This is a genomic window from Stenotrophomonas indicatrix, from assembly GCA_041545745.1.
Taxonomy (GTDB): domain Bacteria; phylum Pseudomonadota; class Gammaproteobacteria; order Xanthomonadales; family Xanthomonadaceae; genus Stenotrophomonas; species Stenotrophomonas indicatrix_A.
In genome coordinates this window covers 4515607-4573277 of record CP168152.1, presented here as the reverse complement: position 1 = coordinate 4573277, position 57671 = coordinate 4515607, and the positions used below count along the sequence as shown (strand labels likewise).

The following is a 57671-nucleotide window of genomic DNA, read 5'->3' as shown; positions in this document are numbered from 1 at the left end:
GAGCATGGGCGGTATTGTCGCCGATTCCATCGTCACGTCGGCATGCAGGGTTCGGATCGGTGTCATTGATGCGCCCAACATGAGCAGGCAACGCTCATTGGGGATTCATCACAACACTACTAATTTCAGTCACTTGCTATATCTTCCTATGGACTGACTTCTGGAGCCTGCCATGCGTCGCCCGATCCAAGCCCTGCTGATCGCCGCCAGCCTGCTGTCCAGCCAGGCCATGGCCGGACCGCAGGAAGACCAGCGCGCCCGCAATGCGGTGCGTGTACTGGCTGAAATCCAGGAAATCCCTGAACAGGGCATTCCGGACAAATTGCTCGACGAAGGCCGCGCGGTCATCGTCATTCCCGACACGATCAAGGCCGGTCTGGTGATCGGCGGCCGTCGTGGCCACGGCCTGATGTCGGTGCGCATGCCCGATGGTGCGTGGTCCAACCCGGTATTCATCAAGCTCACCGGCGGCAGCATCGGTTTCCAGGCCGGTGTGCAGTCCTCCGACGTTGTGCTGGTGTTCCGCAATGACCGCAGCCTGGACAATCTCGTCAACGGCAAGTTCACCCTCGGCGCCGATGCCGGTGTAGCCGCCGGTCCGGTCGGTCGCAATGCTGCCGCCGCCACCGATGGCCAGTTGAAGGCGGAGATCTGGTCGTGGTCGCGCGCCCGTGGCCTGTTCGCAGGCGTTGCCCTGGATGGTGCGATCCTGCAGATCGACGATGCCGCCAACCTCGACGCCTACGGCAGCAACACCACGCCGCGGATGATCTTCGAGGGCCGCGCTGCAGGCTCGCCGTCGATGGATGTGGTCGCCTTCCGTGATCGTCTGGAAGAGGCCACCTATGCGGCGCGCAACAACCGCAACGGGGGCAATGCCGCACCGCGTCCGGCCGCCGCTGCAGTGCCCGCCCAGGCGCCTGTTCAGGCAGCACCTGCGGCCCCCGTTGAAGCGACCACGGCGCCGCTGCAGGCCGTGCCGCAGACCCCGCCGCCGGTCCAGCAGGGTTTCCAGCCGGTCAACGACGGTGAAATCCGCACTGAAACACTGGGCAACAACTGACTTTCGTCACGCGCGCCGGCTAACAGCCGGTGCGCTATGCTCGGCAATCTGATCACTAACGTAACGAGCGACTTATGGGCAGTTTCAGCATCTGGCATTGGTTGGTCGTGCTCGCCATCGTCCTGCTGGTGTTTGGCACCAAGCGCCTGACCAGTGGTGCCAAGGATCTCGGCTCGGCGGTCAAGGAATTCAAGAAGGGCATGCACGACGAAGACAAGCCGAACGCACAGTTGGGCGATGAGTCACGCAGCCAGGACGCCTCGCGCACCGCGCAGGATGAGCACGACCGCAACGCGCGTTGATCCGGAGCGGTTTTGGTGTTTGATATCGGCTTCAGCGAACTGCTGGTGATCGCGGTTGTCGCCTTGGTGGTGCTCGGACCTGAGCGCCTGCCCAAGGCGGCCCGCTTCGCCGGGCTGTGGGTGCGCCGCGCGCGTAATCAATGGGATTCGGTCAAGCAGGAGCTGGAACGCGAACTGCAGGCCGAAGACATCAAGCGGCAGATGCAGGACGTGCGCCAGGGCATGCAGGACACCGAGAACCAACTGCGTGCCAGTGGCGAAGCCGTGCGCCGCGAGGCCGAGCAGCTGCAACAGCATAGCGACACGCTGGCGCAGCAGGTGCGTGCACCGGCACCGGCCGAACGGCCCCCACACCTGGCGGACGCGACCGAGCCGGAGGTGGCTTCGGCGGAGGATGCTGCCATTGTACCCACCACCGCCGAACCTGCGGGCGATGCCGTTGCTGATACCGCGGCCGAAACGCCCGCCCGCACGGAGCGCCCGTCATGAGCGAACACGACTTCGGCGAAAGCTCGCTGGTGGAACATCTGGTTGAACTGCGCGCGCGCCTGGTGCGTGCGCTGCTGGGGCTGGGCGTGGTGCTGCTGGGCCTGCTGCCGTTTACCCAGAAGCTCTACAACGCACTGGCCGAGCCGCTGATCTCGCAGTTGCCCAACGGGCAGACGATGATCGCCACCAACCCGGCCGGCGCCTTCTTCGCGCCGTTGAAGCTGACGTTCTTCGTGGCCTTGTTCGTGGCCGTGCCGTGGCTGCTGTACCAGCTGTGGGCCTTCGTTGCGCCGGGCCTGTATGCACGCGAGAAGCGCCTGGCGATGCCGCTGCTGGTCTCCTCGGTGCTGCTGTTCTATACCGGCTGCGCCTTCGCCTATTTCCTGGTGTTGCCGGCGGTCTTCCATTTCCTCACCACCTTCAGCCCGGAAGTGATCGCGATCACGCCGGATGCGAACGCCTACCTGGACTTCGTGCTGGCGATCTTCTTCGCCTTCGGCGGCAGTTTCGAACTGCCGGTGGCGATGGTGATCCTGGTGCTGCTGGGCTGGATCACGCCGCAGCAGTTCAAGGAAGGGCGCGGCTACGCGATCGTCGGCATCTTCGTGCTCGCTGCGATCCTGACCCCGCCGGATGTGGTGTCGCAGCTGATGCTGGCGATCCCGATGTGCCTGCTGTACGAGCTGGGCATCCACGCCGCGCGCTGGCTGGTGCCGTCTTCGGTGGTCAAGAAGCCGGCTGCCTGAAAAACAAAAGGGGACGGAGGGGATTAAGTCGTTTGTGCCACAAACGACTTAATCCCCTCCGTCCCCTTTTTCGATCAAGCGTGGAAGACGTCGTTGGCAGGTGGCGACTGCGGCACCGGCGGTGCGCCGCGGCTGCCGCGATGCACGAACATCTGCTTCCAGGCCGAATAGACCGCGCCGACATACAGCGGCATCAGCACTGTGGTGAACACCAGCTGCGCGATGAATGCCGCCGCCAGCGGGCCGCCCAGCAGCATGCCGAGCTGGACCACGATCACGAACAGCACATAGACGCAGAACGCGGCGATCAGGCCGAGCACGGTGAACACGGCGGTGGCGCCGATGTTCTCGATGCAGCCCTGCAGGCTCAGGCGCAGCGCGTGCATGCCGCTCTGGCGGTCGAACACCACCAGTGCCGGCTGGGTGAACATCGCCAAGGTCAGCGCCACGGCGGTGCAGAACACCAGCAGCATCCACAGCGCGATGCGCTGCGCCGGCAGGTTGGCGACCAGTTCGGCGGCGGTTTCCGGGCTGATCTGCTGCCCGCTGCGGCCGAGTTCCTGCATCTTGGTCATGGTGTCGCTGAAGGCGGTGAAGCCCTCGCGGCCGATCATCAGGTACAGCAGCGCGCCCAGCAGCAGCACGGCCAGCACCTGGATCGCCAGCGGCACCAGCAGGTGGCTGACACGGCGGTCGCGGATCGGCTGCAGCAGATGGGTGGCCAGGCCGGGACGGCCCTGGTCGATCTCACCCATGGCGTACAGCATGCCGCCGAACATCACCGGTGAAATCACCAGCGTCATCATCTGCAGAGCCAGGCCGGCGGTGCCGGGCAGCATCGTCCCCAGCAGGGTGACCACCCAGTTCACCAGCAGCCAGGTCAGGCCGATCCGGGCCAGCTGCAGCGGCGCACGCCGATACAGCGAGAACGTATCCAGCAACCACTGGGCGCCCGCCGAGGCTGGCAGCTTGCGAATCTCTTTCATGGACATCCGGGGAGGGACAGGAGGGGCCGGGCGGTGTGCCCGTGCCGCCGATTATCCCTGTTTTGCCACCGGCTGGGCTGAAGACAGCCGGGCCTGGCGGACAAAGCGCCGCAACAGCTGGCGCGCCAGCGGCGCGGCGCTGACCGCGCGCTCGATGCTGCGCGCGCAACCGCCATGACGGCCGATGCAGTCGGCGCGTGCGCGCACGTAGCCACGCATGTGGTGGGTGGCAAATTCCGGATGGAACTGCACGCCCCAGGCTTGGCGGCCCCAGCGGAAGGCATGGCAGCCGTCCAGCGGCGAGCGTGCCAGCACGGCGGCACCCTCAGGCACGCGCAGCACGGTCTGCAGATGGGTGGCGTGGGCCGCGAAGTGGCTCGGCAGGCCCTGGAACAAGGGGTCCTGCGCGGCCTGTGGATCCAGTGCCAGTTCAATCGTTCCCGATTCGCGCCCGGCGGGGTTGTAGGCCACTTCGCCGCCCAGCGCGTGGGCCAGCAGCTGGTGGCCGTAGCAGATGCCGAACACCGGCACGTCGTCGTGCGCGGTCTGTCGCAGCCAGGTGGCACTGCGCTCGCTCCATTCGGCATGGTCGGTGACGAAGGCGGCCGAGCCGGTCACCAGCACGCCAGCGAAGTGGCGTGGATCGGGCAGGTCGGCGCCATGCTCGACGTCGACCACGACGGTCTGGTGTTCTTCCAGGCCGGCGGCCACCCGGATCCAGTGCGGAAAGCGCCCGTAGCGGCGCAGTGACGGCACGGGACGGCCGGTTTCAAGGATCAGGAAGGGCGCTGGATTCATCCGGGGGAGGCAGTACGGACAGGACTTCTTCGATTGTAGTCAGCCCCTGTGCCACCTTTTCAAGCCCGGCCTGGCGCAGGGTTCGCAGTCCTTCAGCACGCGCGGCACGGTTGAAACCGGCCAGATCCATGTCCGCACGGATCAGCCCGCGCAGGCGCGAGCCCAATGGCAGCAACTCATACAGGCCGATGCGGCCGAGGAATCCGGTGCGCCGGCACTCCAGGCAACCGACCGGTCGACAGGGCGTGGCGGCATCTGGATATGCAGCTTCGCTATCAGCCAGCACCGCCCAATCGGCCCTGCCGAGGATGTGCGGCTGCTTGCAGTGCGGGCACAGGGTGCGCACCAGGCGCTGGGCGAGGATGCCGTTGACGGTGGATGACAGCAGGTAATGCGGCACGCCCAGGTCGAGCAGGCGGGTGATGGCCGAGGGCGCATCGTTGGTGTGCAGGGTGGACAGCACCAGGTGGCCGGTCAGCGAGGCCTGCACGGCCATCTGCGCGGTTTCCAGGTCGCGGATCTCGCCGATCATGATGATGTCCGGGTCCTGCCGCAGCAGGGTGCGCACACCGCTGGCGAAATCCAGGTCGATGTTGGTCTGCACCTGCATCTGGTTGAATTCCGGCGCGATCATCTCGATCGGGTCTTCCACCGTGCACACGTTGACGTCCGGCGTGGCCAGCCGCTTCAGGGTGGAATACAGGGTGGTGGTCTTGCCCGAACCGGTCGGGCCGGTGACCAGCACGATGCCGTGCGGGCGCTCGACCAGGGCGGTCCAGCCGGCTGCTTCCTGCGGGCTGAAGCCGAGCTGGTCGATGCTCTTGAAGGCCGCTTCCGGGTCGAAGATGCGCATCACGCACTTCTCGCCGAAGGCGGTCGGCATGGTCGACAAGCGCATTTCCACTTCACGGCCGCCGGGCGAGCGGGTCTTGATGCGGCCATCCTGCGGGCGCCGGCGCTCGGCCAGGTCCATGCGTCCGAGCACCTTGATTCGGCTGACCACGGCGGTCATCACCGCAGGCGGCACTTCGAACACCTTGTGCAGCACGCCGTCGATGCGGAAGCGCATGCGGCCCATTTCGCGGCGTGGCTCCAGGTGGATGTCCGACGCGCGCTGTTCGTAGGCGTACTGCAGCAGCCAGTCGACGATGTGCACGATGTGCTGGTCGTCGGCATTGACGTCGCCGGTACGGCCCAGTTCGACCAGCTGCTCGAAGCTGGGCAGGGTGGTGTTGGCCTCGCCACGCACGTCGCCACGGGCACCGCGCACCGAGCGGGTGACGCCGAAGAACTCCATGGTGTAACGGTGCAGGTCGAGCGGATTGACCACCGCCAGCTCGATGCGCAGGCGGGTCAGGTGCTGCAGGTCGCGCAGCCATTCCTGTGCCAGCGGCTCGCTTGTGGCCACCAGTACGCGTTCGGTATCCACCGCCAGCGGCAGGAAGCGATGCCGGCGCGCATAGGCGTGCGAGGCCACGGCGGTGACCGAGGCGACGTCGACGCGGGTTGGATCGATGCGCAGGTAGCGGCTGCCGGTGCGCTGGGCCAGCCACTCGGTGAGGCGTTCAAGATTGAGGTCGCCGCCGTCGCTGGCGGCCAGCTTGAGGTTGGACAGCAGCACCAGGGGATGTACTTCACTGGCATTGCGGGCGCCCTGCGCGGAAAAACGGATGCGCTCGCGCTCGTGCGCAGCCACCACGCCATCGGCCAGCAGGGCCGCCGCAACCTGTTCGAACTGCAGGCGACCGGGCGGCAACGGCACCGCACCAGGCTCGCCGGGCGTGCCCACGGGCAGCCGATGTTCCATCTACCTGCTCCTTCCGGGTACGGAATGCCCCGCAGGTCGGCCGTTATACTAGCGCACCCCTTTGCCGGCCAAGACTCGTCCGCATGTCCGCGACCCCGACCGTTCCGATCACCTTCCAGGGCCTGATCCAGACCCTGAACCAGTTCTGGGCCCAGCAGGGCTGCGTGCTCATCCAGCCGCTCGACCTGGAGGTGGGCGCCGGTACGTTCCACCCGGCCACCTTCCTGCGTGCGATCGGTCCGGAAACCTGGAACGCGGCCTACGTGCAGCCCTCGCGGCGCCCGACCGATGGCCGTTACGGCGAGAACCCGAACCGCCTGCAGCGCTACTACCAGTACCAGGTGGCGATGAAACCGGCGCCGGACAACATCCAGCAGCTGTACCTGGATTCGCTGAAGGCGGTGGGCATCGATCCGCTGGTGCACGACCTGCGCTTTGTCGAGGACAACTGGGAATCGCCGACGCTGGGCGCCTGGGGCCTGGGCTGGGAAGTCTGGCTCAACGGCATGGAGGTGACCCAGTTCACCTACTTCCAGCAGGCCGGTGGCCTGGAATGCCGGCCGGTGCTGGGCGAGATCACCTACGGTCTCGAGCGCCTGTGCATGTACCTGCAGAACTGCGACAACGTCTACGACCTGGTGTGGACCTACGGCCCGGACGGGCAGCCGGTGACCTACGGTGACGTCTACCACCAGAACGAGGTGGAGCAGAGCACCTACAACTTCGAATACGCCGACGTGGAAGAAATGTTCCACCGCTTCGACGCCTGCGAGCGTGAAGCGCAGAAGCTGGTGGAAGTGAACCTGCCGCTGCCGGCCTACGAGCAGGTGATGAAGGCCAGCCACACCTTCAACCTGCTGGATGCGCGCCGTGCGATCAGCGTGACCGAACGCCAGCGCTACATCCTGCGCGTGCGGGCGCTGGCGCAGGCGGTGGCCAAGGCCTACTACGAGCAGCGCGAGAAGCTGGGCTTCCCGGGCGCGAAGAAGGCCTGACGGCCCGTTCTCCCATCACGCGTTTCACCTACTTCCCCAGGGGCGCCGGCCGCGTCGCGCGCTGCGCCCCCACCACAGGATCGATCCGATGAGCCAACTGTCTCCCCTGCTGATTGAACTGGGCACCGAAGAGTTGCCGGTCAAGGCGCTGCCGGGCCTGGCCCAGGCCTTCTTCGACGGTGTTGTCGATGGCCTGCGCAAGCGCGGCGTCGAACTGGAGCTGGGCGATGCCCGCCCGCTGTCAACCCCGCGCCGCCTGGCCGTGCTGCTGCCGGGCGTTGGCCTGGAACAGCCGGAACAGCACAGCGAAGTGCTGGGCCCGTACCTGAACATCGCGCTGGACGCCGAAGGCCAGCCGACCAAGGCGCTGCAGGGTTTCGCGGCCAAGGCCGGGATCGACTGGACCGCGCTGGAGAAGACCACCGACAACAAGGGTGAGCGCTTCGTGCACCGTGCGGTGACCCCGGGCGCGCGTACCGCTGCGCTGCTGCCGGAGATCCTGCGCGAGGCCATCGCCGGCATGCCCATTCCCAAGCCGATGCGGTGGGGCGACCACAGCTGGGGCTTCGCCCGCCCGGTGCACTGGCTGGTGCTGTTGCACGGCGGCGACGTGGTGGAGGCCGAACTGTTCGGCCTGAAGGCCGACCGCATGAGCCGCGGCCACCGCTTCCTGCACGACAAGACCGTGTGGCTGACCCAGCCGCAGGACTATGTGGAATCGCTGCGCGCCGCCTTCGTGCTGGTTGATCCGGCCGAGCGTCGCCAGCGCATCGTTGCTGAAGTTGAAGCCGCTGCAGCCACCGCCGGTGGCAGCGCGCGCATCACCGAGGACAACCTGGAGCAGGTGGTGAACCTGGTCGAGTGGCCGTCGGCGGTGCTGTGCAGCTTCGAGCGTGCGTTCCTGGCGGTACCGCAGGAAGCGCTGATCGAGACCATGGAGATCAACCAGAAGTTCTTCCCGGTGCTGGATGACGGCGGCAAGCTGACCGAGAAGTTCATCGGCATCGCCAACATCGAGTCCAAGGACGTGGCCGAAGTGGCCAAGGGCTACGAGCGCGTGATCCGCCCGCGCTTCGCCGATGCCAAGTTCTTCTTCGACGAAGACCTGAAGCAGGGCCTGGAGGCGATGGGCGAGGGTCTGAAGACGGTGACCTACCAGGCCAAGCTGGGCAGCGTGGCCGACAAGGTCGCGCGCGTGGCGGCGCTGGCCGAGGTGATCGCCGCGCAGGTGGGGGCTGACCCGGTGCTGGCCAAGCGTGCCGCGCAGCTGGCCAAGAACGACCTGCAGTCGCGCATGGTCAACGAGTTCCCGGAACTGCAGGGCATCGCTGGCCGCCACTACGCGGTAACCGGGGGCGAGTCGCCGGAGGTGGCGCTGGCCATCGACGAGGCCTACCAGCCGCGCTTCGGTGGTGATGACATCGCGCTGTCGCCGCTGGGCAAAGTGCTGGCAATCGCCGAGCGTGTGGATACCCTGGCCGGCGGTTTCGCCGCGGGCCTGAAGCCGACCGGCAACAAGGACCCGTTCGCCCTGCGCCGCAACGCGCTGGGCCTGGCCCGCACGATCATTGAAAGCGGCTTCGAACTGGACCTGCGCGCGCTGCTGGCCAGCGCCAATGCCGGGTTGGCCGCGCGCAACGTGCAGGCCGACGTGGCTGAGCTGTACGACTTCATCCTCGACCGCCTGAAGGGCTATTACAGCGACAAGGGCGTGCCGGCCAGCCACTTCAATGCGGTGGCCGAGCTGAAGTCGGCCTCGCTGTACGACTTCGACCGTCGTCTGGACGCGATCGGGATCTTCGCAGCGCTGCCGGAAGCCGAGGCGCTGGCAGCGGCCAACAAGCGCATCCGCAACATCCTGCGCAAGGCCGAAGGCGATATTCCGGGCCAGATCGATGCGGCCCTGCTGCAGGAAGATGCCGAGCGCGCGCTGGCGGAAGCCGTGACTGCAGCCGTCGACGACACCGGCACCAGCCTGCACCAGAAGGACTACGTGGCCGTGCTGGCGCGCCTGGCCCGCCTGCGTCCGCAGGTCGATGCGTTCTTCGACGCGGTGATGGTCAATGCCGAGGATCCGGCACTGCGCGGCAACCGCCTGGCACTGTTGACGATGCTGGGCGAGCGCCTGGGCAAGGTCGCGGCGATCGAGCACCTGTCCAGCTGAGACGTGGTGCCAGGCAAGCTTGGCACCCACCGGTAGTGCCGGCCGCTGGCCGGCACCGACGCGATGCCGGCATTTCCGCATGCGCTCGCGATGATCGCCACAAACGCGCGTATTTTGACCGCCACTTAACAACCGATCCCGAAACACGTGATGCATTTCGCATCGTCACCTTCGGTCGGTATGCTGTGCCGCATGCAGCCAACGAAATACGCCCTGCCGCTGATGGTCCTCTCGCTTTGCGCCACTTCCGTGGCCCATGCGCGCGGCACCATCGACAAGGTGGACATCAAGGGATTGGACAAGGGCGACGACGCCGCGATCATCGAGAACATCCAGGAGTCGCTGTCGTTGTTCGACACGATCGGCAAGGAGCAGGGCGAGTCGCGCCTGGAGTACCTGCTGTCGCAGGCCGAGCGGCAGACCCGCCAGGCGCTGGAGCCGTTCGGGTACTACAACCCGGTGATCAAGGTCGAGGCGCCGCGGCAGGACGAGCACGTCACCGTGCTGATCCATGTCGACAAGGGCCCGCCGGTGCTGGTGCGCCGCGAGCATATCGACATCACCGGTCCGGCGATGTACGACCAGTACCTGCAGGACGACCTGACCGCATTCAAGCCCCGCAAGGGCCAGCGTTTCGAGCATACCCAGTACGAAGCCAGCAAGATCACCGTGACCCGGCGCCTGGCCGAGCGTGGCTACTTCGACGCCGACTACACCCAGCGCCAAGTGCAGATCACCCGCGCGGACAACGCTGCCGACATCGACCTGACCTGGGACAGCGGCCGCCGCTACAACATGGGCCCGGTGACCTTCGAGCAGAACTACTTCGACGACAAGTTGTTCGACCCGCTGGTGTACTGGGACCAAGGCAGCTATTTCCACGAAGGCAAGCTGGACCGCCTGCGCGAGTCGCTGACCAAGCTCGATTACTTCAGCGTGATCGACATCCAGCCACGCCCGGACCAGGCCGATGAAAACGGCGAAGTGCCGGTTGATGTGAAGCTGACGCGGGCCAAGCGCAGCATCTATTCCTACGGTCTGAGCTACGGCAGCGAAAGTGGCGCCGGTGTGCGTGGCGGCCTTGAGCGGCGTTTCCTGAACAGCCGTGGCCACAAGATGAACACCCAGCTGGACTATGCGCAGAAGCGCAAGAGCCTGATCACCAGCTACCGCATCCCGGCGTTCAACTGGCTTGATGGCTGGTACACCTTCGCCGCCAGCGCCTACGATGAGCAGACCGACTACATCGATCTGCGCAACTTCAAGCTGATCGCCAGCCGCAGCGGCGAGATCAACGAGAACTGGACCGCCATCGCCTCGATCAACGCGCTGCGCGAGCGCTGGCGCTATGCCTCGGGCACCGAATTCACCGATGCGGTCTACAACACGTCCACGCTGGTCTACCCGCAGATCGTGGCCGATTACGTGAAGGTGGACGACGAGCTGTTCCCGCGCAGCGGCATCAGTGGCACGGCGACGGTGCGTGCCGGCGTCGAAGGCGTCGGTTCGGACACCAGCTTCGTGCAGGCCAATGCGGTGCTGCGCTGGTACATCCCGATGGGGCCGACCAATCGCCTGATCCTGCGCGGCGAAGGCGGCACCACCTGGACCAGTGACCTGGTGGCGATGCCGCCCAGCCTGCGCTACTTCGCCGGTGGCGACCGTAGCATCCGCGGTTATGCCTACCGTGAGGTCGGCCCGCGCACGCCCAGACCCGACAAGTACGCTCTGGGTGCCAAGCACCTGGTGGTCGGGTCGGCCGAGTACGAGCATTACTTCAATGGCGGCCCGTGGGGTGCGGCGGTGTTCGTCGATACCGGCAGCGCCTTCGATACCGATATCGACCTGCATACCGGCGTCGGCTTCGGCGTGCGCTGGAAGTCGCCGGTGGGCCCGGTGCGGGTGGATATCGCGCACGGTCTGAACAACCCTGATTCGCAGTTCCAGCTGTACCTCAACATCGGAGCGGACCTGTGAGCACGCCCGCACCGACCCCGTCGCCGAACACGCCGCCGCGACGCGTTCGCTTCTACCGCCGTCGCCGTTTCTGGGCATGGTCCGGCGCGGGCGTGGTCGGCCTGGTGCTGGTTGCCCTGCTGGCTGTGTACTGGCTGCTGCAGACGGTGGCCGGTCGCGATGTGCTGTTGGCGCAGGTGGTGGCACGCCTGCCGGTGGGTGCCAGCTTCACCTGGGACAAGGTCGATGGCCCGGTGGCCGGACCGCTGACCCTGTACAACGTCGACTTCCGCTACGACGACATCCATTTCCACGCTGAGCGCGTACACCTGGAACCGGACCTGCGTCCGCTGCTGGGCCGCAAGCTGCTGCTGGACAAGCTGGAACTGACCAACGCCACGCTCAACCTGGCCAAGAGCGATGAGCCGTTCAAGCTGCCGTCGTGGCCTGATTCGCTGCCGCAGATCGAAATGCCGCTGGCGATCCAGGCCGATGTCATCGCCATCGATGGCTTCCGCATCAGCCAGGCCAACGAGCCGGTGATCGACATCAGCCGCGTGCGTGGTGGCATCGAGATCGCCAACGGCGAGTTCCAGGCGCGCAAGCTGGTCGTGGACAGCGACATGGGTAATTTCACTGCCCAAGGCCGCTACATCCCGGCCAAGGACTACGACACCGACGTCACCGTCACTGCGGTGCTGCCGGCACCGCGCGGGCGGACCGCGGCCACGGTCGGCCTGGTCGCACGCGGTGATCTGGCGCATATGGAAGTGGCGTTGGCCGGTCGCGCACCAAAGCCGCTGCACGCGATGCTGGTGTTCGATGGCCGCACCGATCCGACCTGGAATGCGACCGTGCGCAGCGACGAACTGGACCTTGCGCTGTTGTCGCCCGCGCTGGCCAGCTCGGCCATCGCGCCGCTGGCATTGGATTTCACGGCATCCGGCAAGGGCGGCAACGCCAACCTGCATGGCCGGGTGAAGCAGGGTGAGCAGGAACTGGAGCTGGCGCCGTCGGTGGTGTCGCTGCAGGACCAGGTGCTGAAGGTCTCACCGCTGGTGGTCAAGGGCCTGGGCGGCGAAGCGCGCCTGGAAGGTACCGCCGATTTCAGCCAAGAAGACCAGCAGAAGCTGAACTTCTCGGTGATCGCGCAGGACCTGACCTGGGTGCCGGCGCCGGACCCGAACACTGCCGGCAGTTCGCCGGTGCCGGTGACGCTGAAGGAAGCGCGCTTCGGCCTGGCCGGTACGTTGAAGGCGTGGGCGGCGATCGGCCGTGCCGATGTCGAACGCGAAAAGCAGAAGGCGCAGCTGCGCTTCGATGTGCGTGGCAACGATCAGGCCGCCGAGATCCGCGAACTGCAGGCGCAGACGCCGGGTGGCCAGCTACAGGTGGAAGGCAAGGTGGCGTGGGCACCGCAGCTGGACTGGGATGCCAAGGCCACGCTGAAGGATTTCGACCCGGGCTACTTCGCGCCGGGTTGGGATGGCCGTCTGTCCGGCAATCTCGCGTCCAAGGGACGTCAGCTGCCGCCGCCGGCCAATGCACCGCCGGGCACTGCCGGCACGCTGGAGGCTACGGTGGACCTGCCCTCGCTGAAGGGCACCCTGCGCCAGCGCAACGTGGATGCACAAGGCAAGTTCGCCCTGCAGGGCGAACAGGGCCAGGGTGAACTGAAACTGGCCGTCGGCAGCAGCCGGGTGACCGCCTCGGGCAAGGTCGGCGACCGCCTGGACATCGATGCGCGCTTCGAGCCGCTGCAACTGAGCGATCTGCTGCCCGGTGCCGATGGTGGCCTGCGCGGCCAGGTGCAGGTGAAAGGCCCGCGCGATGCGCCGGACATCACCGCCGATCTGGTCGGCAACAATCTCAACTGGGACGGTTACGGCGCTGAAAGCCTGAGCATCAAGGGCCGTCTGCCGTGGCGTGGCGACAGTGGCACGCTGGCGATACAAGGCCATCAGGTCAATGCAGGCATGCTGCTGGAGCGCTTGAACATCGATGCGCAGGGCAGTGTCTCCAACCTGCGCCTGGCCGCGCAGACCCGCAACGAACTGGGCGCGATCGAGCTGCAGGGCAGCGTGCGCCAGCAGGGCGAGCAATGGCGTGGCGAACTGGCCACGCTGCGCATCGCACCGGTGAAGGGCGATGCGTGGGCACTGCGTGCACCCGCAGCGTTCGCCATCAACGGCGGCAACTACACGCTGGGCGAAACCTGCCTGGGCGCTGCGACCGGGGGCGCCCTGTGTGCGCACGCCAACTGGCCGCGCGAAGGCCTGGTGGTGCGCGGCGATGCCTTGCCGTTGGCGCTGGTGCAGCCGTGGTTGCCGCCACAGTCCGGCCGCCGCATCTACCTGCGTGGCGAACTCAACCTGGACGCGCAGATCCGTCCGCGTGGCAACGCGTGGGAAGGGCATGTGGAAGTGCGCTCGCCTGAAGGCGGCGTGCGCCTTGGCGAGAACCGCAATACCAGCGTGGGCGCCGATGCCAACCGTGGCGAGCTGGTGCGCTACGACCAGTTCTCGTTGAAGCTGGACATGACCCCGGCCAGCATCAAGGGCTACCTGGGCATGGGTTTCCAGGGCAACGGCTTCGTCGATGCGAAGATGCAGACCGGTTGGGAACCGGGTGCGCCGCTCAACGGTGAGCTGTACCTCAACATGTCGCGCCTGTACTGGCTGGAACTGTTCTCGCCGGATGTGGTGCGCCCGACCGGCCTGATCGAAGGCCACGTGAGCCTGCGTGGCACGCGCGGCCAGCCGTCGCTGGGCGGTGATGCGCAGCTGAGCAACTTCAAGGGCGAGTTCCCGGCGCTGGGCCTGACCTTCGACCAGGGCAAGGGCAGCTTCGTCGCCCAGCCCGATGGGTCGGCCAAGATCACCGCGCAGGCCAATTCGGGCAAGGGCACGCTGTATGTCGATGGCGGCCTGTCCTGGTTCGGCGATGCACAGCCGCTGCAGCTGAAGATCCACGGCGAGAATGTGCTGCTGTCCAACACCAGCGAGCTGCGCATCATCGCCAATCCCAACCTGGACTTCACCCTGGCCAAGGCCGCGATGGAGCTGCGCGGAACGGTGCACGTGCCCGAGGCCGACATCGATCTGGAACGCCTGGACCGTGGCACCTCGGTGTCCGAAGACGTAGTGGTGCTGGACCCGGCCGATCCGGAAGAGTCGCGCACTTCGCCGCTGGACATGGAGCTGACCGTCAGCCTGGGCGACAAGGTCAAGATGACCGGCTTCGGCCTGAAGGGCGCGTTGACCGGCAAGATGCAGGTCTGGGCCAAGCCCGGCCGCGAGATGACCGCCAACGGCGGCCTGGAAGTCAGTGGCCGCTACAAGGCCTATGGCCAGGACCTGACCATCACCCGCGGCAACCTCAACTGGAACTACAACGCGGTGTCCGACCCGCGCATCAACATCCGCGCCGAGCGCCGGATCGGTGATGTCACCGCAGGCATCGACGTGACCGGGCGCGCGCAGCAGCCACGAGCCGATGTCTGGTCCGATCCGGCGATGTCGCAGTCCGAAGCACTGGGTTACCTGGTACTGGGGCGCAGCCTGACCGGTGCCAGCAGCGACCAGACCCAGCAGGTGAACGCCGCATCGGCCGCGCTGTCGGCCGGCAGCGGCCTGCTGGCCTCGCAGCTGGGTGCCAAGCTGGGCCTGGACGATGCCGGCGTCAGCCAGTCGCGCGCGCTGGGCGGCTCGGTGATCGGCGTCGGCAAGTTCATCTCACCCAAGCTGTACGTGGGCTACGGCGTGTCGCTGGTCGGAGCCGGTTCGGTGATCACCCTGAAGTACCTGCTGCGCCGCGGCTTCGACGTTGAAGTGGAATCGAGCACGGTGGAAAACCGCGGTTCGTTGAACTGGCGGCGGGAGAAATAACCCGCCGCGGCATCCCTGTAGAGCCGAGCCATGCTCGGCTTCCGCGCGCAGCGCGGACTGACGGAAGAGCAGCCGAGCATGGGCTCGGCTCTACCTGTCAGGCCCCCAACCATCGGCCGTTGCCCCATCCGGCCCCAGCAGCTATGGTCCCGGGCTGTTCTGTCGTACCGGATTGCCTCATGTCGCCACGCAAAGCCCTCCCCACCGCCCTGGCCCTGGGCCTGACCCTCGCCGCCGGCGCCCACGCCGATGAAGGCATGTGGATGCCGACCCAGCTGCCGGAGCTGGCCAAGCCGCTGCGGGCGGCCGGCTTCAAGGGCAATCCGGCCGACCTGGCCAACGTGACCGCGCCGCCGCTGAGCGCAGTCGTGCGTGCCGGCGGTGGCACCGGCTCGTTCGTATCGGCCGATGGCCTGTTGCTGACCAACCACCACGTGGCGATGGGGGTGATCCAGTACAACAGCTCGCCCGAGCACAACTTCATCAACGATGGCTTCATCGCCAAGGGTCGCGCCGACGAACGTCCGGCCAATCCGGACTTCCGCGTGCTGGTCACCGTCGGCTTCGACAAGGTGACCGACCAGGTGCTGGCACAGGCCAAGGGCAAGACCGGCCGCGCGTACTTCGACGCGGTGGATGCAGCCAGCAAGCAGATCGTGGCCGAGTGCGAGAAGGACGGCAGCGTGCGCTGCTCGGTGGCCAACATGTATTACGGCACCGACTTCTACCGCATCGCCCAGCTTGAGCTGAGCGACGTGCGCCTGGTCTATGCGCCGCCGCGCGCGATCGGCAACTACGGCGATGAGATCGACAACTTCATGTGGCCGCGCCACACCGGCGACTTCACCCTGCTGCGTGCCTACGTGGGCAAGGACGGCAAGCCGGCCGCCTACAGCAAGGACAACGTGCCCTACCAGGCCCCGGCGCACCTGCAGATGTCGGTGGAAGGCCCGAAGGAGGGCGACTACGCGATGCTGGCCGGTTACCCGGGCATCACCTACCGCCATCGCACCGCCGCCGAGTTCGCTGGCCAGATCGATGCCGTGCTGCCGCGCCGGGTGTCGGTGTTCCAGCAGATGATCGACACCATCGAAGCGGCCAGTGCCAAGGATGCGCAGGCACGTACCCGTTATGCCTCGCAGCTGCAGTCGCTGAAGAACAACCGCAAGCGCGCTGCCGGTGAGCTGGAAGGGCTGCTGCGCAGCGATGCCAAGGCCCAGCGTGCGGCCGACGAGCAGGCGATGCTGGCCGCCACCGACCGCAAGTACCAGGGTGACATCAAGGCGCTGCTGGCCAACCTGTCGCAGGGCGCGGCGGTGGGCGAGCGCGACCTGCTGCTGGAGCAGATGGCCGGCCAGAGCCAGCTGCTGCGCTCGGCGCTGCTGCTGGAACGCCTGCGCATTGAATCGGCCAAGCCGGACGCGCAGCGCGAGACCGGCTACCAGCAGCGCGACCAGGCGATGATCGAGGGCGTGCTGAAGCAGGTACAGCGCCGCTATGCACCCGAGGTCGAGAAGGCGCTGCTGACCACCCTGTTGACGCGCTACCAGCAGCTGCCGGATGCGCAGCGCGTGGCCGAGTTCGACACGGCGTTCGGCCGTACCCCGGCACAGCTGGCGCAGGCGCTGGACACGCTGTATGCCGGCACCCAGCTGGGTGACGAAGCGCAGCGCCTGTCCCGCTTCGCCGCTGCCCGCGAAGGCAAGGCGCTGGCGGCCGATCCGCTGATTGCCGTGGCCGGCCCGCTGGTAGCCGCGCAGCTGCGCATCGAAAACGAGAGCAAGACCCGCGAAGGTGAACAGCTGCGCCTGCGCCCGGCCTACATGCAGGCGCTGTTCGCCTGGCGTGCCAAGCAGGGCCGTGCGGTGTACCCGGATGCCAACCGCACGCTGCGCATCAGCTACGGCAAGGTCGAGGCGCTGCATCCGCGTGATGGCGTGACCTATTCGCCGGTGACCACCGTGGCCGGCGTCGTCGAGAAGAACACCAACGCCTATCCGTTCGACGCCCCCAAGCCGTTGCTGGCCGCGATTGCCAAGGGCGACTTCGGCAGCACCGCCGATCCCGCGCTGAAGACGCAGACGGTCAACTTCCTGACCAACCTGGACACCACCGGCGGCAACTCCGGCTCGCCCGTGCTCAACGCCAAGGGTGAACTGATCGGCCTGAACTTCGACAGCAACTGGGAGTCGGTCAGTGCCAGCTGGTGGTTCGACCCGCGCTACAAGCGCGCCGTGCACGTGGACATGCGCTACCTGCGCTGGCTGCTGGCCAAGGTCTACCCGGCACCTGAACTGCTGAAGGAAATGGGCGTTCCGGCCCAGTAAGAAGCCGGCCGCGACCATCGGTCGTGGCCCGCAACGCGTAAGCCCCCACCTTGGTGGGGGTGGTTGCCCCCAATGGGCCCGTACACCCGGCCACGCGTGGCCTACACTGCGGGTTCCTTCGACGGAAACACGCGCTTGGTCTCCAGCTGGATCCTGCTGCTGGTCTCGGTTGCCTATGCCGCGCTGCTGTTTGGTGTGGCGTGGTGGGGCGACCGTCGGCCGATGTACCCGGACCGGCCGTGGCTGCGACCGGTCGTCTACAGCCTAGCGCTGGCGGTGTACTGCTCGTCGTGGACCTTTTACGGCGCGGTGGGTACCGCCGTGCGCAACGGCGTGGGCTACCTGCCGATCTACATCGGTCCGCTGCTGCTGCTGCTGTTCGGTTGGCGCATCATCGAGCGCCTGGCGCTGATCGCGCGCAGCCAGAACGTGGTCTCCATCGCCGACTTCATTTCCTCGCGCTTCGGCCGCTCGCGGCGGCTGGCCGCGCTGGTGGCGATCATCGCGCTGATCGGCATCATTCCCTACCTCGCCCTCCAGTACAAAGCGGTGGCGATGAGCCTGCAGGTACTGACCGGCAACACCGGGCCGACCGGATTCTTCAGCGATCCAGCCCTGTATGTGGCGTTGCTGATGGCACTGTTCGCCACCCTGTTCGGCACCCGCCAGGTGGATGCCACCGAACACCACCACGGCATGATGCTGGCGATCGCGCTGGAATCGGTGATCAAGCTGGTGGCGATGGTAGCGGTGGGCGTGTTCGCCTATGTCTGGCTCGGCGACCGCAACGAAGCGGTGGTGGAGTCGGTGCATACGCTGTTCACCGGGCTGCCACCTGTGGGCTTCCTGTCGCAGACGCTGCTCAGCTTCCTCGCCATCATCTGCCTGCCCCGCCAATTCCATGTGGCGGTGGTCGAGTGCGGCGACGTGCGCGATGTGCGCCGCGCGCGCTGGATGTTCGGCGGTTACCTTGTGCTGATCTCGGCGATGGTGCTGCCGATCGCCACCGCCGGCGTCAGCCTGTTCGGCACCGGAAGCGGCGTGGCCGACGACTCGATGGTGCTGGCCCTGCCGCTGGCCGAGGGCCGCAACGCGCTGGCATTGATCGCCTATATCGGTGGTTTCTCTGCTGCCACCGGCATGGTCATCGTGTCCTCGATTGCGCTGGCGACGATGGTCAGCAACGATCTGGTGATGCCGGTGCTGCTGCGTCGCAGTGGCGACCACCAGGAAGCGGCCGATGTTGCCTCGCGGGTGCTGTGGATCCGCCGCCTGGCGATTCTGCTACTGGCGCTGATGGCCTACAGCTACTACCGCAGCAGCAGCAACGACAGCACCCTGGCCTCGTATGGACTGATGGCGTTCGCTGCGGTAGCGCAGTTCGCGCCGGGCCTGATCGGTGGCCTGTACTGGCGCGGGGCCAGCCGTCGTGGCGTCGAGACTGGCATGCTGCTCGGCTTCGCCACCTGGCTGTACACCCTGCTGCTGCCGGCGATGACGATGGCCGGCTGGATGGATGCTGGCTGGGTGCAGCATGGTCCGTTCGGCATCGATTGGCTGCGCCCGCAGCAGCTGTTCGGCATGACCGGCTGGGACCCGCTGACCCACGGCACGTTCTGGTCGCTGCTGGTCAATGCGGCAACGATGATGCTGGTATCGGCGCGTTGGCGCCCGGGCGTGGACGAGCGCCTGCGCGCTGCGCCCTTCCTCGATCCCTACGCCCAGCGCCCCTCGGTGGCCGGTGGTTGGCCGGGCCACGTACACGTGGGCGACCTGCTGGCACTGGCTTCGCGCGTGGTCGGCGAACGCCATGCGCGGCGCTCGTTCTTCGAACAGGCGCAGTCGCTGGGTCGAGAGCTGCAGTCCTCGGCGCCGGCCGACCGGCCATGGGTGCAGTTCACCGAGCGCCTGCTGGCCGCATCGATCGGTGCGGCGTCCGCGCGCCTGCTGCTGACCAGCCTGCTGCGTGGCTCGGGCATGGACCTGGGCGAAGTGGTGGCGGTACTGGACGAAGCGGGACAGGAACTGCGCTTCAACCGCGAGATCCTGTCGACCACCCTGGAAAACATCAGCGCCGGCGTCAGCGTGGTCGACCCGGACATGCGACTGACCGCCTGGAACCGGCGTTACCAGGACATGTTCGGTTACCCCGACGGCATGCTCTACGTCGGCCGCCCAGTGGCCGATCTGATCCGCTACAACGCCGAGCGTGGCGAGCTGGGCGAGGGCGATATCGAAGTGCAGATCAACCGCCGAATCGGCTACATGCGCGCCGGTTCGCCGCACGTCTTCGAGCGCACCCGCAGCGATGGCAAGGTGATCGAAATGCGCGGCCAGGCACTGCCCGGCGGCGGCTACGTCACCAGCTACAACGACATCACCGACTACAAGCACGCCGAACGCGCGCTGCTGGAAGCCAACGAAACGCTGGAACAGCGCGTGGCCGAGCGCTCGCATGTTGCGGAAGTCGCACAACAATCGAAGACCCGCTTCCTGGCGGCGATCAGCCATGACGTGCTGCAGCCGTTGAATGCGGCACGGTTGTTCGCCTCGGCCCTGCGCGACAGCGACCATGTCAGCGACGAGCAGCGGCATCTGGCCGAACGCGTGGATGCCTCGCTGCGTGCGGCCGAAGAGCTGCTCGATGGTCTGCTGGACGTGTCGCGGCTGGATGCCGGTGGCCTGCATCCGGTGATCGGCGAGTTCGATGTCAGCGCATTGATGCGCGAGCTGGCCGCGCAGTACACGCCGGTTGCGGCCGGACGTGGGCTGCGACTGGATCTGTTCGCGCGGACCACCTGGGTGCGCAGCGACCGACGCCTGTTGCGTCGGGTGCTGCAGAACTTCCTTGCCAATGCGTTGCGCTACACACGGCAGGGGCGCATCGTGCTGGCCGTGCGCCAGCGCGGCGACGAAGTGGAACTGCAGGTGTGGGATACCGGGCCCGGCATTCCCGAGCATCACATGCGGCAGATCTTCGACGAGTTCCACCGCTACCAGCAGCCATTCGACTGGGGCGAGCAGGGCCTGGGACTGGGCCTGTCCATCTGCCAGCGCATCTCGCGCCTGCTCGATCATCGCTTGAATGCGCGCAGCCGGGTCGGCAGTGGTTCGATGTTCTCGATCATCCTGCCGCGGGTGGCGCCACTGCCGGGCTATACCGAAGCGGTCACTTTGGCGTCGACAGCACCGCCGGTCCGCAGCGATTCGTTGGCGGGCCTGCGCGTGCTGTGCGTGGACAACGACGAGGAGATCCTCGATGGCATGCGTGCGCTGCTGGGGCGCTGGCAGGTGCAGGTGATCACCGCATCGACGGTGGACCAGGCGCTGCAGAAGATCGCCGAGCGTCCGCAGGTGATGCTGGTGGACTACCACCTGCACGATCGCATGGATGGCCTGGACGCGCTGGTGGCGCTACGCGAGGCGGCGGGCTATCCGTTGCCCGGTGCGCTGCTTACCGCAGATGGCCGCGATGAACTGAAGCGGATGGCACGCGAGCGTGGTTATCGCCTGTTGACCAAACCGATCAAGCCGGCGTCGCTGCGTGCGTTCCTGGGTGCGCTGCGGGATACCCGCAACAACGACTGAATCCACGCCACACGCGGATGACGCGCGGGTAATGCCGACCGCTGGCCGGCAACCTCATGATCGCCGGCAACCTACGCCTTACGCCACGCCGTGCAGGTGTTCATACAGGATCGTCGCACCGATGATCACCAGGATCACGCCACCGATGATTTCGGCGCGCTTGCCGACCATGCTGCCGAGTGCGCGGCCGAGCATGATGCCGGCGGTGACCATGGTCAGCGTGCAGAGGCCGATGACCGCAGCCATCACCCCGATATGCACGTCCATGAAGGCCAGGCCGATGCCCACCGCCATCGCGTCGATGCTGGTGGCGAAGCCGGTCAGTGCCAGCTTCCAGAAACCATGGTGCTGCGAAGGATCTTCCTCGTCCTCGCCGCTATCCGGACGCAGGCCGTTGTAGATCATGTGGATGCCCAGTGCGCCGAGCAGGACGAAGGCGATCCAGTGGTCGAACGCTTCCACATACTGCAGAGCGGCCCGGCCAAGCAGCCAACCGATGATGGGCGTGATTGCCTCGATGACGCCGAAAATGATGCCGGCGCGCAGCGCATCACGGAACACCGGCTTGCGCATGGCTGCACCTTTGCCGATCGCGGCGGCGAAGGCATCGGTGGACATGGCAAAGCCGATCAGTAGGATCGAAAGGGGGGGCATTGGCAGCTGCTGAGGTCGGGCAAGGACGGACGCACGGCCTGCGCTCGCGCCCAACCTGATGTTGCGCGCGCGGGCCGCTGGTCTCGCCAACCATCATGGTTGCCCACGCCACGGCGCACTGGCCGAGTATGTTGACGTGGACGATTCCTGCGAAGGAATCCGGCTACTCCCCAAGGGGACGCGAAGCTTAGCATCGCGATCCGCGCGTGGCGCATCTCATGCGAAACGCGCAGGCAGGGCTGGTTTTTATAGCGATGGCTATATCACGTGGAAATGGTGGCGCCGGAGGCCGAAGCGGAATCCGGTGGTGCCGGCCAGCGGCCGGCACGCGCAACGGCGAGAGCGTGCCAAGCAAGCGTGGCACCTACCAGAGCAGGACAAGGTAGTGCCGGCCAGCGGCCGGCAGCTCCAACCGTTTCACGTGATTGCCGGCCAGCGGCCGGCACTACCGTCAGTCTTCTTCCGGCGGAAGCACGATGGCGTCGTCGTCGATCGCCAGCTTGCCGGCCATCAGTACCGCCTGGGTGCGGTTGGTCACGCCCAGCTTGCGCAGGATCGCGGTGACGTGGGCCTTGATCGTTGCTTCGGAGACGTTGAGGTCGTAGGCGATCTGCTTGTTCAAACGACCCGCGCCGAGCATCTGCAGCACGCGGAACTGCTGCGGGGTCAGCTCGCGCAGGCGCTGGCCGACTTCGCGTTCTTCGCTGCCGGTCGGCGGCACATTGTGTGCTTCCGGCGGCGCCCAGGTCTCGCCATCGAGGATGGTGCCGAGCGCATGGCCGATGGTGTCCGAATCAGCGGACTTCGGAATGAAGCCCAGCGCGCCGTGGTCGAGTGCGCGACGCATCACCGTGGCTTCTTCGCGTGCGGAGACCACCACCACCGGCAGCTGCGGATGCAGCGAGCGCATGTGCACCAGCGCATTGAAGCCCTGTGCGCCGGGCATGTTGAGATCCATCAGGACCAGGTCGGCGTCGTTGTGCTGGTCGGCCAGCGCATACAACGCTTCCACGCTGTCGGCCTCGAACAGTTGAACGCCCGGAATGACCCGCTGCACGGCACCCCGCAGGGCTTCGCGGAACAACGGATGGTCATCGGCAATCAGGAGGGTGGTCATGGGTCGAGCTTATCGATCAGGAAAAAGGGCGGTGTGATGGTTGGCACAGGACGGGTTGAACATGGCCGGGTCCCTCCTCCCGGCCACGTTCGTGGCGCGTACTGTGCCCGCGCTCACGTCATCAACGGACCTTGCGTTCGTCCACCAGCGACGCCACCACCGACGGATCGGCCAGGGTCGAGGTGTCGCCGAGCTGGTCCGGCGCGTTCTCGGCGATCTTGCGCAGGATACGGCGCATGATCTTGCCCGAGCGGGTCTTCGGCAGGCCCGGCGCCCACTGCAGGTGATCGGGCGTGGCGATCGGACCGATCTCCTTGCGCACCCAGGCGACCAGTTCCTTCTGCAGCTCGTCGCTGGGCGCTTCTTCGGCCACCAGGGTGACGTAGGCATAGATGCCCTGGCCCTTCACGTCGTGCGGGAAGCCGACCACGGCGGCCTCGGCCACCTTCGGATGCGAGACCAGCGCGCTTTCCACTTCGGCGGTGCCGATGCGGTGGCCGGATACGTTGATCACATCGTCCACGCGGCCGGTGATCCAGTAGTAGCCATCTTCGTCGCGGCGGCAGCCGTCACCGGTGAAGTAGCTGCCCGGGTAGGTGCGGAAATAGGTATCGATGAAGCGCTGGTGGTCGCCATACACCGTGCGCATCTGGCCCGGCCAGGAATCACGGATGATCAGGTTGCCTTCGGTTGGGCCGTCCTTGATCTCGCCATCGGCGTTGACCAGTGCCGGCTGCACGCCGAAGAACGGCAGGGTGGCCGAACCCGGTTTCAGATCCATCGCGCCGGCCAGCGGCGAGATCAGGATGCCGCCGGTCTCGGTCTGCCACCAGGTATCGACGATCGGGCAACGGCTGTCGCCGACCACGTCGTAGTACCAGCGCCAAGCTTCCGGATTGATCGGTTCGCCGACGCTGCCAAGCAGGCGCAGCGAAGCGCGCGAGGTCTTCTTCACCGGCTCCTCGCCTTCGCGCATCAGCGCGCGGATGGCGGTGGGGGCGGTGTAGAAGATCGACACCTTGTGCTTGTCGATCACGTTCCAGAAGCGTGAGGTGTCCGGATAGTTCGGTACGCCCTCGAACATCAGCGAGGTCGCACCATTGGCCAGCGGGCCGTACACGATGTAGCTGTGGCCGGTGACCCAGCCGACGTCGGCGGTGCACCAGTAGATGTCGTCCTCGCGCAGATCGAACACCGCTTCATGGGTGTAGGCCGCGTACAACAGGTAACCGGCGGTGGTGTGCAGTACGCCCTTCGGCTTGCCGGTGGAACCGGAGGTGTAGAGGATGAACAGCGGATCCTCGGCGTTCATCGGCTCCGGTTCGCAGCTGGCCGGCTGGCTGTCGACCACGTCATGGAACCAGCGGTCGCGCGGTGCCTGCATGTCCACCGCGCCGCCGGTATGGCGCACCACCAGCACGGTTTCCACGGTATTGGTGCCGGGCAGCTTCAGCGCCGCATCGACGTTGGCCTTCAGCGGAATCTTGCGGCCACCGCGCAGACCTTCGTCGGCGGTGATGATCAGCTTGCTCTGGCAGTCGCTGACACGGTCGGCGATCGAGTTCGGCGCGAAGCCACCGAACACCACCGAGTGGATCGCGCCGATGCGCGCGCAGGCCAGCATGGCCACGGCAGCGTCGACGATCATCGGCAGGTAGATGGTGACCCGGTCGCCCTTCTTGACGCCGAGGTTGCGCAGCGCGTTGCCGAGACGGCAGGTGCGCTCGTACAGCTCGCGATAGGTCACGTGCTGGGCCGGCGCATCCGGGCTGTCCGGCTCGAACAGCAGCGCGGTCTTGTCGCCGCGTTTTTCCAGCTGGCGGTCCAGGCAGTTCACGCTGGCGTTGAGCTCGCCATCTTCGAACCACTTGATGTGGAAGTCGGACAGGTCGTAGCTGACGTTCTTGATCTTCGTCGGCTTGCGCGACCAGTCCAGCCGCTCAGCGGCCTTGCCCCAGAACGCATCCGGATCGGACACCGAGGCCTGGTACTGCTGTTCATAGGAGTTCTTGTCGATACGCGCCTTGGCGGCGAACTGCGGATCGACGGGGTAGAGATCAGCCATGGCACCCTCACTTGCACGTTGACTTTGTGTGTGCAGCCGCAGCATTGCCGCAGCCGTTCCCCCTCAGTTTGCCCCATCCACCCCCGGTCGCGTCACCACTTCGGTTAGACCTTGGTCGAAAGTCGGGCCCCTGCAGGCCCGGGTTCGACCAATGGCCAATAGCCGGTGCGTGCAAACGCCCCGCAGTCTCGGCTCGACCGTGCCCCACGCGCGGCATCACCTTGCCACTTGGGAGAGAGGGCAACATGAGCCACCGTACGTTGAAAGCCGTGCGCAAACCTTTGGCGGCCTGCCTGTTGGTCGCCCTGGTCGCACCGGGCATGGCGTTCGCCGAGACCGCCAAAGAGAAGGCACTGGAAGCACGCGTTGCCGAACTGGAGCGGCAGGTGCAGGCGCTGCTGTCGTCGCAGCAGCAGCAACAGACCCAGATCGTGCAGACCCAGCAGGCGGTCACCGACGTCCGCACGCTGCAGGCCGAACAGAAGCCGGCGGTGCCTGCGGGCAAGCAGCCGATCCAGGTCACCACCATCACCCCCGGTGCGGCGCCGGGTACCACGGTCAAGATCGGCGGCTTCATCAAGGCCGATTTCCTGGCCACCCAGACCAGCGATGGCCAGCTGGCCGACGATGCCACCGGCCGCTCGTTGTACCTGCCCGGGCAGACCCCGGTGGAAGGCGCCGGCGGCAGCGGCAAGCGCTCGGACGTGGACTACAACGCCCACGCCAAGTTCTCGCGCTTCAACCTGGGCATCGACAACGTCAGCGAGTCGGGCAACAAGGCCGGCGCGTTCTTCGAGATGGATTTCTTCGGCAACTCGCTGGGCAACCAGACTGCCACCAACACCTATGGCGTGACCCTGCGCCATGCGTACATGTACTGGAACAACTGGATGGCCGGCCAGACCTGGTCGAACTTCATGGATGCGGCGTCGCTGCCGGAAGCGGTCGACTTCGTCGGTCCGACCGATGGTGTGATCTTCGTGCGCCAGGCCCAGGTTCGCTACACCAAGGGCGGTTTCAGCGTCGCGCTGGAGAATCCGGAAACCACCACCCTCACTGGTACGCGCAATCCGGTCACCGGCGCCTGGACCAATGCCAGCGCCAACTCCGATCGCGGCAGCCTGCCGGACCTGACCCTGCGTTATGGCTGGAAGGGTGACTGGGGCACCTTCGGTGTCGGTGGCGTGGTCCGCCAGCTGAAGGTCGACAACCAGACCACCGGTGCCAAGGCTGACAAGGTGGCCGGTGGCCTGACCCTGGGCGGCAAGTGGGTGATGGGTGACAGCGATTCGCTGCACTACCAGTTCACCGGTGGCGAGGGCATCGCCCGCTACATCGGCCTGGGCATCACCGCCGATTCGGCCTATGACGTGGCACGCGACGAACTCAACCCAACCGGTGTGATCGCCGGCTACGTCGGTTGGCGCCATGCCTTCTCGCCGAAGCTGCGCACCAACCTGATCTACGCGCGCAGCGACTACGACAACGACAGCATCCTCGGCCCGCTGGTGACCAAGAGCGTGCAGAGCATCCGCGGCAACATCTTCTATTCGCCGATGCCCAAGGTCGATGTCGGCGCCGAGCTGATGTACGGCAAGCGCGAGATCGAGAACGGCAACAAGGGCGACATCACCCGTCTGCAGTTCACTACGAAATACAGTTTTTAAATGAGTGCCGACCAACGGTGTCGGCACCTACCAAGAATGAGTGCCGACCAACGGTCGGCACCCACCAACAACGATTGCTTCGGAGGGGAAGCGTCCCATGTCCACAACACCTGCACCGGCGAAAGCCCAACTTACCCAGGGACACAAGAAGGTCATCTTCGCGTCCAGCCTGGGCACCGTTTTCGAGTGGTACGACTTCTTCCTGTATGGCTCGCTCGCGGCGATCATCGCCAAGCAGTTCTTCAGCGGCGTCAATGAAACCACGGGCATGATCTTCGCCCTGCTGGCCTTCGCGGCCGGCTTCTTCGTGCGACCGTTCGGCGCGGCCTTCTTCGGCAGCCTCGGCGACCGCATCGGCCGCAAGTACACCTTCCTGGTCACCATCCTGATCATGGGCATCTCGACCTTCCTGGTCGGTGTGCTGCCCAACTACGCCTCGATCGGTTTCGCCGCACCGGTGATCCTGATCATCCTGCGCCTGGCCCAGGGCCTGGCGATGGGCGGCGAGTACGGCGGTGCTGCCACCTACGTGGCCGAACACGCACCGGCCGACAAGCGTGGCCTGTACACCAGCTTCATCCAGTGCACCGCCACGCTGGGTCTGTTCATGTCGCTGCTGATCATCCTGGCCTGCCGCTATTTCCTCGGCAACGAAGCCTTCGAAGCCTGGGGCTGGCGCATTCCGTTCCTGGTCTCGATCGTGCTGCTGGGCGTGTCGGTGTGGATCCGCCTGCAGCTGAGCGAGTCGCCGCTGTTCCAGCAGATGAAGTCGGAGGGCAAGGGTTCCAAGACGCCGTTCCGTGACAGCCTGAAGGGCGGCAACCTGAAGCTGATGCTGCTGGTGTTGCTGGGTGCTGCCGCAGGCCAGGCAGTGGTCTGGTATGGCGGTCAGTTCTACGCGTTGTTCTTCCTCAGCAGCATGCTGAAGGTCGATGCCACCACCTCCTACCTGCTGATCGCCGCCGCGCTTGCACTGGGCGTGCCGTTCTTCATCTTCTTCGGCTGGCTGTCCGACCGTATCGGCCGCAAGAAGATCATCCTCGCCGGCTGCCTGCTGGCCGCCATCACCTACATCCCGATCTTCAAGGGCCTGACCCACTTCGCCAACCCGGCCATCGAAGAAGCCCGCAGCAGCTCGCCGGCCCTGGTTGTGGCCGATCCGAGCACCTGCTCGTTCCAGTTCGATCCGGTCGGCCTGCGCAAGTTCACCAGCTCCTGCGACGTGGCTACCGCCGCGCTGACCAAGGCCGGTGTGCCGTATGACGTGCAGCCGGCTGCTGCTGGCTCGCTGGCGATGGTCAACGTGGGCAGTGCCAGCGTCACCTCGTATGAGGCCGCCGGCCTGACCAAGGAAGAAGGCAAGGCCAAGGCCGATGCGTTCGGTGCCGAGCTGAAGACCGCGCTGACCAGCGCCGGTTATCCCGCCAAGGCTGATGGTTCGCGCATCAACTACGCAGGCACGATCCTGATGCTGTGGCTGCTGGTGCTGTACGTGACCATGGTCTACGGCCCGATCGCCGCCTACCTGGTCGAACTGTTCCCGACCCGCATCCGTTACACCTCGATGTCGCTGCCGTACCACATCGGCAACGGCTGGTTCGGTGGCTTCCTGCCGGCGATTTCGTTCGCGCTGGTGGCCGGTACCGGCAACCTGTACTACGGGTTGTGGTACCCGATCATCATCGCGCTGATGTCGGTGGTGATTGGCGGCCTGTTCCTGCGCGAGACGAAGAACGTGGATATCACCAAGTAAGAATGATGTTCATTGGATGAAGGAGAGGCCGTGGTGCAGACCACGGCCTTTCTGTTTGTGGGGGCGTCGCCCGGGGTCAGAGCCCCTTCGTACGCGAAAGGGATCTGACCCCATCGAGACCGCCGCCTCACGTGTGCACGCCGTATAGTCGCGGAATGAGCCTCTCAGCCGCCGACCTCCCCGCCATCCTGCACACCCTGCGCAGTGCATGGCAGGCCCAGCGTCCTTCGCTGGATCAGCGCGAAGCCGACCTGCGCCGCCTGCGTGAGGCGCTGCAGACGCGCATGGATGAAATGGCCGAGGCCATCGCCGAGGACTTCGGCCATCGCGCCCACGTTGAATCGAAGCTGGCCGATGGCATGAGCGTGCTCTCGGCCATCGATCACCTGCGCAGCCGCCTGCGACGCTGGTCGAAGCCGCGTCATGCGTCTGCAGGCTGGAAGCTGTGGCCAGCCCGCGCGCAGCTGCGGCCGACGCCGCTGGGCGTGGTCGGGGTGATCTCGCCGTGGAACTACCCGGTCACGCTGGCGCTGGTGCCGTTGGCCACTGCGATTGCCGCCGGCAACCATGTGCTGGTGAAGCCTTCGGAGCACACCCCGCGCACCAGCGCGTTCCTGGCCGATCTGCTGGCCAACGTGTTCCCGCCCGATCGTGTGTCGGTGGTGCAGGGTGACGCGGACGTGGCTGCGGCGGTGTCTTCGCTACCGCTGGACCACCTCGTGTTTACCGGTTCCACCGCGGTCGGCCGCAAGGTGATGGCGGCGGCGGCGGAACATCTGGTGCCACTGACGCTGGAGCTGGGCGGCAAGTCGCCGGCCATCGTCTGCCGCGATTTTCCGTTGGATAAAGCCGCAGCGCGGCTGGCTACCGGCAAGTGGTTCAACGCCGGCCAGACCTGCATCGCGCCGGATTACGTGCTGATCGACAGCGTTCGCCAGCGCGAATTCGTGCAGGCGCTGCAGCAGCAGGTGCGCGAGCGTTACGGTGATTTCAGCGATGCGGGTGACTACACGCGGATCATCAATGAAGGCCAGTACGGGCGCCTGCAGGGCTATCTGGCGCAGGCGCGCGAGCGCGGCGTGCCGGTGATTCCATTGGCACAGGTGGATGAGGCGCGCGCCGATCGTGAGCGCCTGCTGGTGCCGACCGTAGTGCTGGACCCGCCGGATGACCTGGACCTGATGCGTGAGGAGATCTTCGGCCCGATCCTGCCGGTACGTGCCTATCCGGACCTGGATGCGGCGCTGGCCGACATCGTGGCCCGCGACCGGCCGTTGGCGCTGTATCCCTTCAGCCACGACACGGCGACGGTGGAGCGCATCCTTGGCCAGGTGGTGGCGGGTGGGGTGACGGTCAATGACACGCTGCTGCACTTCGCCGCCGATGGTTTGCCGTTCGGCGGGGTTGGCGCCAGTGGCATGGGTGCGTACCACGGGCGGGCTGGGTTTGATGCGGTGAGCAAGCTGTTGCCGGTGCTGTGGCAGTCGCGCTGGGCGGCCAGTGATCGGCTGCGGCCGCCGTATTCGAGGATTGCCGGGTTGTTGAGGTTGCTGCTGCGGTGAAGCCACGCATGGCGTGGCTCTACTGACGGGACCGGGTTCTGGTAGGTGCCAACCTTGGTTGGCACGCGTGAACCCCAAGCGCCGACCAAGGTCGGCATCCACCGGGACACACGCGCCCCCTACCGCCAACCAAGGTTGGCATCCACCAAAGCCCACCCGGGTAGAATGCCCGCATGAAGATCGCCTCGTGGAACGTCAATTCGCTCAATGTCCGCCTGCCGCACCTGGAGCAGTGGCTCAAGGAGTTCGGCCCGGACATCGTCGGCATCCAGGAAACCAAGCTGGAGGACCACAAGTTCCCGGATTCGGCGCTGGTCGCCGCCGGTTACCGCAGCGTGTTCGCCGGGCAGAAGACCTACAACGGCGTGGCGCTGGTGTCGCGCGAGCCGGCGCAGGACGTGCAGATCGGCATTCCCGGCTTCGAGGACGAGCAGAAGCGGGTCATCGCCGGCACTTTCGGCGACCTGCGGGTGATCAACCTGTACGTGGTCAACGGCCAGGACGTCGGCACCGACAAGTACGAGTACAAGCTGCGCTGGCTGGACGCCGTGCATGCCTGGATCGTCGAAGAACTGCAGCGGCATCCGAAGTTGATCGTGATGGGCGACTTCAACATCGCCCCCGATGCGCGCGACGTGCACGACCCTGAGGTCTGGAACGAGAACCACATCCTGACCTCCACCGCTGAGCGCGGCGCGCTGGCCAAACTGTTGCAGCTGGGCCTGCACGATGGCTTCCGCCTGCACAACGACGAGGCAGGTACGTTCAGCTGGTGGGATTACCGCGCAGCGGGTTTCCGCCGCAACCTCGGCCTGCGCATCGACCTGACCCTGGTCTCCGATGCACTGAAGGGCAGTGCGGTGGCCTCGGGCATCGACCGCGAGCCGCGCACCTGGGAACGTCCCAGCGACCATGCACCGGCGTGGGTGCAGCTGGGCTGAAACAACGAGGCCCGGCAATGGCCGGGCCCCGTGTTCAAGCAGTATCCCGCGTCAGCGTATGCTCTTGCGGGTGAACAGATTGACGATCGCCAGCAGGATCACCGCGCCGATCAGCGAGAACAGGAACGTGCGCAGGGTGATCGCTTCATTGATGCCGCCGCCGAACAGCCAGCCGGAAATCAGTGCGCCAACGATGCCCACCACGATGTTGAGGATGATGCCCTGCTGGCCATCTCGCTTCATGATGATGCTTGCCAGCCAGCCGACGATGCCGCCGACGATCAGCCAGATGATGATTCCCATGATCGACTCTCCGGTGGATAACCGAGCCCAGTTGACGCGCAGTGCTGTGAACCCGCCGTGCAATCCCGTGATGGCCGCGTGCGGATGAGCCTGCCAGCCACCCTTGAGGGCCCCTGGCGGTTTGGCCCGGTCACCGTGTGGCGCTGCCCGCACGTGCCCGGCCAGCGCGGTGAGCCGCAGGCCCGGCAGGTGCTGGCACAGGCACTGGGGGGCGAGCCGGATGCGCTGCCGCTGGTGCGCGACGACAAGGGCCGGCCGGAACTGAGTGGCGCGCTCGCCCACTACGGCACCGGCTGGAGCCACAGCGGCGAGGTCCTGCTGGTGGCGCTGGGCGAGGGCGTGCGGCTGGGCGTGGACCTGGAACTGCTGCGGCCGCGCCCGCGCATGCTGGAAATCATCCAGCGCTTCTTCCATCCCGACGAAGTGGCTTGGCTGCAAGGCCTGGACGAGGCCGACCGCGAACATTGGTTCTTCCGCGTCTGGTGTGCCAAGGAAGCGCTGCTGAAGGCGCACGGGCAGGGCATTTCCTTCGGCCTGCACCGCCTGCAGCTGGCCCCGGCCGACGATGGCGCCCTGCACCTGCGCTGGTGCGACCCGGAGCTGGGCGAGGCCGCGTGCTGGCACCTGCACGAATGGCAGGCCAGTGGCCAGTTCCGCGCCGCATTGGCCTGGTATCCGCAGTGAATCGGCGAATCAACGGCGAAAACCGGCGATAATGCCGGCATGAGCGAACACGATCTTCCCGCCGGCGTAGCGAACACGCTGCAGCAGGGCCTGGCCAGCATGGGCCTGGCCGCCGAGCTGGCCCCGCCGCTGCTGCGCTACCTGGCGCTGCTGCACCGCTGGAACGGCACCTACAACCTCACCGCCATCCGCGATCCGCAGGAAATGGTCACCCGCCATCTGCTCGATTCACTGGCGATGCAGCCGTTCGTGGCCGATGGCAGCCTGGCCGACCTCGGTACCGGCCCCGGGTTGCCGGGCATCCCGCTGGCGATCGCCTGCCCGGGTCTGCAGGTCACCCTGGTGGAAAGCAACGGCAAGAAAGCCCGCTTCATGCGCGAGGCCGTGCGCCAGCTGGGCCTGGGCAATGCCCGCGTGGCCGAATCGCGCGCCGAAGCGCTGGCCGAGCCGGGCAGCTACGACCAGCTGACCGCGCGCGCGATGGACACCTTGGCCGGCATCGTCCGCGTCGGTGGCCACCTGCTGCGCCCCGGTGGCGTGCTGCTGGCCATGAAGGGCGTCTACCCGCATGAAGAGATCGCAGCGCTGCCGGCCGGTTGGCAGGTGCGCGAGGTGGTCCCGCTGAGCGTGCCCGGCTTGGCCGGTGAACGCCATCTGGTCACCGTCACAGGCCCCTGAACCCCGCCGCCCGCCCCTTGTGGAACAAGCGGTTGGCGATCCACGATTTCCGCACGGGCCCGGTTGTACGCATAATGACCGGTCCCAGCACACGTCGACGAGGCACACCCGCATGGCCCGCATCATCGCCATCGCCAACCAGAAGGGTGGCGTCGGCAAGACCACGACCGCCGTCAACCTGGCCGCTTCCCTGGCCAACGCACCCAAGCGCGTGCTGTTGGTCGACCTGGATTCCCAGGGCAACGCGACCATGGGCAGTGGCGTGGACAAGCGCGAGCTGGTCTCCTCCACCTACGATCTGCTGCTGGGCGAGTCCAGCGCTGCCGACGTCCGCGTGCAGACCGCCGAAGGCTACGACCTGCTGCCGGGCAACATCGACCTGACCGCGGCCGAGATCCAGCTGATGGCGCAGAGCGAGCGCGAGCAGCGCCTGAAGCGCGCGCTGGCGCCGATCCGCGACGAGTACGACTACATCCTGATCGACTGCCCGCCGGCGCTCTCGCTGCTGACCCTCAACGCACTGGCCGCCGCCGATTCGGTGATCGTGCCGATGCAGTGCGAGTACTACGCGCTGGAAGGCCTGAGCGCGCTGGTGGAAACCATCGAAGCGCTGCGTGCCAACCTCAACCCGGCGCTGGAGATCGAAGGCGTGCTGCGCACCATGTTTGATGTGCGCAACAACCTGGCCAATGCCGTGTCGGCCGAGCTCACCGAGCATTTCGGTGACCGCGTGTTCCGCACCATCGTACCGCGCAACGTGCGCCTGGCCGAGGCGCCCAGCCATGGCCAGAGCATCGTCGGCTACGATCGTGCTTCGCGCGGCGGCGTGGCCTACCTCGGCCTGGCCGGCGAGATCATCCGTCGCAACAACGAACGCAACAAGGCCAGCAAGGCCGTGGAGACCGTCTGATGACCAGCAGCAAGCCTGCAGCCAAGAAGCGAGGCCTCGGCCGCGGCCTGGACGCACTGCTCGGTCCGAAGGGCTCGGTCAGCCAGGTGCAGGCCAGCACGGCGGTGATCGAGCCGCTGCCCGGTGAAGTGCTGCGCAAGCTGCCGGTAGGCCAGCTGCAGCCGGGCAAGTACCAGCCGCGTCGCGAAATGGACCAGGGCAAGCTGTCCGAACTGGCCGACTCGATCAAGTCGCAGGGCGTGATCCAGCCGATCCTGGTGCGCCAGCTGCCGGCAGGCAACTTCGAAATCGTCGCCGGTGAACGTCGCTGGCGCGCCTCGCAGCTGGCTGGCCTGGACGAAGTGCCGGTGGTGGTGCGCGAGCTGGAAGACCGCACCGTCATCGCGATGGCGCTGATCGAGAACATCCAGCGTGAAGACCTCAACCCGCTGGAAGAAGCCGAAGCACTGCAGCGCCTCATCAGCGAATTCACCCTGACCCATGCCGAGGCCGCCGAGGCCGTCGGCCGCTCGCGCGCGGCGGTGTCCAACCTGCTGCGCCTGCTGGAACTGCCGATCGCCATCCGCCTGCTGCTGGAAACGCGCCGGCTGGAGATGGGGCACGCCCGCGCGCTGCTGACGCTGGCCCCGGAACTGGCCAGCAAGCTGGCCCAGGAAGCGGCCGATGAAGGCTGGTCGGTGCGTGAGGTCGAGCGTCGTGCGCAGGCGTTCGCCGCCGGCAAGGTGCCGAGCAACCGTCCGCAGCCGGTGGCCAAGGTGCAGCAGGCCGATATCGCCTCGCTGGAAACCGAGCTGTCCGAAGTACTGGGCACCTCCGTTGCGATCAACCATGGCCGCGGTGGCAAGGGCAAGCTGATCATCCATTACGCCAACCTGGACACGCTTGATGGCGTGCTGGAGCGGCTGCGCACGCGCCAGGGCTGACCCCGGCGCAGTTTCATGGGAGTACGGCCTGTTCCTGCCGTGCTCCGTCGATTGCAGGGAACGCACCGCCGCGCGTGCCGGAGGTCGTATCGTCCACCGCAGGTGGGCCGCTCCGCCCCGTGGCTCATCCAGGGAGCAGGACATGACCATTGAAATCGACGACGTCAGCCCAGGCGGCAGCCCGATTCTCGTGCACAACCGCGAGAAGGACTTCACACCGGCCCAGGGCGAGTCGCACATCGAGGAAATCAGCGCGCACATCGAGCGCCATCTTGGCCCGATCTCCGGTGTCTTCCACGAAATCATCTCCGATATCGTGCACATCGACGTGCACGTGGTGCCGGCCACCGACGAGTGCCCGTACCTGCGCCTGGTGACCTCGGGCATGAGCGATCTGCCGATGGCCGTGCCCGATGAGGTGGACGCCCCCCGGCACATGGAACTGATGGTGACCCTGTCGGCGGATTGGCCGATCACCCAGGATGCCTTCGAGGATGAGCGCAACTATTGGCCGGTGCGTCTGTTGAAGACCCTGGCGCGGTTGCCGCATGAGTACGACACCTGGCTGGGCTTCGGCCACACCATTCCCAACGGCCATCCGTCCGAGCCCTATGCACCGGGCGTGGGATTCGATGGCGCCATCGTGCTGCCGCCGGTCACCACCCCGGACGATTTCGGCACGCTGGAGCTGGAAGACGGCACGACCATCGAGTTCATGGCGATCGTGCCGCTGTACCCGGAAGAGATGGACCTGAAGCTGAAGAAGGATTCGGAAACCCTGCTGGACCGCTTCGATGCGAAGAACATCCAGGATGTCATCCAGCCGGGGCGCACCAATGTGGCCAAGAAGCGTTTCGGCCTGTTCTAGGCCCTGCGCGTACCATCAGACTCTGTAACGGCTGAATTCCAGGCTCACCGCAATGACCATCCTGCTCACCGGCGCAGCCGGCTTCATCGGTGCCTACACCGCGCGTGCCCTGCTTGATGCGGGCCAGTCGGTGGTCGGCTTGGACAACTTCAACGATTACTACGACCCGCAGATCAAGCGCGACCGTGTGGCCGCGCTGTGCCCGAGGCTGGACCTGCGCACGCTGGACCTGACCGACCGCGAGGGCCTGGCCGCGCTGTTCGACGAGATCCAGCCGACGGCGGTGATCCACCTGGCCGCGCAGGCCGGGGTGCGTTATTCGCTGGAAAACCCGCACGCCTACGTCGACAGCAACCTGGTCGGCTTCGTCAACATGCTTGAACTGTGCCGACACCGTGGCGTGCAGCACCTGGTGTATGCGTCCAGCAGTTCGGTGTATGGCGATTCGGCTACGCCGCCGTTCTCCGAAGACCAGCGCGTGGACCAGCCGCGCTCGCTGTACGCCGCCACCAAGGCCGCCAATGAACTGATGGCCTACACCTACGCGCAGCTGTATGGCCTGCGTGCCACCGGCCTGCGCTTCTTCACCGTGTACGGCCCGTGGGGCAGGCCGGACATGGCGCCGCTGCTGTTCTCGCGCGCGGTGCTGGCCGGTCGTTCGATCGATGTGTTCAACGAAGGCCGCATGCAGCGCGACTTCACACATGTCTCCGACATCGTGGCCGGTATTCTCGGCGCCCTCGCGCACCCGGCTGATGGTCCGGTGCCGCACCGGGTGTTCAATCTCGGCAACCACACGCCGGTCGAGCTGGAGCGCTTCATCGGCGTGATCGAGCAGGCCGCTGGTCGCCCCGCGCAGAAGGTCTACAAGCCGATGCAGCCGGGCGACATGGTACGCACGATGGCCGATACCCGGCGCGCACATGACGCATTTGGCTACGAACCGGTCATGCCCATCGAACAGGGCCTGCCACCGGTGGTGCAGTGGTGCCGCGAGTATTTTGCTGATCGCGCGTGAGAACGCATCCTCACACTGTCGTATTCATCTTCGGATAACCTCGGCATCGGAAAATGCGCGGTCTTTGTCCCTCCTTGGCCGAGTCCCCCCATGAGCCAACCCGAGCTGTCCGTCGTCGTCCCAGTATTCAACGAGCGCGACAACGTCGCGCCCCTGGTGGCCGAAATCACCGCTGCACTGCGCGGCCGGCTGCCGTTCGAGATCGTCTACATCGATGATCATTCGCGCGATGACACCCTGGCCGTGCTGCAGGGCCTGAAGGCCATCACGCCGGAGCTGCGCGTGCTGCACCACGTCTCGCAGAGCGGGCAGAGCACCGCGGTACGTACCGGCGTCAAGCACGCGCGTGCACCGTGGATCGCCACCCTCGACGGTGATGGCCAGAACGATCCGGCCGACATCCCCAAGCTGTTGGAGGCCCGCGGTACCGCCGACGCCCAGGTGAAGCTGTTTGCCGGCTGGCGCGTCAACCGCCAGGACAGCGGCAGCAAGCGCTGGGCCAGCAAGTGGGCCAACGCCATCCGCGCGCGCATGCTGCGCGATGACACCCCCGATACCGGCTGCGGCATCAAGCTGTTCGAGCGCAACGCCTTCCTTGATCTGCCGTACTTCGACCACATGCATCGCTACCTGCCGGCGCTGATGCAGCGCGCCGGCTGGAAGACCATCAGTGTGCCGGTCAACCATCGTCACCGCACCGCGGGCGTGTCCAAGTACAACAATCTCGGCCGCGCGCTGGTCGGCATCCGCGACCTGCGCGGCGTGGCCTGGCTGATCACCCGCAGCAAGCGCACCGCGGTGGAGGAGCGTTGATGGATCTGGAGCTTCACTGGCTGGACCAGCCGCTGACCTGGTTGTACTGGACCGGCCTGCATGTGACCGGTTGGAAGCTGATCGGCTACACCGGCGCATTGATGTTTGGCGGCCGCTGGCTGGTCCAGTTCGTCGCCTCCAAGCGCGCCGGCAAGCCGGTGATCCCGCGCCTGTTCTGGTACATGAGCGTGGTCGGCAGCCTGATGACGCTGAGCTACTTCCTGTTCTCGGCCAAGCAGGACTCGGTGGGCGTGCTGCAGAACCTGTTCCCGGCGTTCACCGCGCTGTACAGCCTGCAGCTGGACATCAAGCACCGCGGCTGGAAGCGGGACAAGGCCAGCCACTGAGGCGTTGGTAGATGCCGACCTTGGTCGGCGCTGGGTTTTGCGGGGCCAACCAAGGTTGGCCACTACCAGAGCGGCAATGCTGGCGCCTCGGTGCTCCGGTAGACGCCGACCTTGGTCGGCGCAGGTGTGCCCAGCGCCAGGGGCATCCACGCATGGCGTGGATCTACTGAGGCCGGGCTCTGTCCCATGCCATGCGAGGCGTGGATTTTTCCACGCATCGAGCGCAAGAGCAGCCGGCGCGCCTTCGGCGCTGGGGGTCCCGGCCTGCGGCCGGTTCCCGGTCCTGCCTGTGTTGCAGGCAGGACCTTCGTCCCATGCCATGCGCGATCCGGGGTGCCATGATCGGGGTCTGCCTTCCCGGGAACCTGTGCTTGTGAAAACCCGTCTTGCCGTTGCCCTGCTGATCGCCCTGTCTGCCCCCGCCGTGGCGTTGGCCGCGCCGCCCACCGCCGCCGCGCCGGCCAGCGTGGCCGCTGAATCGGCCGCCGATGCGGCCTTCCGCGCGCTGTACGAGAAGGAATGGAAGTGGCGCCAGGACGGCGGCGGCGAGGCCAGCGAGGACGAAGACGCCCCGGCCAACGCCACCCGCCTGCCCGACGTCGGCGCGGCCGCGCAGCAGGCGCGCTTGAAGGTATGGGACGAGACCCTGGCCGCGCTGAAGAAGATCGACCCGAAGACCCTGTCACCCGACAACCAGGTCAACTACGCGATCTACCGTGACCAGGTGTTCAACCTGGCCGAAGAAGTGTGCTTGCGCGGCTACGAAATGCCGTTCAACGCCGACTCCTCGTTCTGGTCCAACCTGTCCTTCATGGCCCGGCGCGAAATGAAGACCGTGCAGGATTACCAGAACTACATCGCGCGCCTGAATGATGTGCCGCGCTACTTCGACCAGCAGACCGACAACATGCGTGCCGGCCTGAAGCGCGGCTTCAGCGTGCCGCGTGCGGTGCTCGATGGTCGCGAGGTGTCCATCGCCACCGTCGCCGAACTGAAGGACCCGACCGAATCGCCGCTGTACGCGCCGTTCAAGAAGCTGCCCAACACCGTCCCGGTTGCCGAGCAGGCCAAGCTGCAGGCACAGGCGCGCGCGGCGATCAGCGGCAAGGTGGTGCCGGCGTTCCAGCAGTTGCGCACGTTCTTCGTCAACGAATACGTGCCGCAGGCGCGTACCACCCTGGCCGCCGAAGCGATGCCCGACGGCAAGGCGTACTACAAGCAGCAGATCCACGAATACACCACGCTGGACCTGTCACCGGACGAGATCCACCGCATCGGCCTGGATGAAGTGGCACGCATCCAGAAGGAAATGAACGACATCATCAAGCAGGTGAAGTTCAAGGGCAGCTTTGCCGAGTTCCTGACCTTCCTGCGTACCGACCCGCAGTTCTATGCCAGGACCCCGGAAGAACTGCTGTCGCGTGCCGCATGGATCTCCAAGCGTGCCGATGGCCAGCTCGGCAAGTACATGACATTGCCGCGCGCGCGCTTCACCATCGTGCCGGTGCCACCGGACATCGCGCCGTTCTGGACCGCCGGCCGAGGTGGCATGGGCACCTATTGGCTCAACACCTACAACCTGCCGTCGCGTCCGCTGTACAACCTGCCAGCGCTGACCCTGCACGAATCCGATCCGGGCCATGCACTGCAGGGTGCCATCGCCGCCGAGCAGAAGAACCTGCCGGAGTTCCGCCGCAATGCCTACATCTCTGCCTATGGCGAAGGTTGGGCGCTGTACTGCGAGAAGCTGGGCGTGGAAATGGGCATCTACGAAACCCCCTACGAGGATTTCGGTCGCCTGACCTATGAGATGTGGCGTGCCACGCGCCTGGTGATCGACACCGGCGTGCACAGCAAGGGCTGGAGCCGCGAGCAGGCGCTGGCCTACCTGCGTGACCACACGGCGCTGAGCGAGCACGAAGTGACCACCGAAGTGGACCGCTACATTTCCTGGCCGGGCCAGGCGTTGAGCTACAAGCTCGGCGAGATCGCCATCGTGCGCCTGCGTGCGCAGGCGGAGAAGGAACTGGGTGACAAGTTCGACATCAAAGGCTTCCACGACGCGCTGCTGAAGCAGGGTTCGGTGCCGCTGCCGGTGCTGGAGCAGCAGATCCAGGCGTACATCGCCGAGCGCAAGAAGGCCTGACCGTCGTGTGGTCGGGGCAGAGCCCCGCCGGTGGCGGGGGTCCGACCCGGGCGCGGGGTCGGATCCCTTTCCCGCGGAAAGGGCTCCGACCCCCTCCGACCTCACCCCACCGCCCGCACCTTCGCCACGCGCGCGGCGAAGGTCGGCAGCACCAGCAGGGTCAGCACCGTGGCGGTGATCAGGCCACCGATCACCACCGTCGCCAGCGGCTTCTGCACTTCCGCACCGGAACCACTGGCGATCGCCATCGGAATGAAGCCGACGATGGCCACCAGTGCGGTGGTCAGCACCGCGCGGATACGGCTGGACGCACCATTGATCGCGGCCATCATCGGCAGGTCACCGGCGTCCAGGCGCTCGCGGATGGCCTGCATCAGCACCAGGCCATTGAGCGTGGCGACGCCGGATACCGCGATGAAGCCCACCGCTGCCGACACCGAGAACGGCATGCCGCGCAGCAGCAGGGCGAGGATGCCGCCGACCAGCGCCAGCGGTACGCAGCTGAACACCAGTACCGCTTCCTTGCCGCTGCGCAGGGCCATGAACAGCAGGCTGCCGATCAGCAGGAACACCACCGGCACCACCGTGGCCAGGCGCTTTTCCGCACGCTGCAGGTTCTCGAACTGGCCACCCCAGGTCAGGTACGCACCCGGCGGCAGCGCCACCTCGGCCACGGCGGTCTGCGCTTCGCCAACGAAGCCGCCCAGGTCGCGGCCACGCACGTTGGCCTGCACCACCACGCGGCGGCTGCCGTTGTTGCGGCTGATCTGGTTCGGCCCTTCGCTGACGCTGATACGCGCGACCGAGGACAGCGGGATCACCACACCGGTCGGCGTGGCGATCGGCAGCGAGGCCAGCTGATCCGGGTCGTTGCGTGCGCTGTCATCCAGCCGCACCACCACGTCAAAACGGCGGTCGCCCTCGAAGATCTTGCCGGCCGCCGTGCCGCCGATGCCGGTGGACAGCGCGTCGCTGACATCCGCGGCGGTCAGCCCGTACTGCGCCGCTGCCACATGATCGATCTTGACGTTGAGCGTGGGCAGGCCGGAAATCTGCTCCACCCGCACATCGGCCGCGCCTTCCACCGCACGCAGTTTCAGCGCTACCTGGTCGGCCACCTTCTGCAGCTGGCTGAAGTCATCACCAAAGATCATCACCGCCAGATCGGTCCGCACGCCGGAAATCAGCTCGTTGAAGCGCAGCTCGATCGGCTGGCTGAACTCGAAGCTGTTGCCCAGCTGCTGGCCGGCCAGTTTCTCGAAGCGGGCGACCAGTGCTTCCTTGCCCAGCTTCGGATCGGGCCAGTCCGCACGTGGCTTGAGCACGATCACGCTGTCGGAAATGTTGGTCGGCATCGGGTCGATCGCCGCTTCAGCGGTACCGGTACGCGAGAACACCGTTTCCACTTCCGGTTGCTGGGCAATCGCCTTCTCCAGTGCCAGCTGCATCGCCAGCGACTGCTCCAGTGAAGTGGATGGCACGCGCAGTGCCTGCATCGCCACGTTGCCTTCATCCAGGGTCGGCATGAACTCGCGGCCGAGCAGGCCGAACGAACCAATACCCACCAGCAGCATCAGGCCTGCACCGGCCACCACCGACCGCGGACGCGCGACGGCCTGGCGGATGATCGGCTCGATGCGCCCACGCAGTACGCGGATCAGCTTCGTTTCGTGCTCGCCATCATCGCTGTGTGCCTCGCCTTCCTTCAGCTTCGGCTCGCGCACCAGCAGCGCGGCCATCGCCGGCACGAAGGTGAAGGAGAAGATGAAAGCACCCACCAGGGCCAGCATGAAGGTCGCCGCCATCGGGTGGAACGTCTTGCCCTCCACGCCCTCCAGGGTGAGGATCGGCGCGAACACCAGCAGGATGATCAGCTGGCCGAACGCTGCCGGTCGCGCCATCTTGAGCGCCGAATCGGCCGCTACGCGCAGGCGTTCCATCGCGGTCAATGCACGGCCCAGTTCGGCACGACGCTTGCCCAGCATCAGCAGCGTCGACTCGATCACGATCACTGCACCGTCCACCAGGATGCCGAAGTCCAGCGCACCCAGGCTCATCAGGTTGCCGCTGATGCCGAAGCGGTTCATGCCGATCACTGCGAACAGGAACGACAGCGGGATCACCAGTGCGGTGATCGTCGCTGCACGCAGGTTGCCGAGCAGCAGGAACAGCACCACCACCACCAGCAGCGCGCCCTCGGTGAGGTTCTTGGCCACGGTCTTGATGGTGGAATTGACCAGCACGCTGCGGTCCAGCACCGGCGCTGCCACGATGTCCGCCGGCAGCGACTTGTTCACCTGTTCCAGGCGCGCGGCGGCGGCCTGGGCCACGGTGCGGCTGTTGCCGCCGGCGATCATCAGCGCGGTACCGAGCACGGCTTCATGGCCGTTGCGGCTGGCCGCACCCAAGCGCGGTGCGCGGCTCAGTTCGACCTCGGCCACATCGGACACCCGTACCACCACGCCGTTGCGGGTGGCCACCGGCGCTTGTGCCAGATCGTCGGTGGTCAGTGCCAAGCCATCGGCACGCACCACCAAGCCTTCGCCGGCACGCTGCACGAAGCCGGCACCGGCCTGCACGTTGGAGCGCTGCAGGGCCGTCACCAGATCGGCCAGGCCCAGGCCATGCGCGGCCAACCGCGCGCTGTCCGGATGCACGCCGTATTCCTTCACGTAGCCACCGACGGTGTCCACGCCCGCCAGTCCGGGGCTGGAGCGCATCTGCGGCGCGATGATCCAGTCCTGCACGGTGCGCAGGTAGGTGGCACGTTCTTCCGGCGTGCGCAGCAGGTTGCCCTCCGGCGTGCGGTAGACCTCGCCGGCCTGCCAGCCTGCTTCGCCCGGCGTGGCCAGCTTCGCAGGGTCGAACGCGGTGAAGTCCACCGTCCACATCAACACCTCGCCGAGGCCGGTGGTGACCGGCGACAGCATGGGCGAGGCACCCTCGGGCAGCGCTTCGGCGGCCTCGCGCATGCGTTCGGCCACCTGCTGGCGGGCGAAGTAGATGTCGGTGGCATCGGTGAAGATCGCGGTGACCTGCGAGAAGCCATTGCGCGACAGCGAACGGGTGGTGGTCAGGCCGGGGATGCCGGCCAGCGCGGTTTCCAGCGGGTAGGTCACCTGCCGCTCGATCTGCTCGGGCGTCAGTGCCGGTGCCACGGTGTTGATCTGCACCTGGCGGTTGGTGATGTCCGGTACCGCATCGATCGGCAGCTTGCCGAGCTGGAACAGGCCCACGGCGGCAACGAGTGCAGCCAAGGCCACGACCAGCCAGCGGTGGCGTACCGCAGTTTCAATGATGAGCTTGAACATGGAAGGTCCTCAGTGCCCGTGCTCGGCTTCGCCCTTGGCCAGTTCGGCCTTGAGCAGGAAAGCGTTGGCGCCGACGATGCGTTCGTTGCCGCTCAGGCCACCGAGGATCTCGATGCGGTCGCCGGCGCGTCGGCCGGCCAGCACCGGTTGCACCTTGAAGCCGCCCTCGACGGCGACGAACACCGCGCTGCTGCCATCCACGTTCTGCACGGCATCGGCCGGCACGCTCAACGCGCCGTCCTTGCCGTCGGTGACCACCACCGCGGACACCGGCGAACCGGCGGGCGGCAATGCCGCATTGACCGGCGTGGCACGGATCACCGCCACGCCACCCTGCTGGCGCACATCGGCGGCCGAACCGGTGACGGTGGCACTGAAGCTGCCGCCCGGCACGGTCACTTCCAGCGTCATGCCCGGGCTGACCTGCGCGGCCAGCGCCGGTGGCGCGGTGAACACCAGCTCGTTCATCGACGGATCGGCGACGTCGGCCACTGGGCTGCCGGCCGCCACCACGCCGCCGGGCGTGACCTGCACGTTGCCAACGATGCCGGCCACCGGGCTGGTGATGCGCACGCGGCCGCTGCTGTCGGGTGAACCGTTGGCGGCCGCCTGTGCCTGTGCGGCCGCGGCCTGTGCCTGTGCCGCCAGCGAGCGCGCCCGTGAGGTTTCCAGTTCCTGGCGGGCGACCACGCCCTGTTCGACCAGCGCCTTGTCACGGCCGTGGGCCAGGCGTGCCGCCTCGGCTTCCGCTGCGGCGGCAACCGCATTGGCGCGGAACACCGCCGCCTCGCCACTGACCACGATCGCCAGCGCCTGGTTCTGCTTCACCGCCGTGCCCGGTGCGACCAGCACGCGCTCCACGCGACCGGTCACGGTGGAAGCGACCGAGGCACGTGCACCGATCGACGGTTCCACCCGGCCGGACAGCCGCGTCGAACCACCGCCGCCGCGGCCGACGGCAACCACGTCGATGCCGGATGCCTTGATCTGCTCTGGCGTCAGCTGCACCACGCCTTCATCGGCGTCGGGCACCTTGCTTGTTTCGGCCTTGGCTGCGGTGCTGTCAGCGGCATGACCATGGCCGTCGTCGGCCGCTGTCTTGCTGGCGGCATCCGAGGCGTCCGGGGTCTGTGCGTTGCCGGAGCAGCCGGCCAGCACTACGGTCAGCAGCAGGCCACCAACCAGGGGGAAAGAGCGGGACAGGTTCATCGGGCCTCCACAAAAGGTGCGCGCCCTTCGAGGCGGGCGAGATCGATTTCCGCGCCGACGCGCGACAAACGCGCGTCCACAGCGGTGCCGCGGGCGGCGATGAGGGCACTGCGGGTACTGCGCAGTTCCAGCTGCGAGATGCGTCCGGCGTCGAAGCCGATGCGGGCCAGGCGATAGGCTTCCTCGGCGGCGACCACGCTTTCGTCGGCCGCGCGGGTGCGGCTGCCGGCGGCCTTCAGGCCCGCCACCGCCGACAACCGTTCCGCTTCGCTGTCACGGCGCTGCTGGTCCAGCCGCGCCTCGGCCGCGCGCTGTTCGGCACTGGCGGCGCGGATGCCACCACGATTGCGGTCGAACAACGGGATCGAGAGGCTGACGCCGAGCGTGTACGCCTGCTCGCGGTCCTCGCGGAAACGCGTCTGCGCGGCCGTGACGCTGAGGTCGGGCAGGGCACGTTTGCGCTCCACATCGACCAGGCGACCGGCCGCATCGACCTCGGCTTCGGCGACACGCACGGCCAGTGCGACATCGATGGCGCCACGCGGTGCCGGCGGTGCGCGATCAAGCAGGCTGTTGTCGATGGTCTGCACCGGTGCATCCAGCAAGGCCGCACCGGCCAGGCGGGCCAGTGCGGCATCGCGGAAGGCCTGCGCCTCATCCAGCGCGGCGCTGGCATTGGCCACTTCGCTTTGCGCCTGCACCGCACGCAGCTGCGGCTCGCGGCCATGCTTGACCATGGCGGTGACCGCCGCCGCATCGTCGCGGGTGAGGGTCAGCGCTTCGTCGGCCAGGGTGTAACGACGCAGGGCGCTTTCCGCCTGTGCGTAGATCGCCGCCAGCTTGCTGGCGACATCGCTGCGACTCTGCGAACCGCGCAGGGCAGCGGCCTGTGCCTCGGCGCGGGCGGCGCGGACGCGCGCGCCACGCTGGCCCCAGACCTCCAACGGCTGGGACAGGGTAAGCACGGTGTCGGCCCTGCCCATGCCGCCGTAGGAGCCGGTGCCCCAGGCGTTTTCGGCGGACCAGGAAAGGGAGGGATTGGGCAGCGCCCGGGCCTGGTCGGCGCGGGCGTCGGCCGCCTCGGCCAATGCCGCGCCGATGCGGGTGCCGGGCAGCTGGTCGAGACGTTCAAGCAGGGTGTCATACGAAGGAGCGGCTTGTGCAGCGACCTGTGCGGCGGGGATCAAGCCCAGCAACACGGCGACGACCAGCCCGGCCGCGCGCGGCGACCGACGTGTCAGGATCGACATAGGGGGATTCCGGTTGTGAGTGAATCGGGAGCCCGCGATTGCGGGACGCGCTCAACTCACGCCCGGGGAGGACGTGCCAGTTCGTCCTGGGCGACCGCATAGGTCGCCGCGTCGCCTGCATGCATCCAGCGCGCCGGTAGCGGCGTGCCAAAGGCGGCGAAGGTGCTCGCCGGCAAGCTCAGGTTGGAGTGGTGGCAGTGGTTATGACTGCAGGCAGCGGTGTGTTTGCCGTCATTGTCACTGTCACCCTCGGCATCTTCGACGGCGGATTCCACGTGCACCGCCGTGCTGTCGTGCGGTTCCACCGCACACGCCAGTACATCGGCCACCGGCACGACCACGAACGCCGCCATCAGCAGCATCAGCAGGTACGAACGAAGGTGGTGGGCGATCCGGCGCATGGAGGGGAGGCTAGCAAGCGGTTTTCGGTGGATACAATATCAATGGCCACCTCGGGAATTTGTCGGCGTGTTCCGTTCAGGCGCGTCGGGCGTGGGGTCGGATCCCTTTCCTCCGGAAAGGGCTCTGACCCCAACACGTTGCCGGCCAGCGGCCGGCACTACCGGTCGGCGCGCAGCTTCGCGATCACCTTGATCTCGAACTGGAAGCCATACAGCCAGGTCACGCCGATGCCGGTCAGGGTCGGGTGCGGTGCCTCGCCCCAGTACTCGGGCACGATCGCCCAGGCCTTTTCGAAGTTGGTTTCCGGGTCGACCATGAACACGGTCACGTCGATCACGTCATCGAAGGTGCAGCCGGCAGCGGCCAGCACCGCATTGAGATTCTCGAAGGCAAGGCGCACCTGCGCTTCGAAGTCCGGTTCGGGCGAGCCATCCTCGCGGCTGCCGACCTGGCCGGAGACGAACAGGAAGCCATTGGACCGGATCGCGGGTGAGTAACGGTTGCGCTCGTACAGCGCCTGCCTGCCGGCGGGAAAGACGACATCACGGTGGGACATAAGACGGATTCCAGATGGGAGGAGTCCATCCTCCCCGCAGCCGCTGTCTGGATAAACCGCGATGATCGGCCTAGATTGATTGTTAATTCCAAACAATCATGGCCCACCATGGACCGTTTCGAGGCGATGCGGGCGTTTGCCCGCGTGGTGGAAACCGGCAGCTTCACCCGCGCCGCGCACACGCTGCAGATCAGCCGCACCACGGTCACCCAGCTGGTGCAGCAGCTGGAGGCACATCTGCGGCTGCGGCTGCTCAACCGCACCACGCGCCGGGTCAGTGTCACCGCCGATGGCGCGGCGTATTACCCGCGCATCGTGCGCCTGCTGGCCGAGCTGGAAGAGGTGGAGGGTGGTCTGGGCGATGCCGCCGCACAACCACACGGTCGCCTGCGCATCGACGTGCCCGGCCCCTTCGCGCGGCTGCTGCTGGTGCCGGTGCTGCCCGGCTTCCAGGCTCGCTATCCGGAGATCCAACTGGAGGTGGGGGTCAGCGACCGCGAGGTCGATGTCATCGCCGACAACGTCGACTGCGTGATCCGCGGCGGCACCCCGGCCGACCCGGCGCTGGTGGCGCGGCCGTTGGCGAGCCTGCCGATCGGCTTCCATGCCAGCCCAGGCTATGTGCAGCAGTTCGGTGTGCCGGAACACCCGCGCGCGCTGCAAGGGCCGGACCACCACACGGTCGGTTTCCTCAGCCCGCGCAGTGGCCGTGCCCGCGCGTTCAGCGCGAAGCGCGGCGCCGAGCGCATCGAGGTGCAGGGGCGCTATTCAATCGGCTTCGATGATGGCAATGCCTATCTGGCGGCGGGTCTGGCCGGCCTCGGCGTGGTCGCGTTGCCCAGTTACATGGCCGAACCGCATGTAGCGCGCGGCGAGTTGCTGCCCGTACTGCAGGATTGGCAATTGCCGCCGATGCCGATGCACGTGATGTTCCCGCCGAACCGGCACATGAGCCAGCGGCTGCGGGTGTTTATTGATTGGGTGGTGGAGACGTTGGGCTGAGCCACCGCTCGATCGCCGCCACGCCGCATGCCACTCCGTCCTCGTTCGCCATTGCAGCGCCCAGCGCGGCCGCCCGTGCGCGTGTATCGGCATGCTCGGCGAACGCCAGTGCATCGGCCAATGCCTGCGGCTGCAACCGTTTGGGTGACAGCGGCGCAGGCGCTACGCCCAGGCGCTGCAGGCGATCGGCCCAGAAGAACTGGTCGGCGGCGAACGGCATCACCATCGACGGTATGCCGGCGCGGCAGGCCGAATGCGTGGTGCCGCTGCCACCATGATGGATCGCCAGCGTGCAGCGCGGCAACAACGCTTCATGCGGGGTGGGCCCGATGACCAGCACCGTGTCGGGCAGCGCCATGTCGGGCACGCCGACCCAACCGGGGAACAGCAGCACGCGGCGCGGTGCCAGCGTTGCCAACAGCGCCGGCAACACGCGTTCGCGGTTGAAGCCGGTCATGCTGCCAAAGCCCAGGTAGACCGGCGGTGGCCCTGCATCGAGGAAGGCCTGTAGTTCGGCTGACGGCTGCCACGGCGCTGCGGGTGCCGACCACTGGCCGCACACGAGGTGGTCGGCCGGCCAGTCCGAAGGCGGTGGCAACAGCTGCGGCGAGATGCCGTACAGCATCGGCAGGCCGGTCCAGAGCGAGCGTCGTGGCGGCTGCCCGGCGTGCTGGCGGGCCGCGTTGATCGGGCCGCGGAACTGTCGCCAGATCAGGCCGTTGACCAGGCCATAACTGGCCCGGTTCAACCAGCCCGGCGAGCGTCCGGGTGGCAGGAAGGGCGAGCGGAACGCGCGCGTCGGCGTCAGCGGAATCATGCCGGCGCCGATTACCGGAAGACCACGACGTTCGCCCACGCTCATGCCGACGAACGCCGCCAGGCCGCCGGTCAGGATCACATCGCAGCCGTCGGCCGCAGCATCGGCCTGGCGCATCCAGCCGGCGACGTGCTGTAGCGCCATCCGTGCCAGCCCGGTGCTGGCGGCGGCCACGCCGTTGCCGCGCGAGACCAACGCCACCACGTCATCGTGGATGTCGCCTTCAAGCGCAGCGTGCGGGACGCCCAGTGTTTTCGCGCTGCCCAAGGTGCCGCCGTCGGCCAGCAGCATGAGCTCGTGGCCGGCCGCGATCAGCCCGTGGCAGAGCATGACCAGCGGGCGCGTATCGCCTTCGGTGCCGTAGGTGAGGGCCAGCAGTCGCATTGGAGCCTCCGCAGTGAAACGGCAGTATGCCGGTATCGCAGCGTTCGTCCCGCCTACCCGCCGGCGCGCCGCATGGGACAATCCCGCATCACCTGCCCACGCTGCACGGGCGCGCGCACCAGGATCCAGCACCGCATGACCGCACTACCTTCACTACCGTCCCTTGTCTCCTGCATGCCCGTTGCTGCATACGAGTGTGTGGCATGAGCCGCGTCGTTGCGTTGGATACCGAAACCACCGGCATCTCGCATCGTCTGGGCCACCGGGTGATTGAAATCGGGGCGGTGGAACTGATCGATGGGCAGCTCAGCGGCCGCCAGTTCCACACCTATCTGCAGCCGCAGCGCAAAGTGGACTGGGGCGCGCAGCGCGTGCACGGCATCAGCGATGCGATGCTGGTGGGCAAGCCGCTGTTTGCGAGCAAGGCCGCCGAGCTGCTGGAGTTCCTGCGTGGCAGCGAAATGGTCGCGCACAACGCTACCTTCGATGTCGGCTTCCTCGACAACGAGCTGCGCCTGGCCGGCATCGCCGACGGGCTGGCCCAGCACTGCCGCGTGACCTGCAGCCTGAAGCTGGCCCGCAACCGTTGGCCGGGCATGCCCAACAAGCTCGACGATGTGCTGCAGCGCCTGGGTATTCCCGGTACGCGCGGCCTGCATGGCGCACTGAAGGATGCGCAGCTGCTGGCCCAGGTGGTGCCGCACCTGCGCTGAGGGCAGGGCATCGCCATCGCATTCAGGCATGGCCTGTGGGTAAGTTGCGCAAGGTCTTGATTGCGTGCATAATGCGCGGCTCGCTGTGTCCGGTTTCGTGCCGGGCGGCGCCCCCGGGAGCACGTCCCCGGCCGCCCAACGCCAGCGTAACCCTTTGATTCTCTTGACGTGTGGTGGGCAACCACCGAGGCCGCCGTCTCCCGGGCTACGGGCTGACAAAACTTACTATCGAGGTGCGCCATGTCCCGCGTATGCCAGGTTTCCGGCAAGCGAGTGCAGACGGGTAACAACGTCTCGCACGCCAACAACAAGACCCGTCGTCGTTTCCTGCCGAATCTGCACGAGCGCCGCTTCTGGGTTGCCAGCGAGAACCGCTGGGTGAAGCTTCGTGTTTCCGCGCATGCACTGCGCACCATCGACAAGAACGGTATCGATTCCGTTCTGGCTGAGCTGCGTGCGCGCGGCGAAAAGGTCTGAGGAGTAGACGATCATGGCAGGCAAGCGCGATAAGGTCCGTATGATTTCGACCGCTGGTACCGGTCACTTCTACACGACCGACAAGAACAAGAAGAACACCCCGGGGAAGATGGAATTCTCCAAGTACGATCCGGTCGTGCGCAAGCACGTCCCGTACAAGGAAGGCAAGATCAAGTAATCCGCAAGGATTGCTGATTGCCTCCGAAAAAACCCGCCCTCGTGGCGGGTTTTTTTGTGGCCCCCCGCCCCCGATAGGTGTCGACCTTGGTCGACTCGTTCCGACCCCGGTGGGTGCCGACCGTTGGTCGGCACGCTTGGCGCGGCTCGACTCTACCCACCCCGCTGGGCAGAATGGCCCATCACCCTCCCGACGGGCGCGCATGATGCTGTTCGAGTGGCTGCTGGGCTCGTACCTGCTGTTGATCGACTGGCTGATCCGGCTGGTGGCGTTGTGCTGGATTCCCACCCGAACCACGCCGGGCGCGGCGCGCAGCTGGCTGCTGCTGGTCGGTTTCGTGCCGCTGCTGGGCCTGCCGCTCTACCTGCTGTTCGGGCACCCGTGGCTGTCGCGCGAACGTATCCGTCGGCAGGCCGAGGCATCCCAGGTGATCCGCGAGGAACAGGCGCTGCAGCGCCGCCTGCGCTGGACGCCACAGCCCGATTCGGCCAGCGCCGAAGTGGTGCCGCTGGTGCAGCGCCAAGGCGATTTCATGCCGGTGCATGGCAACGCGGTCGATCTGCTGACCGACTACGACGAATCACTGCACAACCTGATCGCCGACATCGACCAGGCCCAGGACCGCGTGCACCTGCTGTATTACCTGATGTTCGATGACACGGTGGGTGAGGCCATCGTCGAAGCCCTGCAGCGTGCCGCAGCGCGTGGCGTGCAGTGCCGCGTGCTGCTGGATGCGGTCGGCGCCAAGCGCGGCCTGCGTGCGTACAGCAAGCGGCTGCGGTCACGTGACGTTGAAGTGCGCGCGATGCTGCCCGGCGGCTTGCGCTGGCGCCGCAGCGGGCGCATGGACCTGCGCAACCACCGCAAGATCGCGGTGATCGACAACGAAGTGGGCTACGTTGGTTCGCAGAACCTGGCGCGGCCTGAATTCGTTGCCGGCCACCCCAACCGCGAGCTGGTAGCGCGCGTACGCGGGCCGGCGGTGGCGCACCTTGAAGCGGTGTTCGCCAGCGACTGGTACATCGAAACCGGGCAGCGCCTGGACGTCATCGCCGACGTGCCGGTGTGCAGCGAGGACATCGCCACCCAGCTGCTGCCCAGCGGCCCGGCCTACCCCTACAGCAACGCGCGCGATGCGGTGGCCGCGCTGATCCATCTTGCCCGGCGGCGGCTGGTGATGGTGACGCCGTACTTCGTGCCCGACGAAGCGACGCTGAGTGCACTGCGCATCGCCGCACTGTCCGGCGTGCAGGTGCAGCTGATCCTGTCGGCCAGCAACAACCAGCGGCTGACCTCATGGGCGCAGGAGGCCTACTACGACGAGCTGCTGCGCTGTGGGGTGCAGATCGCGCTGTACGAGCCGCAGTTCCTGCATGCCAAGCACATGAGCGTGGACGAGCACATCGCCGTGCTCGGATCGATCAACATGGATATCCGCTCGTTCGCGCTGAATGCCGAAATCGGCCTGATCTGCTACGACCGGCAACTGGTCACGCAGTTGTGCACCATCGAGGACGACTACCTGCGCCAGTCGCGCCTGCTGGACCTGGAACAGTGGCGCAAGCGTCCGGCGTGGCTGCGCAGCCGCGAGGGCATCGCGCGCCTGGCCGATGCGTTGATGTAGGCCGGCGCCAGTCCGGCAGGGCCGATGGCCTACAATCGGCGCATGACTGATTCACCGCGTAATGGCGAACTGGACCTGGCGATCATCGGTGGTGGTGCGGCCGGCGTGCTGGTGGCGATCCAGGTGTTGCGCCAGGCCGTGGCGCCGTTGGCGCTGGCCATCTTCGAGCCGGCCTCGCAGCTGGCACAGGGCATCGCCTATGCCACGCCGTGGCCGGAGCATCTGCTGAATGTGCCGGCGGCGAAGATGAGCGCCTTCCCCGACCAGCCCGGCGACTTCCTCGATTTCCTGCAGGCCGCCAACGCCTATCCGGGCGAGGCGCGCGAGGTGCTGGGCGAACGCTATGTGTGTCGCCACTACTTCGCTGCCTACCTGCAGCAGCGCCTGGACGAAGCGGTCACTGCCAGTGCGGCGCGACTGCAGATCGTGGCCCAGCCGGTGCTGGCGATGCAGCCGGATGACCACGGTTGCCAACTGCAGTTGGGCGATGGCCCAACGCTGCGTGCAGCGCAGGTGGTGATCGCCACCGGCAACAGCATGCGGCCGCTGCCGGTGGACGGCGCCGATGCGCTGCATGCCGATGACGTGGTCGAAGCCTGGGATTACGACGGCGTACGCACGCTGGCTGGTGGTCATGCACTGGCCATCGTCGGCTCCGGGCTGAGCATGGCCGACACCGTGCTGGCGTTGGTGGCCGGCGGCCATAGCGGGCCGCTGCACGTGATCTCGCGCCATGGCCTGCTGCCGTTGCCGCATGCACACGGTGGCCTGCCGGCGTTCGACCCGCAGGAGCTGCTGACGATGACCCTGCGCCAGCGCCTGCGTGCACTGCGCCAGCACGCACGGCAGGCACAGGCCGATGGCATCCCGTGGCAGGGCGTGATGGATCGCATCCGCCCGCACGGCCAGGCACTGTGGCTTAGTCTGGGCGAGGCCGACCAGCGCCGCTTCCTGCGCCACGTGGTGCGCTACTGGGATGTGCACCGCCACCGCATCGCTGAACCGGTGGCCGAGCAGTTGCAGGCGCTGCAGGCCAGCGGCCAGCTGCGCGTCCACCGCGCCCGCCTGCAACGCGTGTGGCGCGACGGGGACGCCCTGTGGCTGTCGGGCCGCGAGGCGGGCGGCGGCAACGTGCAGTGGACGATCGGTGCGGTGGTCAATGCCACGGGCGTGGAAACCCGCGCCTCGGCGCTGCGCAACCCCTTGCTGCAGCAGCTGCAGGCCGATGGACTGGCCCGTCCCGGCCCGCATGGGCTGGGCCTGGACAGCAGTGTGCCGGGCGACCGGTTGTGCGCAGTGGGCGGCCAGCCGCAGGCGCGCCTGGGCGTACTCGGCAGCCTGCGCATCGGCAGCCTGTGGGAAAGCCTGGCGGTGCCTGAACTGCGTCAGCAGGCACAGGCACTGGCCGCACAGGTGGTCGCAGGAGCTGCGACGTCGATGCCGTAAAATGGAGGAATGGATGTCTCCCACTTGCTTGATGGCCTGAACCCGGCCCAGCGCGAAGCCGTCTCCGCTCCCCTCGGTCACCACCTGGTGCTGGCCGGTGCCGGGTCGGGCAAGACGCGCGTACTCACCCACCGCATTGCCTGGCTGCATGAAGTCGAAGGCGTGCCGACCCACGGCATCTTCGCGGTGACCTTCACCAACAAGGCCGCCGGAGAGATGCGCCATCGCATCGACGCGCAGCTGCCGCATGGCAGCCGCGGCATGTGGATCGGCACCTTCCACGGCCTGGCCAACCGCCTGCTGCGCCTGCACTGGCAGGACGCCAAGCTGCCGGAAAGCTTCCAGGTGATGGATTCGGACGATCAGCTGCGGCTGGTCAAGCGCGTGGTACAGGCGCTGGAGCTGGATGACGGCAAGTACCCGCCCAAGCAGATTGCCTGGTGGATCAACGCGCAGAAGGATGAGGGCCGCCGCCCGCAGCACATCCAGCCCGAGCCGAACGACGCATGGCTGGAAACCATGCGCCAGGCCTATGCCGAGTACCAGGCGCGCTGCGACCGCGCCGGCCTGGTCGATTTCGCCGAGCTGCTGCTGCGCGCGCACGAACTGCTGCGCGACAACCCGCCGTTGCTGTCGCATTACCGTGCGCGGTTCCGCGAGATCCTGGTGGACGAATTCCAGGATACCAACGCCATCCAGTACGCCTTCGTGCGTGTACTGGCCGGGCATGAGGGCCACGTGTTCGTTGTCGGCGACGATGACCAGGCCATCTATGGCTGGCGCGGCGCCAAGGTCGAGAACGTGCAGGGCTTCCTGCGCGATTTCCCGGGCGCGCAGACCATCCGCCTGGAACAGAACTACCGCTCCACCGCCAACATCCTCAATGCCGCCAACGCGGTGATCGCGCACAACCCGGACCGCATCGGCAAGCAGCTGTGGACCGACAGCGGTGACGGCGATCCGATCGACCTGTACGCGGCGTACAACGAGATGGATGAGGCGCGCTACATCGTCGAGCGTGCGCGGCAGTGGGTGCGCGACGGTGGCAGCTATACCGAAGTGGCCGTGCTCTACCGCAGCAACGCGCAGTCGCGCGCGCTGGAAGAGGCGCTGCTGAGCGAACAGGTGCCGTACCGCGTGTATGGCGGCATGCGCTTCTTCGAGCGCGCCGAAGTGAAGGATGCATTGGCGTACCTGCGCCTGCTGTCCAACCGCAACGACGACGCTGCGTTCGAGCGCGCAGTGAACACGCCCACGCGTGGCATCGGTGACCGCACGCTGGACGAAGTGCGCCGCGAAGCGCGCGCCCAGGGCATCTCGCTGTGGGAAGCGACCATGCTGGTGACCCAGGGCAGTGCACTGGCGGCGCGTGCGCGCAACGCGCTGGCCGGCTTCCTGGTGCTGGTCAATGAACTGCAGGCACAGACCCTGCAGATGACCCTGGCCGAGCGCGTGGACCATGTCCTGGTGCGCTCGCAGCTGCGCGAGCACTGGAGCAAGGAAAGCCGCAACGCGCTGGATTCGGAATCGCGCACCGACAACCTCGACGAACTGGTGTCGGTGGCCTCGCGCTTCGTGCGTCGTGCCGACGACATCGAGGAAGTGGGCGAGGACATGGACGAGCTGGTCGCGTTCCTGGCCTATGCCGCGCTGGAAGCCGGTGAAGGCCAGGCGCAGGCGGGCGAGGAGGGTGTGCAGCTGATGACGCTGCACTCGGCCAAGGGCCTGGAATTCCCGCTGGTGTTCCTGGCCGGCGTGGAAGAGGGACTGTTCCCCAGCGCACGGTCGCTGGAGGAAAGCGGGCGGCTGGAAGAAGAACGTCGGCTGGCCTACGTTGGCATCACCCGTGCGCGACAGAAGCTGGTGCTGAGCTATGCCGAATCGCGGCGCATCCACGGCCAGGACAACTACAGCCTGCCGTCGCGCTTCCTGCGCGAGATCCCGCGCGAGCTGCTGCATGAAGTGCGGCCGAAGGTGCAGGTCTCGCGACCGGCCTCGATGGGCGCCAGCCGGGTGATGGGCCATGCCTCGATCGAGGCGCCGCCAGTCAAGCTCGGCGCGCTGGTCACCCATCCCAAGTTCGGCGAAGGCATGGTGACCGACTACGAAGGCAACGGCGCCCACGCACGCGTGCAGGTCGAATTCGCCGACGCCGGCAGCAAGTGGCTGGTGATGGCGTATGCCAACCTGACGGTGATCTGATCACCGTCGGGGTCGGATCCCTCCCGTAGGGAGGGCTCTGACCCCAACGCGGGAAAACTCAGCCGAGCATAGGCCCGGCCTTACAACGGCAGCTGGCCGTCAGTCGGTGGTGAACGTCTCCACTGCCGCCACCAGCCGAGCACGGTCCATCACCTCTTCGTCCTGCCGGTTGCGGATCAGCACGTAGTTGCCTTCCTCCGGCGACAGCACCTCGATCACCTCGCCCCGGTAGTTGGTGATCTCGATGAAGCCGTCGCCAACGCCGCTCAGATTCTCGATTTCCGCCAGAAGTACATGCAGCGGCACGAGGGCGCCGGACTCGTCCGTGCCGCCTCCGGTGTGGGGGTTGTCGAAGTACACGCTGATCCTGGGTTGCACGGTTCTGTCCCACTCGTAGACCGGAACGACATGCGTCGCCGCCAGGCGGAACTCCTCTGCTGATTCCTCGCCGCTGAACTCACATCGGAAGATTGGCAGGCACAGGAAAAGGTTCGCACGACCCTCGATCTGGTTGAGGAACCCGTGATACGTGCTGGGCACCGCCATTGCGTGGGTGAACCCATAGGCGTTGGCCGGAATCTCGAAGATCGTTGGTCTGTCGTGGGGCATCCCAGCTGGCGCCGCCAGTGCCACGCTGGAGGCGAATTCCGGGTCGTTGGTGTTCTTTGAGACAACCACGAGATCCTGGCCAGCGGTGATCCTCACGCAGCAATGAAGATCGAATGTCGCCACGGGGTACATGGCGAAGTAGCAGCCGTGGACCTCGGTAACCTCTCCGAACTCCTGCAACAGGTCATCTTTGGTGATCATGGGCGTGTCCAGGGTGCGATAGCCCATGATCGCTGATGAAGCCTACGGCGGCCATGCAACGTCTCTGAAGGTACTGCGCAGGGTCAGCGCCCTTCTCCGTTGGAAAAGGGATCCGACCCCGATACGCTGCGTCCATGACCCGCAAGGTTCTCTTCCTCTGCAGCCAGAACCGCCTGCGCAGCCCCACGGCCGAGCAGGTGTTCGCCGATTGGCCGGGCATCGAGACCGCCTCGGCCGGGCTGCTCGCTGACGCCGAGGAGATCCTCAGCCCAGAGCTGCTGCAGTGGGCCGACCTGGTGTTCGTGATGGAGCGGGCACACCGCAACCGGCTGTCCAGCCGCTACAAGCCTTGGCTGAAGGGCAAGAGGGTGATCTGCCTGGATATTCCGGATGACTACGAGTACATGGACCCGGTGCTGATTGAGCTGCTGAAACGGAAAGTGCCGCCCTTCCTGCGCTGAGCGTTCGTTGCAGAGCCGAGCCCATGCTCGGCTGCTCTCCGCAGCAAGGCCAGTCGTGCAGGCTCGGCTCTACCTTGGCCGGGCGGCAGTCAGTCCTGCGCACCTGTCGGGGTGGCCGCATCCTGCTCGGACATGGACTGCTGCAGGCTGCTGGTGAAGCTCTTCACCGCGCGCTCCAGTGCGATCTCCCAGTTCTCCCGCGAGGCTACCTGGAAGATGTTTGCGCCATGGCCGGTAATCGTGAAGGTGCGCGTCTGGCCATCCTTGCGTGCCGTCACCTGTACCGCGATGTCTGCAAGCATCTGCTGGGTGTACGTCGCGGCGCGCCAAACATTCACCGGAGCACTTACCGAAAAATCGTTCAGCGTGGCGTCCAGATGCGTACACGATGTCTCGCACTTGTCGGCAGTCCTGTAACCCATGTTGCGCAGCGCTTGGATCATGATCTCGCGGGCCTTGTCCGAGGCCGTGGAAGTTTCCAGTTCCACCAGTACACCATTGCCAGCACGGATGACACCGCCGATGTTCTTCGCACGCGCCGCCGATTGCACCTGCGGGAAGTACTGGGGGCGGTTGTCACGCACCGGGGCCACCACCACCACCGGGCCCTGCTCCGGGTTCACCCGAATGTCCGGCACGTTCACGCGCACCACTTCGGTGCGGATGCCACAGCCGGTGAGCAACAGCAGCAGTGCCAGCGTAATGATCGACTTCATGTATTCCCCCTGTTGGAATGGTGTCCTTGCGCCGCGCATTATCGCTTGCATATCGCCTGAAAGGACGGGGCGCCGACGCCGCAAAGCAGCCCAGCACGGCGCGGCTCTACAATAGCGGCCACATCTCCCAGGAACGCCCTCATGACCGAGCCCACGCTGCATGTCACCGTGAAGTTGAATGCCAAGCTGCAGCCCGAGCATCGCCATGAGCTGTTCGAGGATCCACTCGATGCGCTGCTGCAGGCGGCCGAACTGGGCGGGATCACCGGTGGCGGTACCGCCATGTCCGGCGAAGGCGAAGTCGAATACGGCGATATCGAAGTGGCACTGGTCGATGCCGCGGGCGTGCCGAAGCTGGTCGACCTACTGGAGCAGCTGGGTGCACCGAAGGGTTCGCAGATACAGGGCGCAGGCGAGGCCGAGCGCAGCTTCGGCGTGACCGAGGGTCTGGGCATCTACCTCGACGGCCTGACCCTGCCGGATGAGGTGTACGAGCAGTGCGATTCGAACCATGTATTCGAGCAGCTGTCCGAGCGCATCGATGGCCTGGGCGAGA

General features: G+C 66.6%; 48 protein-coding genes (2 of these 48 only partly in view). 32 read left to right on the top strand and 16 right to left on the bottom strand.

All coding sequences use genetic code 11. The annotated features are described in order from the left end of the window. Nucleotides 1-6 carry the 5' end (the start) of a ferrochelatase gene (hemH, locus tag ACEF39_RS20825; RefSeq protein WP_500288062.1) on the bottom strand. It extends 957 nt beyond the left edge of the window, so the window shows 6 of its 963 coding nt (coding positions 1-6); it begins with the start codon at nt 4-6; the stop codon falls past the left edge of the window. A gap of 166 nt (nt 7-172) precedes the next feature. Between hemH and ACEF39_RS20820 the strand changes: the two genes are divergently transcribed. The 4 genes from ACEF39_RS20820 (at nt 173) to tatC (ending at nt 2600) form a co-directional block, all read left to right on the top strand. After that, the gene (locus ACEF39_RS20820) at nt 173-1063 is read left to right on the top strand and encodes a lipid-binding SYLF domain-containing protein (protein WP_500286457.1); all 891 of its coding nucleotides are present in this window, start codon (nt 173-175) and stop codon (nt 1061-1063) included. A gap of 74 nt (nt 1064-1137) precedes the next feature. Beyond that, nucleotides 1138-1365 (top strand): Sec-independent protein translocase subunit TatA, encoded by a 228-nt coding sequence (gene tatA / locus ACEF39_RS20815; protein ID WP_043399676.1) that lies wholly within the window; start codon nt 1138-1140, stop codon nt 1363-1365. Between the two features lie 15 nt (nt 1366-1380). Next, entirely contained in the window at nt 1381-1854 is a 474-nt protein-coding gene (gene tatB, locus ACEF39_RS20810) for a Sec-independent protein translocase protein TatB (RefSeq protein ID WP_500286456.1), read from the top strand. Beyond that, nucleotides 1851-2600: a twin-arginine translocase subunit TatC gene (gene tatC, locus ACEF39_RS20805; protein ID WP_099819942.1), complete on the top strand. Its 750-nt coding sequence runs from the start codon at nt 1851-1853 to the stop codon at nt 2598-2600. The genes tatB and tatC overlap by 4 nt, the downstream gene beginning before the upstream one ends. A gap of 74 nt (nt 2601-2674) precedes the next feature. On the opposite strand, the gene ACEF39_RS20800 is transcribed toward tatC, so the two are convergent. From ACEF39_RS20800 to ACEF39_RS20790, 3 genes are read right to left on the bottom strand one after another with little or no spacing between them, the layout of a single operon-like run. Beyond that, nucleotides 2675-3586, bottom strand: coding sequence for a BPSS1780 family membrane protein (locus ACEF39_RS20800; RefSeq protein WP_049465015.1), 912 nt, complete (start codon nt 3584-3586; stop codon nt 2675-2677). Between the two features lie 51 nt (nt 3587-3637). Continuing rightward, entirely contained in the window at nt 3638-4384 is a 747-nt protein-coding gene (locus ACEF39_RS20795; RefSeq protein ID WP_500286455.1) for a glutamine amidotransferase, read from the bottom strand. Further along, entirely contained in the window at nt 4356-6191 is a 1836-nt protein-coding gene (locus ACEF39_RS20790; RefSeq protein ID WP_500286454.1) for a GspE/PulE family protein, read from the bottom strand. The genes ACEF39_RS20795 and ACEF39_RS20790 overlap by 29 nt, the downstream gene beginning before the upstream one ends. Before the next feature lie 83 nt (nt 6192-6274). On the opposite strand from ACEF39_RS20790, the gene glyQ reads away from it, so the two are divergent. The 6 genes from glyQ (at nt 6275) to ACEF39_RS20760 (ending at nt 21108) form a co-directional block, all read left to right on the top strand. Continuing rightward, entirely contained in the window at nt 6275-7186 is a 912-nt protein-coding gene (glyQ, locus tag ACEF39_RS20785) for a glycine--tRNA ligase subunit alpha (RefSeq protein ID WP_025878768.1), read from the top strand. A gap of 88 nt (nt 7187-7274) precedes the next feature. After that, the gene (gene glyS, locus ACEF39_RS20780; RefSeq protein WP_500286453.1) at nt 7275-9350 is read left to right on the top strand and encodes a glycine--tRNA ligase subunit beta; all 2076 of its coding nucleotides are present in this window, start codon (nt 7275-7277) and stop codon (nt 9348-9350) included. Nucleotides 9351-9530: 180 nt separating this feature from the next. Continuing rightward, nucleotides 9531-11327, top strand: a complete 1797-nt coding sequence (locus tag ACEF39_RS20775; protein WP_500288061.1) for an autotransporter assembly complex protein TamA — start codon at nt 9531-9533, stop codon at nt 11325-11327. After that, the gene (locus ACEF39_RS20770) at nt 11324-15193 is read left to right on the top strand and encodes a translocation/assembly module TamB domain-containing protein (RefSeq protein ID WP_500286452.1); all 3870 of its coding nucleotides are present in this window, start codon (nt 11324-11326) and stop codon (nt 15191-15193) included. Before ACEF39_RS20775 ends, ACEF39_RS20770 begins: the two co-directional genes overlap by 4 nt. 179 nt (nt 15194-15372) lie before the next feature. Beyond that, nucleotides 15373-17520, top strand: a complete 2148-nt coding sequence (locus ACEF39_RS20765; RefSeq protein ID WP_500286451.1) for a S46 family peptidase — start codon at nt 15373-15375, stop codon at nt 17518-17520. A gap of 135 nt (nt 17521-17655) precedes the next feature. Continuing rightward, nucleotides 17656-21108: a hybrid sensor histidine kinase/response regulator gene (locus ACEF39_RS20760; protein ID WP_500286450.1), complete on the top strand. Its 3453-nt coding sequence runs from the start codon at nt 17656-17658 to the stop codon at nt 21106-21108. Nucleotides 21109-21186: 78 nt separating this feature from the next. On the opposite strand, the gene ACEF39_RS20755 is transcribed toward ACEF39_RS20760, so the two are convergent. The 3 genes from ACEF39_RS20755 to acs form a co-directional block, all read right to left on the bottom strand. Further along, nucleotides 21187-21762: a manganese efflux pump MntP gene (locus ACEF39_RS20755; protein WP_500286449.1), complete on the bottom strand. Its 576-nt coding sequence runs from the start codon at nt 21760-21762 to the stop codon at nt 21187-21189. A 451-nt stretch (nt 21763-22213) separates the two neighbouring features. Next, on the bottom strand, nt 22214-22879 hold the full coding sequence (locus ACEF39_RS20750; protein WP_005420420.1) for a response regulator transcription factor: 666 nt from the start codon (nt 22877-22879) through the stop codon (nt 22214-22216). 121 nt (nt 22880-23000) lie between these two features. After that, the gene (gene acs / locus ACEF39_RS20745; RefSeq protein ID WP_500286448.1) at nt 23001-24944 is read right to left on the bottom strand and encodes an acetate--CoA ligase; all 1944 of its coding nucleotides are present in this window, start codon (nt 24942-24944) and stop codon (nt 23001-23003) included. 245 nt (nt 24945-25189) lie between these two features. Here acs and ACEF39_RS20740 point away from each other — a divergent pair, with 245 nt between their 5' ends. The 4 genes from ACEF39_RS20740 (at nt 25190) to xth (ending at nt 30867) form a co-directional block, all read left to right on the top strand. Then, on the top strand, nt 25190-26611 hold the full coding sequence (locus tag ACEF39_RS20740; protein ID WP_165378476.1) for a DcaP family trimeric outer membrane transporter: 1422 nt from the start codon (nt 25190-25192) through the stop codon (nt 26609-26611). A 97-nt stretch (nt 26612-26708) separates the two neighbouring features. Further along, nucleotides 26709-28364 carry an MFS transporter gene (locus ACEF39_RS20735; protein WP_500286447.1) on the top strand — a complete coding sequence of 552 codons (1656 nt, stop codon included), beginning with the start codon at nt 26709-26711 and terminating at the stop codon, nt 28362-28364. Between the two features lie 155 nt (nt 28365-28519). Beyond that, nucleotides 28520-29926: a coniferyl aldehyde dehydrogenase gene (locus ACEF39_RS20730; RefSeq protein WP_500286446.1), complete on the top strand. Its 1407-nt coding sequence runs from the start codon at nt 28520-28522 to the stop codon at nt 29924-29926. A 173-nt stretch (nt 29927-30099) separates the two neighbouring features. Beyond that, nucleotides 30100-30867, top strand: coding sequence for an exodeoxyribonuclease III (gene xth / locus ACEF39_RS20725; RefSeq protein WP_500286445.1), 768 nt, complete (start codon nt 30100-30102; stop codon nt 30865-30867). 51 nt (nt 30868-30918) lie between these two features. On the opposite strand, the gene ACEF39_RS20720 is transcribed toward xth, so the two are convergent. Then, nucleotides 30919-31170, bottom strand: a complete 252-nt coding sequence (locus ACEF39_RS20720) for a GlsB/YeaQ/YmgE family stress response membrane protein (protein ID WP_025878785.1) — start codon at nt 31168-31170, stop codon at nt 30919-30921. An 84-nt stretch (nt 31171-31254) separates the two neighbouring features. On the opposite strand from ACEF39_RS20720, the gene ACEF39_RS20715 reads away from it, so the two are divergent. The 9 genes from ACEF39_RS20715 to ACEF39_RS20675 all read left to right on the top strand — a co-directional run bounded on the left by ACEF39_RS20715 (nt 31255) and on the right by ACEF39_RS20675 (nt 39557). Then, a complete protein-coding gene (locus tag ACEF39_RS20715; protein WP_500286444.1) occupies nt 31255-31854 on the top strand; it encodes a 4'-phosphopantetheinyl transferase family protein in 600 nt (199 codons plus the stop codon). Between the two features lie 39 nt (nt 31855-31893). After that, on the top strand, nt 31894-32532 hold the full coding sequence (rsmG, locus tag ACEF39_RS20710) for a 16S rRNA (guanine(527)-N(7))-methyltransferase RsmG (protein WP_025878787.1): 639 nt from the start codon (nt 31894-31896) through the stop codon (nt 32530-32532). A 112-nt stretch (nt 32533-32644) separates the two neighbouring features. Next, a complete protein-coding gene (locus ACEF39_RS20705; protein WP_032976776.1) occupies nt 32645-33442 on the top strand; it encodes a ParA family protein in 798 nt (265 codons plus the stop codon). Beyond that, entirely contained in the window at nt 33442-34365 is a 924-nt protein-coding gene (locus tag ACEF39_RS20700) for a ParB/RepB/Spo0J family partition protein (protein ID WP_088101900.1), read from the top strand. The genes ACEF39_RS20705 and ACEF39_RS20700 overlap by 1 nt, the downstream gene beginning before the upstream one ends. A 142-nt stretch (nt 34366-34507) precedes the next feature. Next, complete coding sequence (locus ACEF39_RS20695) at nt 34508-35233, top strand: suppressor of fused domain protein (RefSeq protein WP_500286443.1); 726 nt, start codon at nt 34508-34510, stop codon at nt 35231-35233. A gap of 52 nt (nt 35234-35285) precedes the next feature. Further along, nucleotides 35286-36251, top strand: a complete 966-nt coding sequence (locus ACEF39_RS20690) for an NAD-dependent epimerase/dehydratase family protein (protein ID WP_500286442.1) — start codon at nt 35286-35288, stop codon at nt 36249-36251. A gap of 90 nt (nt 36252-36341) precedes the next feature. Further along, the gene (locus ACEF39_RS20685) at nt 36342-37064 is read left to right on the top strand and encodes a glycosyltransferase family 2 protein (protein WP_500286441.1); all 723 of its coding nucleotides are present in this window, start codon (nt 36342-36344) and stop codon (nt 37062-37064) included. Then, on the top strand, nt 37064-37411 hold the full coding sequence (locus ACEF39_RS20680) for a lipid-A-disaccharide synthase N-terminal domain-containing protein (RefSeq protein ID WP_025878793.1): 348 nt from the start codon (nt 37064-37066) through the stop codon (nt 37409-37411). The genes ACEF39_RS20685 and ACEF39_RS20680 overlap by 1 nt, the downstream gene beginning before the upstream one ends. Nucleotides 37412-37784: 373 nt before the next feature. After that, the gene (locus tag ACEF39_RS20675; protein ID WP_500286440.1) at nt 37785-39557 is read left to right on the top strand and encodes a DUF885 domain-containing protein; all 1773 of its coding nucleotides are present in this window, start codon (nt 37785-37787) and stop codon (nt 39555-39557) included. Nucleotides 39558-39658: 101 nt separating this feature from the next. Here ACEF39_RS20675 and ACEF39_RS20670 read toward each other — a convergent pair whose 3' ends face one another. The 5 genes from ACEF39_RS20670 to ACEF39_RS20650 form a co-directional block, all read right to left on the bottom strand. Continuing rightward, nucleotides 39659-42868, bottom strand: a complete 3210-nt coding sequence (locus tag ACEF39_RS20670; protein WP_500286439.1) for an efflux RND transporter permease subunit — start codon at nt 42866-42868, stop codon at nt 39659-39661. 9 nt (nt 42869-42877) lie between these two features. Then, complete coding sequence (locus tag ACEF39_RS20665) at nt 42878-44077, bottom strand: efflux RND transporter periplasmic adaptor subunit (protein ID WP_500286438.1); 1200 nt, start codon at nt 44075-44077, stop codon at nt 42878-42880. Then, nucleotides 44074-45327, bottom strand: a complete 1254-nt coding sequence (locus ACEF39_RS20660) for a TolC family protein (RefSeq protein ID WP_500286437.1) — start codon at nt 45325-45327, stop codon at nt 44074-44076. Before ACEF39_RS20660 ends, ACEF39_RS20665 begins: the two co-directional genes overlap by 4 nt. A 56-nt stretch (nt 45328-45383) precedes the next feature. Next, a complete protein-coding gene (locus ACEF39_RS20655) occupies nt 45384-45728 on the bottom strand; it encodes a hypothetical protein (protein WP_500286436.1) in 345 nt (114 codons plus the stop codon). Nucleotides 45729-45886: 158 nt separating this feature from the next. Then, nucleotides 45887-46285 (bottom strand): RidA family protein, encoded by a 399-nt coding sequence (locus tag ACEF39_RS20650; protein WP_500286435.1) that lies wholly within the window; start codon nt 46283-46285, stop codon nt 45887-45889. A 108-nt stretch (nt 46286-46393) separates the two neighbouring features. Between ACEF39_RS20650 and ACEF39_RS20645 the strand changes: the two genes are divergently transcribed. Further along, a complete protein-coding gene (locus ACEF39_RS20645) occupies nt 46394-47287 on the top strand; it encodes a LysR family transcriptional regulator (RefSeq protein ID WP_500286434.1) in 894 nt (297 codons plus the stop codon). Here ACEF39_RS20645 and ACEF39_RS20640 read toward each other — a convergent pair. Next, on the bottom strand, nt 47256-48488 hold the full coding sequence (locus ACEF39_RS20640; protein ID WP_500286433.1) for a glycosyltransferase: 1233 nt from the start codon (nt 48486-48488) through the stop codon (nt 47256-47258). The two genes, ACEF39_RS20645 and ACEF39_RS20640, sit on opposite strands and share 32 nt — an antisense overlap. 203 nt (nt 48489-48691) lie before the next feature. On the opposite strand from ACEF39_RS20640, the gene dnaQ reads away from it, so the two are divergent. The 6 genes from dnaQ to uvrD all read left to right on the top strand — a co-directional run bounded on the left by dnaQ (nt 48692) and on the right by uvrD (nt 55128). Continuing rightward, nucleotides 48692-49201, top strand: coding sequence for a DNA polymerase III subunit epsilon (gene dnaQ, locus ACEF39_RS20635; RefSeq protein WP_500286432.1), 510 nt, complete (start codon nt 48692-48694; stop codon nt 49199-49201). A gap of 240 nt (nt 49202-49441) precedes the next feature. Beyond that, nucleotides 49442-49678, top strand: a complete 237-nt coding sequence (gene rpmB / locus ACEF39_RS20630) for a 50S ribosomal protein L28 (protein ID WP_005411638.1) — start codon at nt 49442-49444, stop codon at nt 49676-49678. 10 nt (nt 49679-49688) lie between these two features. Continuing rightward, nucleotides 49689-49856: a 50S ribosomal protein L33 gene (gene rpmG / locus ACEF39_RS20625; protein ID WP_170272460.1), complete on the top strand. Its 168-nt coding sequence runs from the start codon at nt 49689-49691 to the stop codon at nt 49854-49856. 205 nt (nt 49857-50061) lie between these two features. Then, nucleotides 50062-51480 carry a cardiolipin synthase gene (gene cls, locus ACEF39_RS20620; protein ID WP_500288060.1) on the top strand — a complete coding sequence of 473 codons (1419 nt, stop codon included), beginning with the start codon at nt 50062-50064 and terminating at the stop codon, nt 51478-51480. Nucleotides 51481-51504: 24 nt separating this feature from the next. Beyond that, nucleotides 51505-52926 (top strand): FAD/NAD(P)-binding protein, encoded by a 1422-nt coding sequence (locus ACEF39_RS20615; protein WP_500286431.1) that lies wholly within the window; start codon nt 51505-51507, stop codon nt 52924-52926. Between the two features lie 9 nt (nt 52927-52935). Continuing rightward, nucleotides 52936-55128, top strand: coding sequence for a DNA helicase II (uvrD, locus tag ACEF39_RS20610; RefSeq protein ID WP_500286430.1), 2193 nt, complete (start codon nt 52936-52938; stop codon nt 55126-55128). A 99-nt stretch (nt 55129-55227) separates the two neighbouring features. Here uvrD and ACEF39_RS20605 read toward each other — a convergent pair whose 3' ends face one another. After that, on the bottom strand, nt 55228-55938 hold the full coding sequence (locus ACEF39_RS20605; protein WP_500286429.1) for a hypothetical protein: 711 nt from the start codon (nt 55936-55938) through the stop codon (nt 55228-55230). Between the two features lie 134 nt (nt 55939-56072). On the opposite strand from ACEF39_RS20605, the gene ACEF39_RS20600 reads away from it, so the two are divergent. After that, entirely contained in the window at nt 56073-56399 is a 327-nt protein-coding gene (locus ACEF39_RS20600) for a low molecular weight protein tyrosine phosphatase family protein (protein ID WP_500286428.1), read from the top strand. 89 nt (nt 56400-56488) lie between these two features. On the opposite strand, the gene ACEF39_RS20595 is transcribed toward ACEF39_RS20600, so the two are convergent. Next, on the bottom strand, nt 56489-57115 hold the full coding sequence (locus tag ACEF39_RS20595; RefSeq protein WP_500286427.1) for a hypothetical protein: 627 nt from the start codon (nt 57113-57115) through the stop codon (nt 56489-56491). Between the two features lie 141 nt (nt 57116-57256). On the opposite strand from ACEF39_RS20595, the gene ACEF39_RS20590 reads away from it, so the two are divergent. Continuing rightward, nucleotides 57257-57671, top strand: the 5' portion of a protein-coding gene (locus tag ACEF39_RS20590; RefSeq protein WP_500286426.1) for a hypothetical protein. It continues 140 nt past the right edge of the window; only the first 415 of its 555 coding nucleotides appear in the window; its start codon is at nt 57257-57259; the stop codon falls past the right edge of the window.

Bases quoted from the DNA above. Each gene is read 5' to 3' on its own strand.
- ACEF39_RS20820 (WP_500286457.1), top strand. From the start codon at position 173: ATGCGTCGCCCGATCCAAGCCCTGCTGATCGCCGCCAGCCTGCTGTCC.
- tatA (WP_043399676.1), top strand. From the start codon at position 1,138: ATGGGCAGTTTCAGCATCTGGCATTGGTTGGTCGTGCTCGCCATCGTC.
- tatC (WP_099819942.1), top strand. From the start codon at position 1,851: ATGAGCGAACACGACTTCGGCGAAAGCTCGCTGGTGGAACATCTGGTT.
- ACEF39_RS20800 (WP_049465015.1), bottom strand. From the start codon at position 3,586: ATGAAAGAGATTCGCAAGCTGCCAGCCTCGGCGGGCGCCCAGTGGTTG.
- ACEF39_RS20795 (WP_500286455.1), bottom strand. From the start codon at position 4,384: ATGAATCCAGCGCCCTTCCTGATCCTTGAAACCGGCCGTCCCGTGCCG.
- ACEF39_RS20790 (WP_500286454.1), bottom strand. From the start codon at position 6,191: ATGGAACATCGGCTGCCCGTGGGCACGCCCGGCGAGCCTGGTGCGGTG.
- glyQ (WP_025878768.1), top strand. From the start codon at position 6,275: ATGTCCGCGACCCCGACCGTTCCGATCACCTTCCAGGGCCTGATCCAG.
- glyS (WP_500286453.1), top strand. From the start codon at position 7,275: ATGAGCCAACTGTCTCCCCTGCTGATTGAACTGGGCACCGAAGAGTTG.
- ACEF39_RS20775 (WP_500288061.1), top strand. From the start codon at position 9,531: ATGCTGTGCCGCATGCAGCCAACGAAATACGCCCTGCCGCTGATGGTC.
- ACEF39_RS20765 (WP_500286451.1), top strand. From the start codon at position 15,373: ATGTCGCCACGCAAAGCCCTCCCCACCGCCCTGGCCCTGGGCCTGACC.
- ACEF39_RS20755 (WP_500286449.1), bottom strand. From the start codon at position 21,762: ATGCCCCCCCTTTCGATCCTACTGATCGGCTTTGCCATGTCCACCGAT.
- ACEF39_RS20750 (WP_005420420.1), bottom strand. From the start codon at position 22,879: ATGACCACCCTCCTGATTGCCGATGACCATCCGTTGTTCCGCGAAGCC.
- acs (WP_500286448.1), bottom strand. From the start codon at position 24,944: ATGGCTGATCTCTACCCCGTCGATCCGCAGTTCGCCGCCAAGGCGCGT.
- ACEF39_RS20740 (WP_165378476.1), top strand. From the start codon at position 25,190: ATGAGCCACCGTACGTTGAAAGCCGTGCGCAAACCTTTGGCGGCCTGC.
- ACEF39_RS20735 (WP_500286447.1), top strand. From the start codon at position 26,709: ATGTCCACAACACCTGCACCGGCGAAAGCCCAACTTACCCAGGGACAC.
- ACEF39_RS20730 (WP_500286446.1), top strand. From the start codon at position 28,520: ATGAGCCTCTCAGCCGCCGACCTCCCCGCCATCCTGCACACCCTGCGC.
- xth (WP_500286445.1), top strand. From the start codon at position 30,100: ATGAAGATCGCCTCGTGGAACGTCAATTCGCTCAATGTCCGCCTGCCG.
- ACEF39_RS20720 (WP_025878785.1), bottom strand. From the start codon at position 31,170: ATGGGAATCATCATCTGGCTGATCGTCGGCGGCATCGTCGGCTGGCTG.
- ACEF39_RS20715 (WP_500286444.1), top strand. From the start codon at position 31,255: ATGAGCCTGCCAGCCACCCTTGAGGGCCCCTGGCGGTTTGGCCCGGTC.
- rsmG (WP_025878787.1), top strand. From the start codon at position 31,894: ATGAGCGAACACGATCTTCCCGCCGGCGTAGCGAACACGCTGCAGCAG.
- ACEF39_RS20705 (WP_032976776.1), top strand. From the start codon at position 32,645: ATGGCCCGCATCATCGCCATCGCCAACCAGAAGGGTGGCGTCGGCAAG.
- ACEF39_RS20700 (WP_088101900.1), top strand. From the start codon at position 33,442: ATGACCAGCAGCAAGCCTGCAGCCAAGAAGCGAGGCCTCGGCCGCGGC.
- ACEF39_RS20695 (WP_500286443.1), top strand. From the start codon at position 34,508: ATGACCATTGAAATCGACGACGTCAGCCCAGGCGGCAGCCCGATTCTC.
- ACEF39_RS20690 (WP_500286442.1), top strand. From the start codon at position 35,286: ATGACCATCCTGCTCACCGGCGCAGCCGGCTTCATCGGTGCCTACACC.
- ACEF39_RS20685 (WP_500286441.1), top strand. From the start codon at position 36,342: ATGAGCCAACCCGAGCTGTCCGTCGTCGTCCCAGTATTCAACGAGCGC.
- ACEF39_RS20680 (WP_025878793.1), top strand. From the start codon at position 37,064: ATGGATCTGGAGCTTCACTGGCTGGACCAGCCGCTGACCTGGTTGTAC.
- ACEF39_RS20670 (WP_500286439.1), bottom strand. From the start codon at position 42,868: ATGTTCAAGCTCATCATTGAAACTGCGGTACGCCACCGCTGGCTGGTC.
- ACEF39_RS20665 (WP_500286438.1), bottom strand. From the start codon at position 44,077: ATGAACCTGTCCCGCTCTTTCCCCCTGGTTGGTGGCCTGCTGCTGACC.
- ACEF39_RS20660 (WP_500286437.1), bottom strand. From the start codon at position 45,327: ATGTCGATCCTGACACGTCGGTCGCCGCGCGCGGCCGGGCTGGTCGTC.
- ACEF39_RS20655 (WP_500286436.1), bottom strand. From the start codon at position 45,728: ATGCGCCGGATCGCCCACCACCTTCGTTCGTACCTGCTGATGCTGCTG.
- ACEF39_RS20650 (WP_500286435.1), bottom strand. From the start codon at position 46,285: ATGTCCCACCGTGATGTCGTCTTTCCCGCCGGCAGGCAGGCGCTGTAC.
- ACEF39_RS20645 (WP_500286434.1), top strand. From the start codon at position 46,394: ATGGACCGTTTCGAGGCGATGCGGGCGTTTGCCCGCGTGGTGGAAACC.
- ACEF39_RS20640 (WP_500286433.1), bottom strand. From the start codon at position 48,488: ATGCGACTGCTGGCCCTCACCTACGGCACCGAAGGCGATACGCGCCCG.
- dnaQ (WP_500286432.1), top strand. From the start codon at position 48,692: ATGAGCCGCGTCGTTGCGTTGGATACCGAAACCACCGGCATCTCGCAT.
- rpmB (WP_005411638.1), top strand. From the start codon at position 49,442: ATGTCCCGCGTATGCCAGGTTTCCGGCAAGCGAGTGCAGACGGGTAAC.
- cls (WP_500288060.1), top strand. From the start codon at position 50,062: ATGCTGTTCGAGTGGCTGCTGGGCTCGTACCTGCTGTTGATCGACTGG.
- ACEF39_RS20615 (WP_500286431.1), top strand. From the start codon at position 51,505: ATGGCCTACAATCGGCGCATGACTGATTCACCGCGTAATGGCGAACTG.
- uvrD (WP_500286430.1), top strand. From the start codon at position 52,936: ATGGATGTCTCCCACTTGCTTGATGGCCTGAACCCGGCCCAGCGCGAA.
- ACEF39_RS20605 (WP_500286429.1), bottom strand. From the start codon at position 55,938: ATGATCACCAAAGATGACCTGTTGCAGGAGTTCGGAGAGGTTACCGAG.
- ACEF39_RS20600 (WP_500286428.1), top strand. From the start codon at position 56,073: ATGACCCGCAAGGTTCTCTTCCTCTGCAGCCAGAACCGCCTGCGCAGC.
- ACEF39_RS20595 (WP_500286427.1), bottom strand. From the start codon at position 57,115: ATGAAGTCGATCATTACGCTGGCACTGCTGCTGTTGCTCACCGGCTGT.